The sequence below is a fragment of the Candidatus Competibacter phosphatis genome (genome assembly GCF_012939995.1).
Lineage (GTDB): Bacteria > Pseudomonadota > Gammaproteobacteria > Competibacterales > Competibacteraceae > Competibacter > Competibacter phosphatis.
This window is the reverse complement of sequence record NZ_SPMZ01000049.1, coordinates 1-47,959: the sequence shown is the minus strand read 5'-3', so window position 1 is coordinate 47,959 and position 47,959 is coordinate 1. Positions and strand designations below refer to the sequence as shown.

The 47,959-nt window shown below is 60.1% G+C and carries 42 protein-coding genes and 7 pseudogenes; 33 read left to right on the top strand and 16 right to left on the bottom strand.

Annotation, left to right across the window (positions count from 1 at the left end):
• Positions 1 to 564 (top strand): IPTL-CTERM sorting domain-containing protein (locus tag E4P82_RS15415; protein ID WP_169249714.1); only part of this gene is annotated, 564 nt, incomplete at its 5' end.
• A gap of 65 nt (positions 565 to 629) precedes the next feature.
• Here the strand turns inward: E4P82_RS15415 and ygfZ are convergent.
• Positions 630 to 1,694: a CAF17-like 4Fe-4S cluster assembly/insertion protein YgfZ gene (ygfZ, locus tag E4P82_RS15410; RefSeq protein ID WP_169249713.1), complete on the bottom strand. Its 1,065-nt coding sequence runs from the start codon at positions 1,692 to 1,694 to the stop codon at positions 630 to 632.
• Between the two features lie 242 nt (positions 1,695 to 1,936).
• Here ygfZ and E4P82_RS15405 point away from each other — a divergent pair, with 242 nt between their 5' ends.
• From E4P82_RS15405 to E4P82_RS15375, 7 genes are all read left to right on the top strand, one after another.
• Positions 1,937 to 2,107, top strand: coding sequence for a DUF1674 domain-containing protein (locus E4P82_RS15405; protein ID WP_169249712.1), 171 nt, complete (start codon positions 1,937 to 1,939; stop codon positions 2,105 to 2,107).
• A 182-nt stretch (positions 2,108 to 2,289) separates the two neighbouring features.
• Entirely contained in the window at positions 2,290 to 2,676 is a 387-nt protein-coding gene (sdhC, locus tag E4P82_RS15400; protein ID WP_169249711.1) for a succinate dehydrogenase, cytochrome b556 subunit, read from the top strand.
• Between the two features lie 12 nt (positions 2,677 to 2,688).
• The gene (sdhD, locus tag E4P82_RS15395) at positions 2,689 to 3,066 is read left to right on the top strand and encodes a succinate dehydrogenase, hydrophobic membrane anchor protein (RefSeq protein ID WP_169249710.1); all 378 of its coding nucleotides are present in this window, start codon (positions 2,689 to 2,691) and stop codon (positions 3,064 to 3,066) included.
• A gap of 26 nt (positions 3,067 to 3,092) precedes the next feature.
• Positions 3,093 to 4,883, top strand: a complete 1,791-nt coding sequence (gene sdhA, locus E4P82_RS15390) for a succinate dehydrogenase flavoprotein subunit (RefSeq protein WP_169249709.1) — start codon at positions 3,093 to 3,095, stop codon at positions 4,881 to 4,883.
• 12 nt (positions 4,884 to 4,895) lie between these two features.
• Entirely contained in the window at positions 4,896 to 5,672 is a 777-nt protein-coding gene (locus E4P82_RS15385; protein ID WP_169249708.1) for a succinate dehydrogenase iron-sulfur subunit, read from the top strand.
• Positions 5,673 to 5,760: 88 nt separating this feature from the next.
• Positions 5,761 to 6,018 carry an FAD assembly factor SdhE gene (locus tag E4P82_RS15380; RefSeq protein WP_169249707.1) on the top strand — a complete coding sequence of 86 codons (258 nt, stop codon included), beginning with the start codon at positions 5,761 to 5,763 and terminating at the stop codon, positions 6,016 to 6,018.
• A gap of 24 nt (positions 6,019 to 6,042) precedes the next feature.
• Entirely contained in the window at positions 6,043 to 6,489 is a 447-nt protein-coding gene (locus E4P82_RS15375; RefSeq protein ID WP_169249706.1) for a protein YgfX, read from the top strand.
• Between the two features lie 2 nt (positions 6,490 to 6,491).
• On the opposite strand, the gene nadB is transcribed toward E4P82_RS15375, so the two are convergent.
• Positions 6,492 to 8,135 carry an L-aspartate oxidase gene (nadB, locus tag E4P82_RS15370; RefSeq protein ID WP_169249705.1) on the bottom strand — a complete coding sequence of 548 codons (1,644 nt, stop codon included), beginning with the start codon at positions 8,133 to 8,135 and terminating at the stop codon, positions 6,492 to 6,494.
• A 204-nt stretch (positions 8,136 to 8,339) separates the two neighbouring features.
• Here nadB and rpoE point away from each other — a divergent pair, with 204 nt between their 5' ends.
• The 12 genes and pseudogenes from rpoE (at position 8,340) to recO (ending at position 16,613) form a co-directional block, all read left to right on the top strand.
• Positions 8,340 to 8,915 carry an RNA polymerase sigma factor RpoE gene (gene rpoE, locus E4P82_RS15365; RefSeq protein ID WP_169249704.1) on the top strand — a complete coding sequence of 192 codons (576 nt, stop codon included), beginning with the start codon at positions 8,340 to 8,342 and terminating at the stop codon, positions 8,913 to 8,915.
• A gap of 15 nt (positions 8,916 to 8,930) precedes the next feature.
• Positions 8,931 to 9,548 (top strand): sigma-E factor negative regulatory protein, encoded by a 618-nt coding sequence (locus E4P82_RS15360; protein WP_169249703.1) that lies wholly within the window; start codon positions 8,931 to 8,933, stop codon positions 9,546 to 9,548.
• Positions 9,549 to 9,563: 15 nt separating this feature from the next.
• Positions 9,564 to 10,592, top strand: coding sequence for a MucB/RseB C-terminal domain-containing protein (locus tag E4P82_RS15355; RefSeq protein WP_169249702.1), 1,029 nt, complete (start codon positions 9,564 to 9,566; stop codon positions 10,590 to 10,592).
• Positions 10,589 to 11,059, top strand: a complete 471-nt coding sequence (locus tag E4P82_RS15350) for a SoxR reducing system RseC family protein (protein WP_169249701.1) — start codon at positions 10,589 to 10,591, stop codon at positions 11,057 to 11,059. The genes E4P82_RS15355 and E4P82_RS15350 overlap by 4 nt, the downstream gene beginning before the upstream one ends.
• A 140-nt stretch (positions 11,060 to 11,199) precedes the next feature.
• Positions 11,200 to 12,567: pseudogene (gene lepA / locus E4P82_RS15345) on the top strand (translation elongation factor 4); the annotation flags it as partial.
• A gap of 73 nt (positions 12,568 to 12,640) precedes the next feature.
• Positions 12,641 to 12,997 carry a hypothetical protein gene (locus E4P82_RS22285; protein ID WP_312915288.1) on the top strand — a complete coding sequence of 119 codons (357 nt, stop codon included), beginning with the start codon at positions 12,641 to 12,643 and terminating at the stop codon, positions 12,995 to 12,997.
• 34 nt (positions 12,998 to 13,031) lie between these two features.
• A complete protein-coding gene (gene lepB, locus E4P82_RS15340) occupies positions 13,032 to 13,877 on the top strand; it encodes a signal peptidase I (protein ID WP_169249700.1) in 846 nt (281 codons plus the stop codon).
• 22 nt (positions 13,878 to 13,899) lie between these two features.
• Entirely contained in the window at positions 13,900 to 14,157 is a 258-nt protein-coding gene (locus E4P82_RS15335; RefSeq protein ID WP_169249699.1) for a DUF4845 domain-containing protein, read from the top strand.
• Positions 14,123 to 14,302 (top strand): DUF4845 domain-containing protein, encoded by a 180-nt coding sequence (locus E4P82_RS23750; RefSeq protein ID WP_169249718.1) that lies wholly within the window; start codon positions 14,123 to 14,125, stop codon positions 14,300 to 14,302. Before E4P82_RS15335 ends, E4P82_RS23750 begins: the two co-directional genes overlap by 35 nt.
• A complete protein-coding gene (rnc, locus tag E4P82_RS15325; protein WP_169249698.1) occupies positions 14,299 to 14,961 on the top strand; it encodes a ribonuclease III in 663 nt (220 codons plus the stop codon). The genes E4P82_RS23750 and rnc overlap by 4 nt, the downstream gene beginning before the upstream one ends.
• Positions 14,961 to 15,863, top strand: coding sequence for a GTPase Era (gene era / locus E4P82_RS15320; RefSeq protein WP_169249697.1), 903 nt, complete (start codon positions 14,961 to 14,963; stop codon positions 15,861 to 15,863). Before rnc ends, era begins: the two co-directional genes overlap by 1 nt.
• A gap of 33 nt (positions 15,864 to 15,896) precedes the next feature.
• Positions 15,897 to 16,613: a DNA repair protein RecO gene (gene recO, locus E4P82_RS15315; protein ID WP_169249696.1), complete on the top strand. Its 717-nt coding sequence runs from the start codon at positions 15,897 to 15,899 to the stop codon at positions 16,611 to 16,613.
• A gap of 45 nt (positions 16,614 to 16,658) precedes the next feature.
• On the opposite strand, the gene E4P82_RS15310 is transcribed toward recO, so the two are convergent.
• Together E4P82_RS15310 and E4P82_RS15305 are read right to left on the bottom strand one after the other, a co-directional pair.
• Positions 16,659 to 17,648: an adenosine kinase gene (locus tag E4P82_RS15310; RefSeq protein WP_169249695.1), complete on the bottom strand. Its 990-nt coding sequence runs from the start codon at positions 17,646 to 17,648 to the stop codon at positions 16,659 to 16,661.
• 115 nt (positions 17,649 to 17,763) lie between these two features.
• Complete coding sequence (locus tag E4P82_RS15305; protein WP_169249694.1) at positions 17,764 to 19,341, bottom strand: bifunctional aminoglycoside phosphotransferase/ATP-binding protein; 1,578 nt, start codon at positions 19,339 to 19,341, stop codon at positions 17,764 to 17,766.
• Between the two features lie 187 nt (positions 19,342 to 19,528).
• Here E4P82_RS15305 and mrcB point away from each other — a divergent pair, with 187 nt between their 5' ends.
• The 3 genes from mrcB to E4P82_RS15290 all read left to right on the top strand — a co-directional run bounded on the left by mrcB (position 19,529) and on the right by E4P82_RS15290 (position 25,110).
• Positions 19,529 to 21,964 carry a penicillin-binding protein 1B gene (gene mrcB, locus E4P82_RS15300; protein ID WP_169249693.1) on the top strand — a complete coding sequence of 812 codons (2,436 nt, stop codon included), beginning with the start codon at positions 19,529 to 19,531 and terminating at the stop codon, positions 21,962 to 21,964.
• 167 nt (positions 21,965 to 22,131) lie between these two features.
• Complete coding sequence (locus tag E4P82_RS15295) at positions 22,132 to 23,169, top strand: tetratricopeptide repeat protein (protein ID WP_169249692.1); 1,038 nt, start codon at positions 22,132 to 22,134, stop codon at positions 23,167 to 23,169.
• Between the two features lie 24 nt (positions 23,170 to 23,193).
• On the top strand, positions 23,194 to 25,110 hold the full coding sequence (locus E4P82_RS15290) for a DNA repair helicase YoaA (protein WP_312915283.1): 1,917 nt from the start codon (positions 23,194 to 23,196) through the stop codon (positions 25,108 to 25,110).
• Here the strand turns inward: E4P82_RS15290 and E4P82_RS15285 are convergent.
• Positions 25,107 to 26,162, bottom strand: a complete 1,056-nt coding sequence (locus E4P82_RS15285; protein ID WP_169249691.1) for a DUF2157 domain-containing protein — start codon at positions 26,160 to 26,162, stop codon at positions 25,107 to 25,109. The genes E4P82_RS15290 and E4P82_RS15285 overlap by 4 nt on opposite strands.
• On the bottom strand, positions 26,159 to 27,151 hold the full coding sequence (locus E4P82_RS15280) for a hypothetical protein (RefSeq protein WP_169249690.1): 993 nt from the start codon (positions 27,149 to 27,151) through the stop codon (positions 26,159 to 26,161). Before E4P82_RS15280 ends, E4P82_RS15285 begins: the two co-directional genes overlap by 4 nt.
• A 175-nt stretch (positions 27,152 to 27,326) precedes the next feature.
• Between E4P82_RS15280 and E4P82_RS15275 the strand changes: the two are divergent.
• The 9 genes and pseudogenes from E4P82_RS15275 to E4P82_RS15230 all read left to right on the top strand — a co-directional run bounded on the left by E4P82_RS15275 (position 27,327) and on the right by E4P82_RS15230 (position 36,592).
• Positions 27,327 to 30,384, top strand: a pseudogene (locus tag E4P82_RS15275) (type I restriction endonuclease subunit R).
• A 4-nt stretch (positions 30,385 to 30,388) separates the two neighbouring features.
• A complete protein-coding gene (locus E4P82_RS15265; protein ID WP_312915281.1) occupies positions 30,389 to 30,928 on the top strand; it encodes a restriction endonuclease subunit S in 540 nt (179 codons plus the stop codon).
• Between the two features lie 216 nt (positions 30,929 to 31,144).
• Complete coding sequence (locus E4P82_RS15260) at positions 31,145 to 31,579, top strand: restriction endonuclease subunit S (RefSeq protein ID WP_169249689.1); 435 nt, start codon at positions 31,145 to 31,147, stop codon at positions 31,577 to 31,579.
• 36 nt (positions 31,580 to 31,615) lie between these two features.
• Positions 31,616 to 31,825, top strand: coding sequence for a hypothetical protein (locus E4P82_RS15255; RefSeq protein ID WP_211203170.1), 210 nt, complete (start codon positions 31,616 to 31,618; stop codon positions 31,823 to 31,825).
• Positions 31,822 to 33,427: pseudogene (locus E4P82_RS15250) on the top strand (type I restriction-modification system subunit M). Before E4P82_RS15255 ends, E4P82_RS15250 begins: the two are co-directional and overlap by 4 nt.
• Positions 33,428 to 33,489: 62 nt before the next feature.
• Positions 33,490 to 33,921, top strand: a complete 432-nt coding sequence (locus E4P82_RS15245) for a GFA family protein (RefSeq protein ID WP_169249688.1) — start codon at positions 33,490 to 33,492, stop codon at positions 33,919 to 33,921.
• A gap of 102 nt (positions 33,922 to 34,023) precedes the next feature.
• Positions 34,024 to 34,126: pseudogene (locus tag E4P82_RS15240) on the top strand (carbonic anhydrase); the annotation flags it as partial.
• A 231-nt stretch (positions 34,127 to 34,357) separates the two neighbouring features.
• Positions 34,358 to 36,241, top strand: coding sequence for an MFS transporter (locus E4P82_RS15235; protein WP_169249687.1), 1,884 nt, complete (start codon positions 34,358 to 34,360; stop codon positions 36,239 to 36,241).
• A 9-nt stretch (positions 36,242 to 36,250) separates the two neighbouring features.
• On the top strand, positions 36,251 to 36,592 hold the full coding sequence (locus E4P82_RS15230; protein WP_169249686.1) for a hypothetical protein: 342 nt from the start codon (positions 36,251 to 36,253) through the stop codon (positions 36,590 to 36,592).
• Between the two features lie 207 nt (positions 36,593 to 36,799).
• Here E4P82_RS15230 and E4P82_RS23740 read toward each other — a convergent pair.
• From E4P82_RS23740 to E4P82_RS15210, 5 genes and pseudogenes are all read right to left on the bottom strand, one after another.
• A pseudogene (locus E4P82_RS23740) lies at positions 36,800 to 36,922 on the bottom strand (cache domain-containing protein); the annotation flags it as partial.
• On the bottom strand, positions 36,876 to 37,217 hold the full coding sequence (locus E4P82_RS22280) for a cache domain-containing protein (RefSeq protein ID WP_246327616.1): 342 nt from the start codon (positions 37,215 to 37,217) through the stop codon (positions 36,876 to 36,878). The gene E4P82_RS22280 and the pseudogene E4P82_RS23740, both read right to left, overlap by 47 nt.
• Positions 37,218 to 37,264: 47 nt before the next feature.
• Positions 37,265 to 37,843: pseudogene (locus E4P82_RS15220) on the bottom strand (acetate uptake transporter); the annotation flags it as partial.
• Positions 37,844 to 37,982: 139 nt separating this feature from the next.
• Positions 37,983 to 39,804 (bottom strand): annotated as a pseudogene (gene typA / locus E4P82_RS15215) (translational GTPase TypA).
• A gap of 115 nt (positions 39,805 to 39,919) precedes the next feature.
• Entirely contained in the window at positions 39,920 to 40,135 is a 216-nt protein-coding gene (locus E4P82_RS15210) for a cold-shock protein (protein WP_169249684.1), read from the bottom strand.
• A 240-nt stretch (positions 40,136 to 40,375) separates the two neighbouring features.
• Between E4P82_RS15210 and hrpA the strand changes: the two genes are divergently transcribed.
• Positions 40,376 to 44,278 (top strand): ATP-dependent RNA helicase HrpA, encoded by a 3,903-nt coding sequence (hrpA, locus tag E4P82_RS15205; RefSeq protein WP_169249683.1) that lies wholly within the window; start codon positions 40,376 to 40,378, stop codon positions 44,276 to 44,278.
• A gap of 76 nt (positions 44,279 to 44,354) precedes the next feature.
• Here the strand turns inward: hrpA and E4P82_RS15200 are convergent, their stop codons facing one another.
• From E4P82_RS15200 to E4P82_RS15180, 5 genes are all read right to left on the bottom strand, one after another.
• Entirely contained in the window at positions 44,355 to 44,726 is a 372-nt protein-coding gene (locus E4P82_RS15200; protein WP_246327615.1) for an HVO_A0114 family putative DNA-binding protein, read from the bottom strand.
• Positions 44,723 to 45,001, bottom strand: coding sequence for a toxin-antitoxin system TumE family protein (locus tag E4P82_RS15195; RefSeq protein ID WP_169249682.1), 279 nt, complete (start codon positions 44,999 to 45,001; stop codon positions 44,723 to 44,725). The genes E4P82_RS15200 and E4P82_RS15195 overlap by 4 nt, the downstream gene beginning before the upstream one ends.
• A gap of 112 nt (positions 45,002 to 45,113) precedes the next feature.
• Entirely contained in the window at positions 45,114 to 46,706 is a 1,593-nt protein-coding gene (locus E4P82_RS15190) for an AAA-like domain-containing protein (RefSeq protein WP_169249681.1), read from the bottom strand.
• Between the two features lie 171 nt (positions 46,707 to 46,877).
• The gene (locus E4P82_RS15185; RefSeq protein WP_169249680.1) at positions 46,878 to 47,090 is read right to left on the bottom strand and encodes a type II toxin-antitoxin system HicB family antitoxin; all 213 of its coding nucleotides are present in this window, start codon (positions 47,088 to 47,090) and stop codon (positions 46,878 to 46,880) included.
• Positions 47,091 to 47,138: 48 nt separating this feature from the next.
• Entirely contained in the window at positions 47,139 to 47,726 is a 588-nt protein-coding gene (locus tag E4P82_RS15180) for a hypothetical protein (protein ID WP_169249679.1), read from the bottom strand.
• Positions 47,727 to 47,959: the final 233 nt, after the last annotated feature.

Here is a 47,959-nt window from a genome sequence, read left to right as displayed (position 1 = left end):
TTCTTCGTGGTTGCTCCAATCGCGTCCCCACCGATCTGCTTCACCGGAGCGTTGACGAGCGGCGGACAGGCCACCGCTTGCCTCCCCAGTGGCGTACCGCCGACTTGCCAATTTGTCAACTCGGCCTTCGTTCCAGTTGCCAGTATCGGGGTCGCGCCGCCAGCGGGAATCCAAATTCCCTACGACCTGTTCCAGTTCACGGCGACCGGCTGCGGGAACTCGATCTCGCTGTCGCTGACCTACCCGGCCGCGCTGCCGGCTAGCGCCGCCAGCTATTGGAAATTCGGCCCCACCACCGGCCAGCCAGCCCACTGGTACGCACTGCCGGCGGCGGTCAACGGCAGCACACTCACGGTTGTACTGACCGACGGCGGCGCTGGCGACAGCGACCTGCAACAAAATGGCAGTATCGTCGATCCTGGCGGTGTGGGTTTTGCGGTCGGGGCAGACGGAGCGCCCATCCCGACCCTTGACGAGTGGCGGCTGGCGTTGTTGGTGCTGCTCATGGCGACCATTCTTGGTGTGGTGGCGTCACGACCGCAGCGAACCGGATGCTTTCAGTGAGGAGTATTCCCGTTTTAAACCCGCCGTGTAGCTGCGACTGAATACCGCAGTTACACGGTGCAACCCTAAGCCGTTGCCTCAAAACCATAAGGCAAGGGTTGTAGTTGTAGGGCCGGTCCACTGGCATCGCCCAATTGCAGCACGCCATGCTCGGCGCATTCGATCAGCGCCGCCGCTAGGACCGCATAGCCTCCGTCCGGGTGTCTGGCGGCATCGACCAGTCGGCCGGCGCTCTGGCTGACATCGGTCTGGGGCGAGAACAAGGGATCGCCAGGTCGGGGTGGGTTCGGGCTATCCACCCGCGCCAGATACATCCGTCGTTTCAGCTTGCCCAGGTAGTGAGTGCGCGCGACCACTTCCTGCCCGGTGTAGCAGCCCTTCTGAAAGCTGATTCCCGCCAGCAATTGCAGGTTGAGCATCTGCGGCACGAACGCTTCCACGGTTTCCGGGTAGACCGTTGGAATACCGGCTAGAATATCCAATAAGCGCCACGGTTCTGCCCCAACCGATACGAATTCGCTGCCCAGTGCCTCCCACACGGCTTGCATTTCCTGGATCGCTCCATGCAGTTCGAAACGGGAGATTGGACCGGGCAAGCGGATCAGGGTGATGCCCGTCGATTCCGAAGCACCGGTTTGAACGACTTCATTTACGGCCGTCGGTACCTTACCCAGAATCTCAGTGAGCCGGACAGCGGCGTTCGGTCCGGCGACGCCGATTCCAACCTGCGTGTCGCTGGCATCCGTCAGCGTGGCCTTGGCTCGCAGCAGATACCTACGCAAACGCGCCAAAGTGGATTCCAACAATTCCTTGGGCAGTTCCAGATAAAGATCCCCGCCGCGCCGGAACAACCGAAAGCTGGCCAGCGCCCGGCCCTTGGGGCTGCAATATGCGCCGATCAGGCTACGCTCCAACGTGACTTGTCGAACATCGCAGGTGAGTTGCCCTTGCAGAAAACTCTCGTTGTCGGAGTCGGCGGCGGCGATCAATCCCCAGTGCGACAGATCGCAACGGAGATTGTCGTCCAGCGCTGCGCGCAATTCGGATTCCGGTCGGTCGAAGTGCGATACCCGATCCGCCGTCAGCACGGCGCCAGCCTGTTGTAGAAAAGCGCTCCACTCGACGTTCATTCAATGGAATCCTAATGTTATTAAATAGTTAATTAAAACATAATTCGCGGGTCACGGCTACCGGCACGTCGCCGGCTCGTTGCGTTCCAGGGTTGTGGCTGGCATAATAACCCGACGAAATATAGACTAAAAACGACCCCGTTGCCGCAAGAGCACAATTCCTGGAATTGCCAGGGATGCCGTTGGCGGGTGGGGCTAGGATGGTCGACCGCAAGCCATCCCTTAACCCATAGCGAGCTGTCATGAACAAGAACGATGAGCAGACGACGCTGCCCCCGCAGCCAGCCGTAATTTCCGATCGATCGCAGGATGCTGGAAAGTCCGAAAAACCCAAGGAATACGGTGGCCCCAAAGGCCTCGAACCCACGCGCTATGGCGATTGGGAAAAAGCCGGGCGCTGCATCGACTTCTAACCAACTCCGTTTCAGCGGGCGCACCGCGTCCGTGTCGCCCGATCGTGCGCTCCGCCCGCGAATTTCTCGCCATGTCTCTGGAACCCCGGCCTGGATTTGGTTGTTGTTTATTGCGCCGCACAATATAAAGTCATTTTTACCGCGCCACGATTGTTAACCGCACGTTAACGAGGAGAACTGTAATGTCAGCCAACAAACGGCCATTATCGCCGTTCATGATCGGCCCTTACTACAAACCACAAATGACTTCAATTTTGTCCATCACCCACCGCGCCACCGGTGCGTCGTTGGTGGTGGGCACCCTGCTGCTAGTGTACTGGCTGGCCGCCGCCGCGATCGGTCCCGAGGCTTACGAGCACGCTCAAGCCATACTGGGATCGATGCTGGGTCAACTGTTGCTGTTCCTGTGGACCTGGGCGTTGTTCTATCACATGGCTAACGGTATCCGCCATCTGTTCTGGGACGCTGGCTACGGTTTCGAGATGGAAGACGCCACCAAATCCGGTTGGTGGGTCATATGGTCCTCCATCATCCTGACCTTTCTGTGCTGGTTGATCGCCGCGCCCTAGAGGAGAAATATCATGAGCATTCGTACTCCGCTTGCCCACGCTCGCGGTCTGGGCACCGCCAAAGACGGCACCCATCACTGGTGGTTGCAGCGCGTCACCTCCGTCGCTCTGGTGCCGCTGGTATTGTGGTTTGCCTTTTCCCTGCTGTCGGTGTCCCACGCCGATTATGAAGGGTTTCAACACTGGTTGAGCAACCCCATCAACGCTGGTCTGATGATTGCCTTGGTCCTCACGGCGTTCTACCACGCCAATTTGGGCATGCAGGTCATCTACGAGGATTATGTCCAGCCGGAGTGGGCCAAATACACCGCGCTGCTGGTCACGCAATTCGTATTGTTCCTGCTGGGTATCATCGCCGTCGTCGCCGTGCTCAAAGTCGCACTGGCCTGATGCCCATCACCGGAGGCTGAGGTTTCATGTCCAACGCATACAAAATCGTTCATCATAGCTACGATGTGGTCGTGGTCGGCGCCGGTGGCGCCGGGTTGCGCGCCACCTTCGGCATGGCGCAGAAAGGATTGAAAACTGCCTGCCTGACCAAGGTATTCCCCACTCGCAGCCATACCGTGGCCGCCCAGGGTGGCATGTCGGCGTCGCTCGGCAACATGGGGCAGGATCTGTGGCAGTGGCACATGTACGACACCGTCAAGGGTTCCGACTGGCTCGGCGACCAGGACGCCATCGAATACATGTGCCGCGAGGCGGTCCCGGCGGTCATTGAGCTCGAACATTACGGCGTGCCGTTCTCGCGCACCGAGGAAGGCAAGATCTACCAACGCCCGTTCGGAGGCATGACCACCAACTACGGCGAAGGCACCGCCCAGCGCACCTGCGCCGCCGCCGACCGTACCGGCCACGCCATTCTGCATACCCTGTACCAGCAAGCGCTCAGGCACGATGCCGAGTTCTTCATCGAGTACTTCGCGCTCGATCTGATCATGGACGATGAAGGCGCCTGTCGCGGTGTGGTGGCCTGGGATTTATCCGATGGTTCGTTGCATGTGTTCCGTGCCCACCAGACCGTGCTGGCCACCGGCGGCTACGGCCGCGCCTACTTCTCGGCGACCTCCGCCCATACCTGCACCGGCGACGGCAACGGCATGGTGCTGCGCGCCGGACTACCGTTGCAGGACATGGAGTTCACCCAGTTCCATCCGACCGGCATCTACGGCTCCGGCTGCTTGATGACCGAAGGTTGTCGTGGCGAAGGCGGCTACCTGACCAACTCGCTGGGCGAGCGTTTCATGGAACGCTACGCGCCGAATGCCAAGGACCTGGCTTCCCGCGACGTGGTCAGCCGCTCCATGACCATCGAAATCCGCGAAGGTCGCGGCGTCGGCGAGCACAAGGACCACATTCACTTGCACTTGGAGCACTTGGGCGCCGACGTCATCAACGAGCGGTTGCCGGGCATCGCCGAGACCGCGCACATTTTCGCCGGGGTCGATGTGACCAAGGAGCCAGCACCGGTGCTGCCGACCGTGCATTACAACATGGGCGGTATCCCGACCAATTATCGCGGTGAGGTGGTCATCCTCAAGGATGGCAACCCTGATCACATCATCCCCGGCCTGATGGCCATCGGCGAGGCCGCCTGCGTGTCGGTGCATGGTGCCAATCGCCTGGGTTCCAACTCGCTGCTCGACATCGTGGTATTTGGTCGTGCCGCCGCCGACCGTTGCGCCGAACTGATCCAGCCCAACAGCCCACACAAGGGGACGCCGCAAGACGCCGTCGATCGGATCGTGGCCCGTTTCGACAGTCTGCGCCATGCCAAGGGCGAAAACCCGACCGCCAGCTTGCGGATGCGGATGCAGCGGACCATGCAGAACCACGCTGCGGTGTTCCGTACCGGCGAGTCCATGGCCGAGGGCATTGAGCTGCTGGAAGAAGTATATGCCGGCTTCGAGCACATCGGCGTGAGCGATCGCGGTTTGGTGTGGAATTCCGATCTGGTCGAAACGCTCGAACTGGACAACCTGCTGGGTTGCGCCATGGTATCCATCAAATCGGCGATCAACCGTCCAGAGAGCCGCGGCGCCCATGCCCGCGAGGACTATCCGGAGCGCGACGACGAGGGTTGGATGAAACACACGCTGGCTTGGTTGGATAAGAAAGGGGGAGTCACGATCGACTATCGGCCGGTACATACCTACACCCTGACCGATGAGGTGGAATATATTCCGCCCAAGAAGCGTACTTATTAAGGGGACGATGTCATGGCTCAATTCAAACTTCCGGCCAACTCCGTCATCGGCAAGGGTAAGACCTACTATGCCGGCGCCGGAGCCAAGAATGTCAAGCGCTTCCAAATCTATCGTTGGGACCCGGACAGCGGCGAGAATCCGCGCATGGATACCTACGAGGTCGATATGGCGACCTGCGGTCCGATGGTGCTGGACGCGTTGCTCAAGATCAAGAACGAGATGGACCCGACCCTGACTTTGCGCCGCTCCTGTCGCGAAGGGGTGTGTGGGTCCTGTGCGATGAATATCGACGGCACCAACACCTTGGCATGCACTAAGGCTATCGGGGACGTTTCCGGTGACGTGAAGGTCTATCCTCTGCCGCACATGCCCGTGATCAAGGATCTGGTGCCGGATCTGACGCATTTTTACGCCCAGTACGCCTCGATCAAGCCTTGGCTACAATCGATCACCCCGCCGCCGGAGCGGGAGCGCCTGCAATCCAAGGAAGACCGCGCCAAGCTGGACGGTCTGTACGAGTGCATTCTGTGCGCCTGTTGCTCGACCAGTTGCCCCAGCTACTGGTGGAACGGTGACCGGTATCTTGGCCCCTCGATCCTGCTGCAAGCCTACCGCTGGATCGTGGACAGCCGCGACGAGTTTACCGGTGAGCGCTTGGACAGCTTGGAAGATCCATTCCGGCTCTATCGCTGTCATACCATCATGAACTGCACCAAGACTTGCCCGAAGGGTTTGAATCCCGCCAAGGCGATCGCGGAAATCAAGAAGCTGATGGTGGAACGGCGGTAATACGCCTCCCGTTTCGGAGCTGATTCCCTTCACCCCAACCCCTCACCCGCTTGCGGGCGAGGGGTTTTCTTTACCGGAGACGCGGATCGTGGACGAACAAATCGGCAAATTGCGCTGGCGCTGTCGGCGCGGCATGAAGGAACTGGACTTGCTGACGCTGGGCTACCTGGAGCGGCACTACCCGGAGGCGCCGGCGGAAGAGCAACAGGCGTTTGCGGCGTTGCTGGAGCTTCAGGACCCACTGCTGATGAGTTACATGGTTGGACGGGAGACTCCGGCGGATGCGACGACGGCGCGGGTGGTGGGCGTCATGCGGACTCTACTGAGCGATCCGCATCCTTCATGATATGAACGCGCGCATGGCGGAAGAATGTACCGCCTCGCCGCCCTGAACATCGAGCCGCGCCCCTCGCGGATTCTGCTCATCGGCAGCGGTGTTGCTCATGGCTTGGCCGGTGTCGCCGCGATCGTGGCGAGCGTACCGTTGTGGGCCAAGGCGGGGCTGCTTGTCGGCATCGGCCTGTCGCTGGCCTGGATCGGCTATCGCTACGGCTGGCGTCGCGGCGGCGGTTTCATTAGCCGCGTCGAACTGCTGGATGGGCGCTGGCGCCTGGAGACCGGCGACGGGATTCGACACCCGGCCGGGCTGACCGGCGGCTACGCCCAACCCGGCATCGTCGTTTTGAATTTCCGCTTGGAGGGCGGCTGGCGGCGATCAGTGGCGCTGTTGCCCGATGCCGTCGACTCCGAGACATTGCGGCGATTGCGAGTCTGGTTGCGTACCCGGCGGGACGAGGATGGGTCGGAATGCCCCTAATATCACGTTTCCCAAAACGGCGGCGCTTCGGCTCCGGCGAAATTCCCCGGTACCAGCACCGTATCCCGCCCTGGCGTGGACTCGTTGGCTTTGGGGTAATCGAGGGTATAGTGCAGTCCACGGCTTTCCCTCCGCGCCAGGGCGCAGCGAATGATCAGGTCCGCGACCTGCGCCAGATTGCGCAGTTCGATCAGATTGCCGCCGATGCGGAAGTTGCCGTAATACTCGCCGATTTCCCGCAACAATAGATCCACCCGATGCTGGGCGCGCTGCAGGCGCTTGTCGGTGCGGACGATACCCACATAGTCCCACATGAACTGGCGCAATTCGGCCCAGTTGTGGCTGACCACCACTTCCTCGTCGGAATCGGTGACCCGGCTTTCGTCCCAGTCCGGCAGCGGCGGCGGTTCCGGGGCATGTTCCAGGCGCGAGCGGATATCGTCCGCCGCCGCCGCCGCGAACACCAGGCACTCCAACAATGAATTGCTGGCCATGCGGTTGGCGCCGTGCAAGCCAGTGAAGGCGACCTCGCCGATGGCGTACAACCCCTCCAGATCGGTACGGGCGGCGCGATCGGTCATGACCCCGCCGCAGGTGTAGTGCGCCGCCGGCACCACCGGGATCGGTTGCCGGGTCATGTCGAAGCCGTATTCCAGACACTTGGCGTAAATGTTGGGAAAGTGCGCGCGGATGAAATCGGCTGGCTTGTGGCTGATGTCCAGATACACGCATTCCGCGCCCAGCCGTTTCATTTCATGGTCGATGGCCCGAGCCACGATGTCGCGCGGGGCCAGTTCCAGCCTGGAGTCGAAGTGCTGCATGAAGCGACTGCCATCGGGTAGCAGCAGCGTACCCCCTTCGCCGCGCACCGCCTCGGAAATCAGGAAATTCTTGGCTTGCGGATGATACAGGCAGGTGGGGTGAAACTGGATGAACTCCATGTTGGCCACCCGGCAGCCGGCGCGCCAGGCCATGGCGATGCCGTCGCCGGTGGAGCCGTCCGGGTTGCTAGAATAGAGGTAAACCCGGCTGGCGCCGCCGGTTGCCAGTACCACGAATCGGGCGGCGCATACTTCGACCTGGCCGGTATGCCGGTTCAGCACATAAGCGCCTAGGCAGCGGTTGCCACCCAGACCCAGCTTGCGGCCGGTAATCAGATCGATGGCGCTGCATTGTTCGTTGAGGGTGATGTTGGGATGCCGACGGGCGCGCTGTTCCAGCGTGGTCTGGATGGCGCGGCCGGTGGCGTCGGCGGCATGCACGATCCGCCGATGGCTGTGGCCGCCCTCGCGATGCAGGTGATATTCCGCGCCGCCTTCGGCGTTGGATTCCCGGGTGAAGGGAGTGCCTTGCGCGCTCAGCCATTCGATCGCCGCTCGGGCATGTTCCACGGTGAAGCGGACTGTGTCGGCGTGGCACAGGTCCGCTCCGGCGATCAAGGTATCTTGCACATGCGACTCGATGGAATCGCCGGCATCCAATACCGCCGATATGCCGCCCTGCGCGTAATACGTGCTGCCCTCGTGCAACTCACCCTTGGCGAGCGTGACGATGCGGGCGGTGTCGGCCAGTCGCAGCGCCAGACTGAGGCCGGCGGCGCCGCCGCCGATAATGAGGATGTCGCTAAAAATGGGTGAAGCGGCCATGGCTTGTGAGCGGCTCCATGAATGGGGTATCGTTGCGCGAAAAAGGTGCCGTCAATAGGGTGAATGACAGCCCCGCGATTTCATCCCGCTACTACATTCACACTATAACCATATCCCGGCAGGTCTGCGAACTAACGGGACGGGCTTTTGTCTACCGTCATGCTCGCATGGAGATTGCCATTGATTCGAAAGGGGTCTGCCCGGATGGGCGAGGGTCATCTGGACCGCGATCTGGTCCAAAGAGTACAGAAAGGCGACAAAAATGCGTTCGATCTACTGGTGCGTAAGTACCAATACAAGATCATCAAGCTGATTTCCCGTTATGTACACGATCCCAGCGAAGCCCTGGATGTTTCCCAGGAGGCATTCCTCAAAGCCTACCGGGCGCTGCCCGGCTTCCGGGGCGACAGTGCGTTTTACACCTGGCTTTATCGAATCGCCATCAACACGGCCAAAAATTACCTGGTTGCCCAAGGCCGACGCCCGCCCGGTTCCGACATCGATGCTCAGGAAGCCGAGCAATACGAGGGCCAGTCCCTGCTGAAAGAATACGAGACCCCCGAACGGTTGTTGCTCAAGGATGAAATCGCGGCGACCGTGTTCAGGGCAATCGAGGATTTACCGGAGGATCTGCGCACGGCGATCACCTTGCGGGAACTCGAAGGAATGAGCTATGAGGAAATTGCCCAAACCATGGGGTGTCCGATCGGTACGGTGCGTTCCCGGATCTTCCGGGCCCGGGAATCGATCGACACCAAGTTGCGTCCACTTCTAAGCTAGTTTCGAGATAGAGTCATGGCTGATAAGACGGCTGAACAACTATCGGCACAAGCCGCAGACGATGTGAATGTCGCGGCGAGCCAACTCTCGGCGATGGTCGACGACGAGCTCGATGGCATGGAAATCGATCTCGTATTGCGCCGGTTATGTCGGGATGGCGATTTACAATCCTGCTGGTCCCGCTATCACCTGATCAGCGATGTGATGCAAAACCATTTGCCCGATGCGCTTGCCCTCGATTTCGCCGCGCGCATTCGCCAAGCGGTCGCGGCCGAACCCCTGCCATTGCCGGTCGGTAAATCGCTGCCGGCCTGGTATAAACCAGTTACGGGGTTCGGGCTGGCCGCATCGGTCGTGCTCGTTGCCCTATTCGGGCTGAAACTGACTCAGACTGTAGATACCCCGCTCGCTTCCGCCACCCAACTGGCCGCCAGCGACCCGACCGCTGCTTCCACCCTCACGCCCTTCACGGTTCGGACCGCCGCCGTCCGGCAGACGGACGCTTCCAACGAGCTGGTTGAAGCCCGGCTGGGCAGCTATCTGGTCAACCACAACGGTTATGCTTCCCTGAACAGCATGCACGGCATGCTGCCTTACGTGCGCATGGTTGGCTACCAGCAGCCCAGCCGCTAAGACGACTTTCTTCGAATGAAGCGCAAGTTATTGCACTGCGCCGCCCTGATGTTCGCGGCTGGATCGCTGTCGTCCGCCGGCTGGTCCCAACCGGCACCCGAAGAGGCGAAGCGCTGGCTGGAGCGAATGATTCAGGCGACCCAAACCTTGAATTACGAAGGGACTTTCGTCTATGTGCAGGGTCCCCATGTGGAGGCCATGCGGGTCGTTCACGGTGGTGGTCCTGAAGGCGAGCGGCAGCGGTTGTTTTCCCTGAATGGCCCACTGCGGGAAATTCTGGTGGCCAACAACAGCGTGACCTGTCTGTTGCCCAAACAGCACGAGACGTTCGGAGGCGATGGCTACGGGGGTTCCCGCTTTCCACTGTCCATACCCCGCGAGCTCGGGCGGTTGGAAAGTCATTATGAGTTTGCAACGCTGGGCGAGGATCGGATCGCGGGTCTGGAAACGCAGATGATCGCCATCAAACCGCGGGATACCTGGCGGTTCGGTTATCGGTTGTGGCTGGATCGACGCAACGGTATGTTGCTGCGCTCGGTCCTGCTGGACGAGCAGGGCTACCCGGTCGAGCAGCTCATGTTCACCGATTTCCAGATCAAGCCGCAGATCGATGAGACGGCTTTCGAATCGCCAACGCTGTCTCCAGATGCGAACCCACCCGTGGCCAATCAGGGTTCCAGCGAAGAACAACCGTCTCCCGCCGTCGAGCCGGTGACGCAATCGGCGTGGCGCGTGAACCAGTTGCCGGACGGTTTTGTCAAGGTGTTGCACAACCGTTTTATCAAAAACCCAAGCCGTCATGTCACCGAGCATATGGTGTTCGCCGATGGGCTGGCGACCATTTCGGTGTTCCTGGAGCGCTTGGACGGATCGCCGGCCCCGCTGCTGCAGGGTAGCTCGCAACTGGGGTCGATGAACGCCTTTGGTAAACTGCTGGACGGCTATCAGATTCTGGTGGTCGGCGAAGTGCCGGCGGCGACCGTGCGGCATTTCGCCGACACGATTCAATATGTTCCCGATACTTCCGAGGCTGCCAAACCATGATTGAGGAACGCGCGGTGGTGGTGGAGGCTGGCGATGGCCATGCCTGGGTCGAAATTCAACGGCGTTCGGCTTGCGGGTCATGCGCCGCCAGCGAAGGTTGCGGCACGGCGGCGTTGGGAAAGCTCTGGAGCGGCCGCCGGATCCGGGTGCGGGTGATTGCGGAAGAGCCGTTGCGGGTGGGTGACGAAGTGTGCGTCGGCCTGGCCGATGGCGTGCTGCTGCGAGGCGCGTTGCTGGCCTACTCGCTGCCGCTGTTCTTGCTCCTGGCGGGAGCGCTGTTGGGGCAAGTGGCGTTCGCCGGCGCGGGCGAGGAACCAGTGGTGCTGTCGGGCGTGCTGGGCCTGGGATTGGGGTTTCTGGCGGTGCGGGTTCTGTCGAAACATTTTCAGGACGATAGCCGTTTCCAGCCTCGGGTGTTGCGCCGGAGCGCCGGAGTGCTGGCGACGAGTGTACTTTCCCAGCCGTGATATCGCTATAATCGCTTCCCTGTTCGATAACCATACTCGCAAGCCTCCGTGCCCGAGCGGCAGCGGGGGCTTTTACGCGTCTACCCCAAACGTTCGCTGGCCGGGATGGCGCGCCAGCCGTCGGGGTGTAGTGGAATTTCATGGATCATATTCGTAATTTTTCAATCATCGCGCACATCGACCACGGTAAATCCACGTTGGCCGATCGCTTCATCCAGATTTGCGGCGGGCTGAGCGCGCGGGAAATGGCCGAGCAGGTGCTCGACTCGATGGATCTGGAGCGGGAGCGCGGCATCACCATCAAGGCGCAAAGCGTGTCGCTGCGCTACGCGGCCCGCGACGGCCAAACCTACCAGCTCAACATCATCGATACGCCGGGGCATGTGGATTTCTCCTACGAGGTATCGCGTTCGCTGGCCGCCTGCGAGGGTGCGCTGCTGGTGGTGGATGTCGCGCAGGGTGTCGAGGCGCAGAGTGTCGCCAACTGCTACACCGCCATCGAGCAGGGGCTAGAAGTCCTGCCGGTGCTCAACAAGATCGACCTGCCGGCCGCCGACCCGGAGCGGGTGACGCGCGAGATCGGTGACATCATCGGGCTGGACGCCAGCCAGGCACTGCGAGTCAGCGCCAAGACCGGACTGGCGGTGGCCGATCTGCTGGAAGCGATTATCGCGCATATCCCGCCGCCAAAGGGCGATCCAGACGGGCCGCTCAAGGCGCTGATCATCGATTCCTGGTTTGACAACTTCGTCGGCGTCATTTCGTTGGTACGGGTTGTGGATGGCCGAATCGCGCCCAAGCAGAAAATCCAGGTGATGTCCACCGGCCGGACGTTCCAGGTCGAATCGGTCGGTATTTTCACTCCCAAGCGTGGCGAGCGGCCAATCCTGAACGCGGGCGAGGTCGGCTATATCATCGCCGGCATCAAGGATATCGACGGCGCACCGGTGGGCGATACCTTGACCGGAGCGGACCGACCGGCGGCGGCGGCACTGCCGGGGTTCCAGCGAGTGCAACCCCGGGTGTTTGCCGGGCTGTTTCCGGTCGATTCGGATGACTTCGGCAACCTGCGCGAGGCGCTGCAAAAACTGCGCTTGAACGATGCCTCGCTGCATTTCGAACCGGAAACCTCGCAGGCCATGGGATTTGGTTTCCGTTGCGGGTTCCTGGGCCTGCTGCACATGGAAATCGTCCAGGAGCGCTTGGAGCGGGAATACAATCTCGATCTGGTGACCACCGCGCCGACCGTCATTTACGAGGTGCTGACCACCGGGGACGAAATCCTGAAAATCGATAACCCCGCTAAGCTACCGCCAGTCAACGAAATTGCCGAAATTCGCGAACCAATCATCGTCGCCCATATACTGACCCCGCAGGATTATCTTGGCGCCATCATCACGCTGTGCATCGAAAAGCGTGGTGTGCAACGGGATTTGCATTATGCCGGCGGCCAGGTGCAACTGAGCTTCGAATTGCCGCTGAGCGAGGTGGTGCTGGATTTTTTTCGATCGACTAAAATCGGTCAGTCGCGGTTTCGCCTCGTTCGAATACAGTTTCGACCGGTTCCAGGTCGCGCCACTGGTGAAGCTGGATGTGCTGATCAACGGCGAACGGGTGGACTCGCTGTCGGTCATCGTCCACCGCGATCAGGCTCAGTATCGGGGTCGCGAGTTGGCGGTCAAGCTGAAGGAACTGATTCCTCGCCAGATGTTCGAGGTCGTGATTCAGGCCGCCATCGGCAATCAGGTCATCGCCCGCACCACCGTCAAGGCGCTGCGCAAGAACGTGCTGGCCAAGTGCTACGGGGGTGACGTGAGCCGCAAGCGCAAGTTGCTGGAGAAGCAGAAAGCCGGCAAGAAGCGGATGAAGCAGGTCGGCAAGGTGGAAATCCCCCAGGAAGCGTTCCTGGCCGTGTTGCAGGTGGACAAAAACTCATGAGACACAGGGTCTCGTCGTATGGATTTTGATGCTTATGAACATTGATTTTGCCGCCGTGCTGGTGGCACTGACCGTATTGACCGGTGGCATCTGGCTGCTGGATACCCTGGTGTTGGCGCCGCGCCGAACCCGTGCTCCGATGGTGGGCGCGGTCGGTCAGGCGCGGTCGGTGGCGGGGAAGCTGCCATGGTATGTGGATCTGTCGAAATCGTTTTTTCCGGTCATCCTGGCGGTGCTGGTGTTGCGCTCGTTTGTCGTCGAGCCGTTCCGCATTCCTTCGGAGTCCATGCTGCCCACCTTGCTCAAGGGCGATTTCATCCTGGTCAGCAAGTTTGCGTATGGTTTGCGGTTACCGGTGCTCAACACCAAGATCATCGGCAACGGCCAACCGGAACGAGGGGATGTGGCCGTGTTCCGTTATCCGCGCGAGCCAACGGTGGCTTACATCAAGCGGGTGGTTGGCCTGCCTGGTGATGTGGTGGAATATCACGCCAAGCAATTGCGGATCAACGGTCAGCCGGTCCCTCTGACGTCGATGCCGGACAATCCCGGCGAGCCGGGTTACCGGCAATTCGAAGAGCGACTGGGTGCAGTTACCCATCGCATTCAGGTGCTGAACGACAACCGTTGGGGGTTGGTCGGATTCTGGCCTGAGATTCAGGTCCGCCGCGAGCCGGATGGCGCGGTCAGTTGGAAATACCAGGTGCCGGCTGGGCATTACTTCGTCATGGGCGACAACCGGGACAACAGCAGCGACAGCCGAGTTTGGGGGCCGTTGCCGGAAGAAAATCTAATCGGTAAGGCATTCTTCATCTGGATGAATTGGGATTGTGTAACCTTTAATGGTCAATGCGGCCGAATCGGCAGTAGGATCAAGTAGGTGAACCTGGGAGATACGAACGATGCGCGCGAAACAGTTGGCGAACGGCGGACGAGTTGGGAAACAGCGTGGTATAACCGTCATCGGTATGTTGTTGCTGATCATTGTGATCGCATTTGTTGCGTTGATCGCGATGAAGGTGGTGCCGATGTACATCCAGCTGTTCACGGTCAAGTCAACGATCGAGAGTATCCGCAAGGAACCACAGTTGGCGCAGATGAGCACGACCGACATCCAAAAACGCCATCCAGAAGCGCTTCGATATCGGTTATGTCGATAATATTACGGCCCGAGATCTGAAGATCCGCAACGATCGTGGTGGTCGGGTACTCGACCTGGTCTACCAGGACGAGCGAGATTTGTTTTATGGACTCTCTGTGGTGTTGAAGGTCAACGAAACCATTCCGCTGACTCCGAACCCGTGAACCCACCGCTGTCCCGCCTGAGCGCCGCCCTGGGTTACACTTTCCGTCAACCCGAGTTGCTGGAAGAAGCGCTGACCCACCGTAGCGCCTCGCCGCACAACAACGAGCGATTGGAATTTCTGGGCGATGCGCTGCTGAACCTGATCGTAGCCGAGTACGTATTCCAACATTACCCCAAGGCCAGCGAGGGTGAATTGAGTCGGTTGCGATCCAGCCTGGTCAAGGGTGAGACCTTGGCGGAACTGGCGCGCGGCCTGCGGGTGGGGGACTGGTTGCGCTTGGGTTTGGGCGAACTTAAAAGTGGTGGCTTTCGCCGCGAATCGATTCTGTCGGACACGCTGGAAGCGATTTTCGGCGCGGTTTATCTGGATAGCGGTCTGGACGCCTGCCGCGATTTGGTGTTGCGCCTCTATCAGGATTGCCTAACCCGGCTGGCCGACGCCAGCGATTTGAAAGATCCGAAAACCCGTCTGCAGGAATGCCTGCAAGCCCGACAGCAGCCGCTACCGATCTATAACGTGCTGGAGATTGGCGGCGAGCCGCACGCGCAAAGCTTTACAGTGGAGTGCACGGCCGCCGAGTTGCGCGCGGTCGCGGCGGGAAGCAGCCGTCGCAAGGCCGAACAGGAAGCTGCCCGCCGGCTACTGGAGCAGATGTGATGACCACTGTCCGCGCCGGTTACGCCGCTTTGCTGGGCCGGCCCAACGTCGGTAAATCCACCCTGCTGAACCGACTGATTGGCCAGAAGCTCAGCATCACCGCTCCCAAACCGCAGACTACCCGGCATGTCATTCTCGGCATCCAGACCCTGCCGGACGCCCAGATCGTTTATGTGGATACCCCAGGTCTGCATCGTCGGGGCCAACGGGCCTTGAATCGTCACCTGAATCGGGCGGCGGCCAGCGTGTTGGGCTATGTGGATGTGGTGGTATGGTTGGTCGAGGCGCTGCGCTGGACCGAAGAGGATGAAGATGTCCTGCAACGGCTGACGGATTTTACGGGACCGGTGGTGCTGGCAGTCAACAAGGTGGATCGGATCCCTGACAAGAGCCGGTTGCTGCCGTTCTTGCGGGAGTTGGCCGCGAAACGATCGTTCAGTGAAGTGGTGCCGCTAGCGGCGATCGACGGCGACAACGTGGCGGCTTTGGAACAGGTGATCGCGCGCTTGTTGCCTGTCGGTGACTTGTTGTTTCCCACGGAGCAGATCACCACTGCCAGCGAGCGCTTCCTGGCGGCCGAGTTGATTCGTGAAAAACTGACCCGGCTGCTGCGTGAGGAATTGCCCTACGCCCTGACCGTCGAGATTGAGCGTTTTGCCGACGAAGGCCGACTGGCCCGCATCCACGCAGTGGTCTGGGTGGAGCGCGAGACGCAGAAGGGGATCGTCATCGGCGAGAAGGGAGCGACGCTGCGCGAGGTTGGCCGCCAGGCTCGCGAAGACATGGAACGCCTGTTCGACCGTAAGGTGTTCCTGCAAACCTGGGTCAAGGTGCGCGAGGGCTGGTCCGACGACGAGCGGGCGCTGCGTAGTTTGGGATACGCCGACTCGCGGAATCCTTGAACCACTGCGTCGATCGCCGGGTTCTTTCGCGTCATGCGTGTGCTGCTGCAACCCGCCTTCATTCTGCATCGCCGTCCTTATCGCGATACCAGCCTGTTGCTGGAAGCGTTCAGTCACGAGCACGGTCGCTTGGGTCTGGTGGCGCGTGGCGCCGCATCCGCTCGCTCGCGGCTGAAAAGCGTGCTGCAACCGTTCGTGCCACTGCTGTTGTCCTGGAGTGGAACTAGCGATTTGGCGACCTTGACGGTGGCCGAGGCAACGGAGCGACCCGTACCGTTGCCGCCCAGCCAGGTGTTGGCTGGACTCTATGTCAATGAATTGTTGGTGCGTCTGTTGCCACGGCAGGACTCGTTGCCCGGACTGTTCGCCGCCTATCGGGCACTGCTGGCGGAACTGGCGGCGGTGGCCGATGCGGAGCCGCCGCTGCGGCGGTTCGAAAAGTGCCTGTTGGAAGAACTGGGCTACGGGCTGAGCCTGGATCGCGAAGCGGTCAGCGGGATGCCGATCGTTGCCGAGCAGCGTTACTGCTACGTGTTGGATCGAGGTCCGCTGGTCGCCGATTCGGGGGTGCCTGGCGTACCGATTTCCGGTCGGGGACTGCTGGCCTTGCGCGACGGGATGCTAGTCGACCCTGCCGTGCTGCGGGAGGTCAAGCACCTGACCCGCGCCGCCTTGGCCGAGCAGTTGCGGGGGCGGGTGCTGAAGACGCGGGAACTGTACCGAGTCAAGCGGGAGCCGTGGCCGAAGTGATGCGATTCGAGAACTCACCCAACGCCCGATGACGCGGCGACAGCCCTATGGAAGGCCGTGCAGGACCGCCTGGGTTTCCGCCGCCGACATGCGCGGCCCCAGGCTGGTCACCAGTTTGGCCGATGCCGCCGAAGCCAAGGCGCCGGCGCGTCGATGGTCCCAACCCCGCCCTCGGCCATAGAGAAAAGCGCCGGCGAACATGTCCCCGGCGCCAACCGTGTCCACGGCTTTTACTTTGACCGGGTCGATGTCGATCAGCGTTTGGCCATCCCAAACCAGCGCGCCTTTGGAACCCCGGGTGATCACAAACTCCTGACTGAGAGTCTTCAGGTAATCGATGGCGCTGTCCAAGTCCGCGGTGCCCACCACGCCCTTGGCTTCGTCCTCATTGGCGAATAGCAGATCCACGCCCGAGCCGATCATCTCCAGCAATCCCGCCTTGAAAAACCGGACCATGTTGGGGTCGGACAGGGAAATGGCGGTCTTGACTCCGGCCGCTTCGGCGACGCGCTTGGCCGCGATGCATGCCTGGCGGGCGGTTTCCGAGGTGACCAGATAGCCTTCCATGTAGAAGTATGCCGAGTCGCGCAGGGCGTCCTCAACCAACTCCTTGGTGGACAATTCACCGCTGATCCCCAGGAAAGTACAGAGGGTGCGATCGCTATCCGGGGTGACCAGTACCACGCAACGGCCGGTGTGGCCCGCCTCTTTCTCGGTATGGTGATTGGTGTCCACCCCGCCATCGAGCAGGTCCTTCATGTAGAAATGTCCGAGATCGTCCTCAGCGACCTTGCAGGAATAGAAGCTGGTCCCGCCGAACTGGCGGACCGCGATCATCGAATTGGCCGCCGACCCACCCGAACTGCGCTGGTGAGGGTGCGCAGCCAAATGATCCATCATCCGCAACTGGCATTGCTCATCCACCAAGGTCATCACGCCCTTGTCGATGCCCAGCGTTTCCAGGTCGGCAACTTCGATCTCATACTCCATGTCCACCAGCGCGTTGCCGATCCCGTACACGTCATACTTCACCATAATGCCTCTATCCTCGATGGTTAAGAGCGTTCAATGATTGGGGGTCGCGGGAGCCGCTGACCGGCGATTCGGACAGTTGTCGCCCACGGGCGGGCTCTGCCGACCCAGACCGATATTACATCACCGCTGCTATCGCCGCGCGCAGCCGCTCCACATCGGTGTCGCCATCGGTTTTCAGCGGGTTTTCGTCAATCGCCGGCGGCTCATCGTGGCGGAGCTGCCGTTCCAGCACGTCGATATCGGCCTCGGCGGCATCATCGCCGCGCGCCCGCCGGGTCACGACCCGCGCTCGCAAGGTTTCGGGATCGGCGATGCAATCGAGCAGGATGAACGGGACGCCATGCCGAGCCGCCAGATCGCGGAAGGGTTGCCGGTGCGCCCGCTTCATGAAGGTGGCGTCCACCAGGACCGGATGGCTGGCGGCGAGCAAACCGTCCGCTAGATCGTACAGGCGCTGATAGGTGCGAGCGCTGGCGTCCGGCGTGTAGAGTCCCCCACCCAGGGTGGAGCTGCTGTCATCCAGGGGGCCGAGGCCGAACAGCCGCTTGCGTTCCACATCGGAGCGGAGGCGGATGGCGCCGGGGAATATTTCCAGCAATTGTCCGGTCCGACGCGATTTGCCGGAACCGGAGACGCCATGCGTGATCAACAGAAACGGCGTCGGCTCCTGGGTCAGCGCCAGCGCCAGCCGCAAATAATCGCGGCACAGAGCGCGGGCGGTAGCGCGATCCGGTTCTGGGGTATGATGGCCTTGGCTGGCTTGGATGGCGTTGATCTTGACGCGCACCATGGCTCGGTAGACTTGGTAATAGGACAGCAGCGCCACTCCCGCGAAGTCGCCGCCGTATTCCAAGTAGGTATTGAGCAGCCGCTGGGTAAAGCCGCTAGCGCCGTGGAAGCGCAGATCCATGAGCAGAAAGGCCAGGTCGTTGATGACATCGATCCAGCGGAGATCGTCGTTGAATTCGATGCAATCGAAGATCGTGATCTGGTCGGTGTCGGTCAGCACTAGATTGCCAAGATGCAGGTCGCCGTGGCATTCGCGGATCCAGCCGCCGGCCTTGCGTTCCGCCAGTCGTGGCCACAGCCGCTGGGTGGTTGCCAGAGTCCAGCGCTCCACGGCGGCCAGGATGTCGAGGTCGGTGGGATCGGTCAGCAGCGGGCGAGCGTGGGTAAAATCGTCCAGCATCGGTCCGCGAACTCGTTCCGGGGTGCCGAACGACGCAGTGGGGTCGGCCGCGATCGTGTGATGAAAAGTCGCGAGCCGCCGGGCCAGGGCATCCATGTGCCGGTTTTCCAGCCGGCCGGCGGCCAGCATCCGGTTCAGCAGCGCTTCCTGGGGAAAGCGGCGCATGCGGACGGCGTATTCGATGATTTCCTGGGTGGCGCCAAGGACTGGTTGACTGACGCTACCGCCGATCGGCACGCAATCGAGATACAAATCCGGCGCTAGCCGGCTGTTCAGGCGTAGTTCCTGTTCACAGTAGTATTTCCTTCGGGCCAGGCTGGTAAAATCCAGAAATCCCAGATTCAGGGGTTTTTTGATCTTGTAGGCGTAGTCCCCGGCCAATAGAACATGCGAAATATGGGTCTGCAGGTGCTCGACGGTGGTTACCGGGTGTGGGTAGCGGTCCGGTTGCAGGAGCGCCGCGATCAGGGCGGCCTGGTCAAGAATTTCGTTGGCGGGTTGCACGCGCCGGACTCCAAAGCGGAAACATGAGGCCGTAGGATAAGGCAGAAATACTACATCGCGCTAAGTGGCTTGAAAGGCGCGGCGCGTCCGAACTGGAACAGGCATGGCTAAAGGTAAACCTTCTCGCACACCCAAAACGAAGACTGGACGGCGGCCCGGCAGAGCCGGCCCGAACGTACTGCGATCCTTGTCGTCGCTATTTTTTTCGCTATTGCTGGGCGGCCTGCTATTGGGGGTGCTTGGAATAAGCCTGTACATGCTGTATCTGGATGCGGTCATTCGCGCCGAATTCGACCAGAAACGCTGGGCCATGCCCGCCAAGGTTTTCGCCCGGCCGTTGGAATTGTTCGAAACCATGTCGCTCGGCGCCGATGCCTTCGCCCAGGAACTCAAGCTACTGAATTACCGCGATGTGAATTGCCCGGAAGCGCCGCCGCCGGTGCCGAGCGACAAACGCTCGCTGCGGCGCAAACCGAAGCCCGCGCCACCGGCAAGCTGCGTGCCGCCGCCTGGGAGCGGTGCGTCGCCGGACCGCGCGGGCAGCTTTGCCCGACGAGGGGAAACGTTTGAGGTCATGACCCGCGAGTTCGCGTTCTGGGACAGCACGGAGCCGTCGCGCAAGATCCGTTTGGTGTTCGCCGGCAATATCCTGGTCGAGCTGACTAGTCTGGACGGGCAGGAAACGCCGGGCCTGCTGCGCTTGGATCCGCCGGAAATCGCCGGCATCTACCCCGCGCACTATGAAGATCGCATCCTGCTCAAGGGCAAGGATTTGCCACCGGCCCTGGTGGATACCCTGCTGGCGGTCGAGGATCGCTCGTTTTTCGAGCATTCTGGCATCAATCCCAAGGGTATTTTCCGCGCCATGGTGGCCAACCTGCGCGCCGGGCGGACGGTGCAGGGTGGCAGCACCCTGACCCAACAGTTGGTCAAGAATCTGTTTCTGAGCAACGAACGAACCTTCACGCGCAAGATCAACGAAATCCTCATGGCGATTTTGATCGACGCGCGCTACGGCAAGGACGACATCCTCGAAGCCTACAGCAACGCTATCTATCTGGGGCAGGATGGTAGCCGGGCGATTCACGGTTTTGGGCTCGCCAGCCAATTCTATTTCGGCGAGCCGATGGAGGATCTGGACCTGCATCAGATCGCCCTGTTGGTGGGTCTGATCAAGGGACCCTCGTACTACGACCCGCGCCGCCATCCGGACCGCGCCAAGGAACGCCGTGCCCTGGTACTGGATATCATGGTCGAACAAAACCTGATCAGCGCCGAGGATGCCGGCGTGGCCAAGGACATGCCGTTGGAGGTGACGGACAAGGTGGCGAGTGGCATCACCGCCTATCCGGCCTTTCTGGATCTGGTGCGGCGGCAACTGCGACAGTATTACAACGCCGAGGACCTGGTGACGGAAGGGTTGCGGGTGTTTACCACGCTCGACCCGCGAGTGCAGGCGGTGGCGGAGAATACGCTGATCAATAGCTTGCCGGTGCTGGAGAAAAGCCAGCGCAAGGCCCGGCCGCTACAGGGCGCCGCCGTCGTGACCGATACCCAAACCGGCGAGGTATTGGCGATGGTGGGGGATCGCGAGCCGAAAAGGGTCGGCTTCAACCGGGCGTTCGATACCAAGCGACCAGCGGGTTCGCTGGTCAAGCCGGTGGTGTATCTGACCGCGTTGGAGCAGCCCGAGCGCTATACCCTGATGTCGTTGCTGAACGATAGTCCTTTGGTCTACACCTCGGGCGGCCAGCGCTGGACTCCGGCCAATTACGACAAGCGTTACCATGGCCGGGTCACGCTGCGGGACGCGCTGGCCCGTTCCTATAACATCCCGGTGGTACGGGTCGGTCTGGACATGGGCGTCATCAACGTGGTGAAAATGTTCCAGCGGTTGGGGTTGGAGCGCGATCTCAAGCCGTATCCGTCCTTGTTGCTGGGCGCGCTGGACGCATCGCCCTTTGAAGTCGCGCAGGTTTATGCGTCCATCGCCGGCAATGGGTTTCGCATGCCGCTGCGCGCCATTCGCGAAGTGACCGACACGACCGGCAAGTCCTTGCAGCACTACACGCTGGAGGTGGAGAAAATGGTCGAGCCGGGGCCGGTCTATCTGGTGATCAACGCCATGCAGCAGGTGGTAAAGGCAGGTACCGCCAGCGCCATGAAGAGCAAGCTGTCGCCGGATCTGAACATCGCCGGCAAGACCGGTACCACCGACGACTATCGCGATAGCTGGTTCGCCGGTTTTAGCGGTAACCGATTGACGGTGGTTTGGCTGGGACGAGACGATAACAAACCCACCGGCCTGAGCGGTTCCAGCGGCGCGTTGCGGGTTTGGATGGATTTGATGGCTGGTTTGAATCTGGAACCGCTGGACCCGCCGCTGCCGGCGGGAGTCGAGGAAATCCGGGTAGAGCCGCGCAGCGGTTTGCAGGTCGGTCAGGGTTGCCGGAGTGGCCAGCCGGTGCCATTTCTAGCCGGTTCCGGGCCGCGCGGATCGACCTCCTGTGGCGGTCAGTCCGCTGCCCGACGTTCCAAGCCCCGCGAGACGGCTCCGGATGCGTCCGAGGATGCGGGGAGCGCGGGTGGGATGAGCGATTTCTTCCGGCGGCTGATGGAATGAAACAGCCGCTGCGGCAAGCATGGGTCATGCCGACCCGTGTCCGCCGATATCGTTCCGGTCGCCGCGCATGGCGGCGAGCATGATGAACGGTTAAAGTTAGGGCAACGATGGATTCAATTGAAGTGCGGGGATGCCGATCGGGATCGCCGGACCCGCGGAGAGAATCGATGAACAAATGGCTGCAATCTCATCTTGGGGTACTGGTGCTGGCGCTGGGGGCTGCCGGTTGTGCGTCACCGCCGTACTCACAACAACCATACAGAGCACCAGTGGTGAATCGTAGCACGCGCCCGCCGCAGACCTATGCCCAGCCACAGCCGGTGCCGCCGGCGACCGCGGGACGGACGCTCGAACAGGATCCGCTGTTGCCGCGAGAATACTCCTCCAGTTATCCGGAGGCGGATGATCCTTATGCCGCGCCGCAGGGCGTGGCGCCAGCCAACCAGAACGCCTATTACGGCAGCGTTCCGGCTCAACCTTATGCACCGGAATCGGGCGGCGGCTCCTATCGGCAACCGGCCTATCCGCCGGGCGCGGCCGCATCTCCCCCGACCTACCCGGCCTACCCCGCGCCGCGAACCGACGACTACAGCAGAGGAGCGGCCCCGCTGCCGGAACCGGCCTATTCGTCTTCGCGGCAGGGTGCGGACGACCTTTACGAGACGACACCGTCATCGGGTTTGTTGCCTGAACCGCAGCCGGTCGTGCCGCGGACGCCGACGACGACCCCGGCGCGGCCGACACCGGCACCGGTACCGACGACACCACCCGCTGCGGAATCGACGGTCGCCATGGTGGCGCCGCCGGCTGCTCCGACCCAGCCCGCGCCCGCCCGCCCAGTACCGCCGGCCGATCTACCCCCGGCCGAAATTACCCGAGAGGGCAATCAAGCAGTGGTCGCGCTGCTGGACAGCGCCGACAAGTACGTTCGAAGCAACCAGTTGGATAAGGCCGGCGCCGCGCTGGAACGGGCCTTGCGCATCGAGCCGCGCAACGCCGGGATCTGGCACGATCTGGCCCAGATTCGCCTGCATCAGGGGCAATACCAGCAGGCCGAATCACTGGCGAGCAAATCCAACAACCTGGCGAGCGGCAACCGGGCGCTGCAAGCCCGCAACTGGAAATTGATGGCTGTCGCCCGCAAGGCGTCCGGTAACACCGCCGGCGCCGAGGAAGCCGAAGCGCAGGCGGCACAGTTGCGCTGAAGCCGCTCGCACGGAGAGGATGCCGTGGATGTGGCCGAACTGCTGGGTCCACATGGCCTGCTGGCCCGGCAGGTGTCGGGGTTTGCGCCGCGCCTGCCGCAGCAGCAGATGGCCGAGGCGGTTGCCGCTGCGCTGGAGGAGGGCGACACGCTGGTGGTCGAGGCCGGCACCGGCACCGGCAAAACCTATGCCTATCTGATCCCCGCGCTATTGTCCGGAGCGCGGGTCATCATTTCCACTGGCACCCGTCACCTGCAAGACCAGCTTTATCATCAAGACCTGCCGGTGGTCCGACAGGCGTTGAACGCGCCGGTGCGGACGGCCTTGCTGAAGGGGCGCGGCAACTATCTTTGCCGGTATCGCCTGCAAGCGACCGAGCAGGACGGACGTCTGAGCTCGCGCGAGCAGGTGGCCGAACTGCGCCGCATCCGTGTCTGGGCGGGGCGTACCCGTCGCGGTGACATCGCCGAAATCCCCGATGTGCCGGAAACATCCCTGATCTGGCCGCGTGTGACTTCCACCGTGGATAATTGCCTGGGGCAGGACTGTCCGCAACTGGCCGACTGCTTTCTGGCCAAGGCGCGACGCGAGGCACTGGCGGCGGACGTGCTGGTGATCAACCATCACCTGTTTTGCGCCGACATGGCGATCAAGGAAACCGGATTCGCCGAACTGCTGCCGGGGGCGGAAGCGTTTATCCTCGACGAGGCGCATCAGTTGCCCGACATCGCTACCCACTTCCTCGGCCGGTCCTTGAGTGGTCGGCAGTTGAGCGAGTTGGGTCGGGATACCGTGGTGGAACAGGCCCGGGACGCGGCGGATTTCGCCGATTTGCGGCGGCGGGCCGAGGCGCTGGAGCCGGCGATCCTGACATTGCGGCAGGCACTGGGAACAGCGGATCGCCGCGCGCTGTGGCGGGAGGTTGCCGGACTACCGGCGGTGGTGGAGGCGATCGCGCAATTGCACGAAGCGCTGGATCGTCTGCGCGAGGCGTTGAAGGAAGGTGCGCCGCGTGGCAAGGGTCTGGAGAATTGCCAGCGGCGCGGCGAGGATCTGGCGCTGCGGCTGGCGGCGCTGACTGGTGAAGAAAGCAACCTCGATAACGTGCGCTGGTTCGAGACCCGAGGGCGTGGCTTTACGCTGAGTTTGACCCCGCTCGACATCGCGCCGAAGTTTCAGGAGCGGTTGACGGCACAACCGGGCGCTTGGGTTTTCACCTCGGCGACGCTGGCGGTGGGGCAGTCGTTCGAGCACTTCGCGGCGCGGCTGGGGTTGCGGGATTATGCGGGGCTGCGCCTGGACAGTCCCTTCGATTTCGCTCACAACGCTTTGCTTTATCACCCGCCGGACTTGCCCGATCCCACCTCGCCGCGCTACACGGCGGCGCTGCTGGAGGCGGTGTTGCCGGTGCTGACGGCCAGCCGAGGGCGGGCGTTTCTGCTATTCACCAGTTTTCGGGCCTTGCGCGAGGCGGCGGCATGGTTGGTGGACCGCTTGGACTATCCACTGTTGGTGCAGGGCGAGGCACCGAAGGGAGTGTTGCTGCGTCAGTTTCGGGCTGCGGGCAACGCGGTGCTGCTGGGCACCGCCAGCTTTTGGGAAGGGGTGGACGTGCGCGGCGAGGCATTGTCCTGCGTGATCATCGACCGCTTGCCGTTCGCCGCGCCCGGCGATCCGGTGGTGCAAGCGCGCATCGAGTCCCTGCGCCAGCGCGGCGAGGACCCGTTTCGGTATTATCAGCTTCCCCATGCGGTGATTACCCTAAAGCAGGGAGTAGGCCGGCTGATTCGCGATGTGAGCGATCGCGGCGTGCTGGTGCTCTGCGACCCGCGCCTGCTGACCAAGTCCTACGGGCGCGTGTTTCTGGACAGCCTGCCGCCGATGCCAAGAACGCGGAAGCTGGAGCGGGTGCGGGCATTTTTCGCGGGTGGCGATGCTTAGAAGTCAGGATCGTCCATGGGTGACGGGTTCTTGGAACCGGTGATCTCGCGCCGCCGTTGTTCCAGCCAGAACGTCAGCGCCAGCGCGCCGCCGCCGGTGATCAGCAGGCTAAGCAGCCATCCCAAATCTTCGGCGAGGTGGGCGAAGAACAGCGTGTAGATTTGGATGATCAGGAAGGTCGCGCCGTAGCCGGTCAGCATCCGCATTGCCAGCCGCGCGCCCAGCCAGACCAACGCTACATTCAGGCCCGCCCACAGCAGGTTGAACAGCGCCAGTTCGGCGGGGCCGCCCAAATGCCAGCGATGGCTTTCCAGATCGAAATTGCCGAACAGCGACAGCAGCCACAGTGCCATTTCGGCGAAGAACAGCCCACCGGACAACCAGATCTTGAAAAATCCTCGATAGCGGGCCAGCGGTCCCCGTTCGCTCTGCTGGTGAATGACGGCGACGGCGATGATCGCCAGCGCCGCCGCCAGGAAGCGCAGCGGATAGCTCATCCCGAACCAGTAGGCACCCCAGCCGGAGGCGTAGCCGGTAAATCCGCCGAACCAACCGAAGAACACCACGGCGCTGAGTATCAGCAGCAGCGGGTTGTTGAGCGCGTAACTGAGGGCAAGTAATACCAGTAGATCGATCAGCAACAAGGCGGGCCAGTTGCCGGAACCGGTGGAAAAGATCGCGCCCAAGGTGAAGGTCAGACCGAGCAGCAGCAAACCGCCCAGCAGCTCCAGGCTGGATGCGGTTAGCACCAGGCCGGGGCGAGTGCGCTTGAGCCATTGCGCGCCGCCGAAGCTGGCGACGGTGGCCACGCCCAGCAAGACCGCCAGCTTTTCCAGGGTGAAGTCGAACAAGGTCCGGCCAAGAATGACTAGCCCCGCCATGACGCTGATCGCGCCAAAGAGCAAAAACCAGCGTCCCAGCGAACGCCAGTCCCAGCCTTCGAGCGGGTAGCGTGCGCTCAGTTGGGCGTGTTGCGCCACGTCCAGCAGCCCTTCGCGCAACAGTTCGTCCAGTTCCCGGCGAACCCGGCGGTTTCGGGATTGCGGGTTCATGAGCGCGGCTCCAGGGGAGTGATTTGGCTCCAGCGCTCGCAGGCAAAGCCGAAGGCCATCGCCAGTGTGCCACCAAGTAGGAAAAACAGGCCGAGCGAGAGCGAGTCCCAGAAGCGTTCGTAGTAACGGGTGTACAAGTCGATGGCCAAAAACACGATGCCGAAGCCGGTGAAGCGGGCATCGTGCAGGCGGGCGCCGACGATGATTTGGGCGATGCTGGCGGCGGTGAAGGTCAGCACCCAAGCCAGCGGTCCGCGCGGCAGGGTAAGGAACCACAGGGATAGGTTCAGGTACAGCAGTCCGAAGATCAGATACAGCCCACCAAAGCCGATACAGCGCCGCAGGGGACCGAGTTCCAATCGTCGTTCGTGCCAGAGACCCAGTCCAATCGCGACCAGGGCGGCGACCGCCATCAAGCGTTCATCCTGGATGTGGGCGAAATAGGCACCATGGCCGCCATAGGCATGCCAGGCGCCCAAGCCGTGGAAGAATAACAATAACCCCAGCAACAGCGGCCAGCGCAGGTGATAGCGATAAGCGGTCAGGGTGGCGAGCACGCCGGTCAGCAGCACGATGAGTGGAACGTTTCGGCCCGCGCTATCGTCACCCAGCAAGGCGATCTGGAGCAGCATGAAGACGCCGAACGCCGCCGCCAGACTGGCGGTGAGCAGCACCGAGCCGGTGAAGGGGTGGGCTTGGCGGGGATCGGTGGCGAATCGCACTCCGAAGTACCAGAGCCCGGTGCCGACCGCCGTCAGCAGCATCGCTGCCACCAGAGCCGATTCCGAGGCCATGGCGATGAAGGCGAGCACCGCCAACCCTAGTTGGAAAATGGCGAACAACCCCAGCCATTTCAATAACGCGGCCAGGAAGCGGCCCGAGGATTCGTAGCGCGGCAGCAGGGTTTCCAGCAGTGGCCGGTCGATGAGTCCCTGCTGGTGCCAGGCAGTGACTTCGCGGGTGAGCAGGTCGTGGGTGATGGGGCGCATGACGGAGATTCCAGGAAAAATGCCTACTTACAGTATATGCTTTTGGTGCTGGAATGTACTTGACACGAGCCGTTCCAGCCAATCTCGTGACAGATGAGGACCGTGATGAACCCAAACCAACGCAGTCGCCGTGCCCTGGTAAACAGCGCGAAACGTCAGCAGAAGAGATCCATGGATGTCCCTGAAAGAAAGCCAGATTGAGCAGAATCTGATCAACAGGCTCGAAGAGCTCAAATACACCTACCGCCCCGACATCCGTGACAAAACCGCCCTGGAGCAGAACTTCCGGGCCAAGTTCGAAGCGCTCAACCGCGTCCGCTTGACCGATGCCGAGTTTGCCCGGTTGCGCGATGAAATCATCAATGCCGATGTCTTCCAGGCTGCCAAGATCCTGCGCGAGCACGGCTATTTTCAGCGCGAGGATGGTGCCCCGCTGCACTACATGCTGGTCAACCTCAAGGACTGGTGCAAGAACGAGTTCGAGGTCATCAACCAGCTCCGCATCAACACCGACAACAGCCATCATCGCTATGATGTGATCTTGCTCATCAACGGCTTGCCTCTGGTGCAGATCGAGCTGAAGGCGCTGGACATCAGCCCGCGCCGGGCCATGGAGCAGATCGTCGAATACAAGAACGACCCCGGCAACGGCTACACCAACACGCTGCTCTGCTTCATGCAGCTCTTCATCGTCAGCAACCGCAACCACACCCGGTACTTCGCCAACAACCACGGCCAGCACTTCGCCTTCAACGCCGAAGAGCGCTTCCTACCCATCTACCAATGGGCCGAGGAAGACAACCGCAAAATTTCCCCCCTGGACGATTTCGCCAAGCAGTTTCTGGCGAAGTGTTCTCTAGGCCAGATGATCAGCCGTTACATGGTGCTGGTCGCCAGCGAACAAAAGCTGCTGATCATGCGCCCCTATCAGATTTATGCGGTCAAGGCCATTGTCGATTGCATCCACCAGAATCGCGGTAATGGCTATATCTGGCACACCACCGGCAGCGGCAAGACGCTGACCTCCTTCAAGGCCTCCACCCTGCTCAAGGACAACCCGGACATCGAAAAATGCTTGTTCGTGGTGGACCGCAAGGACCTCGACCGCCAGACCCGGCTAGAATTCAACAAGTTTCAGGAAGGTTGCGTTGAGGAGAACACCAACACCGAAACCTTGGTGCGCCGCCTGCTCTCGGAGGACTATGCCGACAAGGTGATTGTCACCACCATCCAGAAGCTCGGCCTGGCGCTGGATGAAACCAGTAAAAAGGCCCAGCAGCACAGGGAGAAAGGCAAGCGCACCTACAAGGAGCGGCTGGCCCCGCTACGCGACCGGCGTATCGTCATCATCTTCGACGAATGCCACCGCTCCCAGTTTGGCGAGAACCACGCAGCCATCAAGGACTTCTTCCCCAAGGCGCAACTGTTCGGCTTTACCGGTACGCCCATCTTCGAGGAGAACGCCAGCTATCAGCAAATCGACGGCACCGTGGGCTCTTACCGCACCACCCAGGACATCTTCGAAAAGCAGTTGCACGCCTACACCATCACTCACGCCATCGATGACCACAACGTGCTGCGTTTTCATATCGACTATTTCAAGCCCGAAGCCAACCACCAAGGCGAAGGCGACCAACCCACCAACGGCAAGGCCAACAAGGCCAGCGCTAAACCCAGCCAGACCCTGACCCAACAGGCTGTGGTGGACGCGATCCTGACCAAGCACGATGCCGCTACCAACCAGCGCCGCTTCAATGCCCTACTGGCCACCGCCTCCATCAACGATGCCATTGCCTACTACAACCTCTTCAAGCAAGTACAGGCCGAGCGCAAGGCCGAAGACCCGGACTTCATCCTGCTCAATATCGCCTGCGTTTTCTCGCCGCCGGCGGAGGGCAACAAGGATGTGAGGCAGCTACAGGAAGATCTGCCCCAGGAGCAGGCCGACAACCAGCAGGAGCCGGAAAAGAAGAAAGCCGCCCTGAAGGAAATAATCGCCGACTACAACGCGCAATACAGTACCAACCACAGCTTAAGCGAGTTCGACGGCTACTATCAGGACGTGCAGCAGCGCATCAAGGATCAGAAGTACCCCAACAGCGACTACCCGCGCAAAAACAAGATCGACCTCACCATCGTGGTGGACATGCTGCTCACCGGCTTCGACTCCCAGTACCTCAACACCCTGTACGTGGACAAGAACCTCAAGCATCACGGCCTGATTCAAGCCTTCTCGCGCACCAACCGCGTGCTCAACGACACCAAGCCGTGGGGCAACATCCTCGACTTTCGCGCTCAGAAAAAGGCGGTGGATGAAGCCATCGCCCTCTTCTCCGGCGAGGAGGCCAACCGCTCCCGCGAAATCTGGCTTGCGGACCCGGCTCCTAAGGTCATCGCCAAGCTCGATGCCGCTGTCCAGCAACTGGAAACCTTCATGCAGGCCCAAGGGCAGCCCTGCACGCCGGACGCGGTCAACAACCTCAAGGGCGACGCCGCCCGCGCCGGGTTCATCAACCGCTTCAAGGAGGTGCAGCGCCTCAAGACCCAGCTCGATCAGTACACCGACCTGAGCGACGAACAACAACGGCAGATTGAGCAGCGCCTGCCGGAAGACACCCTACGCGGCTTCAAGGGCATGTACCTGGTCACCGCCCAACGCCTCAAGGCGCAGCAAGGCAAGAGCGGGGAGGAGGCCAGCGCCGACCAGCAGGCCATCGAGCAGCTCGAATTCGAGTTCGTGCTGTTTTCCTCGGCGCTGATCGACTACGACTACATCATGGGCCTCATCGCCCGCTTCAGTCAGGAAAAACCCGGCAAAGAGACCATGAGCCGCGAGCAGATCATCAATCTCCTCAGTGCCAACAGCAATTTGATGGACGAGCGCGAGGAGATCATCGCCTACATCAACACCCTGGAAGCGGGCAAAGGACATGGTGGCATCGAGGACATCAGAGGCAGCTACCAGGTTTTCAAGGCACAAAAAAAGCCAGGACGAGCTCAGCGCCCTGGCCGACAGGCACAAACTGGCGCATGACGCCCTGCAAGGCTTCGTGGACGGCATCCTCGACCGCATGATCTTCGACGGCGAGCAGTTGAGTGACCTGTTCAAGCCACTGGAACTGGGCTGGAAGGCGCGGGGCAAAGCCGAGCTGGCGCTAATGGAGGAGCTGGTGCCGTTCTTGAAGAAACAGGCCGGCGGACGCGAGATTTCGGGGTTGGCGGCGTATGAGTGACAGCATGAACGATGAGGAGAAGCCGTTGGTGCCCAGGCTACGTTTCCCTGAATTTCGGGAGGCGGGGGAGTGGGAGGAACAGCCGCTGTCCATGTGCTGTCATCTTCAGGCGGGTAAATTTGTGCGTGCAAGTGATATACAAGAGACGGCATCCGCTGACATATATCCCTGTTATGGAGGTAATGGGTTGCGTGGTTATACGCAAACCTTTACGCACTCAGGCCGATACCCTTTGATTGGTCGTCAAGGAGCGCAATGTGGCAATATCAATTTAGCCAACGGAAAGTTTCATGCAACAGAACACGCGGTGGTTGTTACTGCCAATCAGGAAGTGAACACCGTCTGGCTATTTTATAATTTGTTGAAAATGAACTTAAACCAGTATGCTACAGGACAAGCACAACCTGGCCTCTCTGTGGAAAATCTGGACAAACTGATTGTTCGAATTCCTGAGGATGAAAAAGAACAACAAAAAAATCGCCGATTGCCTCTCGTCCCTCGACGCGCTGATAGCCGCCCAGTCAGACAAACTCGACGCCCTTAAGACCCACAAAAAAGGGCTGATGCAGCAGCTCTTTCCCCGCGAGGGCGAAATCGTCCCCCGCTTGCGCTTTCCCGAGTTTCGGGGGGCGGGGAGATGGGAAAATAAGCCTTTGAAGAAAGTGTTTTCAATATTTCAAGGGTTTGCATTTTCAAGTAAGGACGCGACGAAAAATAGGTATTCGATGGCTCAAAAATAGCCGATGTTGGTATTCAATACATGGATTCAAGTACACCTTCATATTTGCCTGCCAACCACAAGAATGAGCATGAGCGATTCTTGGTAAGGCTGGACGACTATGTTATCGCTTTAACTCGGCCAATTTTAGGTAAGCAACTTAAAATAGCCAAAGTGGATTCTGTTTATGATGGAGCCTTACTAAATCAACGGGTAGGCAAATTGGTAACTGACGAAAACAAAGATTTCATTTATTACTTATTACAGACTTCACAGCTTATAGGTGATATTGAGAAAAATATTGCTGGTAATGATCCGCCTAATTTATCCTCTCAACAGATTGGCGATATTTTTGTTCGAGTTCCGAAGAGTGATGAACAGCAAAAAAATCGCCGATTGCCTCTCCTCCCTCGACGCGCTAATCACCGCCCAAGCGGACAAACTCGACGCCCTCAAGGCCCACAAAAAAAGGGCTGATGCAGCAGCTCTTTCCCGGCCCGGAGGCATGACATAATGACCGATACCAAAATACTCCAGAGAGGCGTGCAAGTGCTGGCGCAATATCTTGGTGATATTGAAATGGAACGCTTCATCGCCCTCATCCAACGCGAGCCATTTGACTATACCCACTGGCGGCAACAGTGGGTTACAGAGCGCGAAGAGGAGTCCATCGAAGCCATCAGCCGGCAGGCCATGGCACTCAGGGCGCAACATCACCCATGACCCAGGACCAGCTCAACCAACTGGGCAAAACCCTCTGGGCCATCGCCGACGACCTGCGCGGCGCGATGAACGCCGACGACTTCCGCGACTACATGCTGTCGTTCCTGTTCCTGCGCTACCTCTCCGACAACTACGAGGTGGCGGCCAAGAAGGAACTGGGGCCGGACTACCCGCTACTGGCCAAGGACGACCGGCGCGCGCCGCTGGCGGTCTGGTACAAGGACAACGCCGCCGACGTAGCCGAATTCGAAAAGCAGATGCGTCGCAAGATGCACTATGTAATCCACCCGGACTATCTCTGGAGCAGCATCTACGAGCGCGCCCGCACCCAGGACAAGGAACTGCTGCAAACCCTGGAGCGGGGCTTCAAGCACATCGAAAATGAATCCTTCGCCGCCAACTTCCAGGGGCTGTTCTCCGAGATCAACCTCAACTCGGAAAAGCTGGGCCGGACGCCCGCCGACCGCAACAAGAAGCTCTGCACCATCCTTACCAAGATCGCCGAAGGGATCGCCCGGTTTTCCACCAACACCGACATCCTCGGCGATGCCTACGAGTACCTGATCGGCCAGTTCGCAGCCGGCTCCGGTAAGAAGGCCGGGGAGTTCTACACGCCGCAAACCATCTCCACCATCCTCTCGCGCATCGTCACCCTCGACAGCCAGGAGCCCGCCACCGGCAAAAAGAAGAAGCTGAACTGCGTGCTGGACTTCGCCTGTGGTTCCGGGTCGTTGTTGCTCAATGTGCGCCATCAGATGGGGCCGCACGGCATCGGCATGATCTACGGGCAGGAGAAGAACATCACCACCTACAACCTGGCGCGCATGAACATGCTGCTGCACGGGATCAAGGACAGCGAGTTCGAGATCTACCACGGCGACTCCCTGACCAACGACTGGGATCGGCTCAGCGAGATGAACCCAGCCAAGAAGCTCAAGTGCGATGCCGTGGTCGCCAATCCACCCTTCAGTTATCGTTGGGAGCCCACCGAAGCGCTGGGCGAGGATTTCCGCTTCAAGGGCCACGGCCTCGCGCCCAAATCCGCCGCCGACTTCGCCTTCTTGTTGCACGGTTTCCACTTCCTCGGCGACGAGGGCACCATGGCCATCATCCTGCCCCATGGCGTGCTGTTTCGCGGTGGCGTGGAGAGCCGCATCCGCACCAAGCTGCTCAAGGACGGCCATATCGATACCGTGATCGGCTTGCCGGCCAATCTGTTCTTCTCCGCCGCCATTCCGGTCTGCGTCCTGGTGTTGAAAAAGTGCAAAAAGCCCGATGACGTGCTCTTCATCAACGCCGCCGAGCACTACGAAAAGGGCAAGCGGCAAAACCAGCTCCTGCCCGAGCACATTGACAAAATCGTCGACACCTACCAATACCGCAAGGAAGAAGAGCGCTATGCCCGCCGGGTCGCGCTGGAGGAGATCGAAAAAAAACGACTACAACTTGAACATCTCCAGATACGTCAGCACCGCCGAATCGGAGGAGGAGATCGACCTGGCCGCTGTCCATTTGCGACTGGCCGATATAGAAAAGCGGATTGCCGAGGCCGCCGAGACGCACAACCAGTATCTGCAAGAACTCGGTTTGCCGCTGGTTTAGCAGGGGACGACAAGGTTATTGGCGAAAATTCATTTTAGTCTGTCGGCTAGGAGAAATACGAAATGTCAGAACAATACTTTGCAACAGGGCAATGCTTATGTGGAAACGTGAAATATACGATTTCATCGGCTCCGATTCGCATGGGGCAATGTCACTGCGATCATTGTCGGAGATTGAGCGGGACCGGGCATTCATCGAATGCTTTTTTCGTCAAAGATGCTGTTCACATCGAAGGTGAAACAAGTCGCTATGACTCAACAGCAGACACCGGTACGATCATTACGCGTTATTTTTGTCCAAACTGTGGTAGCCGTCTTTTTGGTACAAGCAGTGCGAATACGAACATCATCAGCGTTACGGCAGGTACACTGGACGATAGTTCATGGTTCAAACCAAATGCCATTGTCTATAATAAAAGAAAACCAGCATGGGATTTCATGGATGAAAATGTTCCTGTTTTTGAGGATATGTTGCCAGCACAAGTACAAAAATAACTTATTATATCATGGCGATATGATGTGTTATATTTCCCGATCAATAATCCAATGTAATGAAAATGAGTATAGAAAATCATTGCCGCTTGTCGGAATCGACATGATTACTATCGCTTCAATGGCTCGCTAACCACCCCACCGTGCGCTGCACCACGCCAATAATCGTCCACTACAAGCGATCAACGCCCGAATGATTCTGGAATAAACCCTATTGGCAACCATCAACCGATCCGAAGTGGCTCATGGCCCTGGGCCGACTGGTGGTTGTCGATGGCAGATGAAAAACCAAGCGCGGGGGCTTGCCGGATGGATCGTCTCCGCCTGACCATACCGCGCAACGGCTGGGACCCACATCGGTCGAGACCTTGCCGGGTTCGATGTGCATCCGTATCGCCGAAAACTGATTCGACCAACCGATCTTGGAGAACCTCACGGCATGGCCCACGGGAATGAGTTCACCCTGCTGAAGGAGCGGCGGTTCCTGCCGTTCTTCATCACCCAGTTTTTGGGCGCGTTCAACGACAATGTGTTCAAGAACGCCCTGATCATCCTGATCGCCTTCCAGGCGACCGATCCCGCCCGAGCAAACACCCTGGTCAATCTCAGCGCCGGCTTGTTCGTGTTGCCGTTCTTCCTGTTCTCGGCCACCGCCGGCCAACTAGCGGACAAGTACGAGAAATCGCACCTGATGCGTTGGATCAAGCTGCTGGAGATCGTCATCATGCTGGGCGCGGCGGTCGGTTTCATCCTGGGCGAAATGTCGGTGCTGATCGGATTGCTGTTTCTGATGGGCTGGCAATCGACCCTGTTCGGCCCGGTGAAATACAGCATCTTGCCCCAGCATCTACGGCCGGACGAACTGGTCGGCGGCAACGGTTGGGTGGAAATGGGCACCTTCCTCGCCATCCTGATCGGTACCTTGCTCGGTGGGGTGCTGATCGCCATCCCCGATCGCGGTCCCTGGTTGGTGGCCGGCGCGGTGGTTCTGCTGGCCGTGCTGGGCTTTCTGTCCAGCCTGTTCATTCCTAAGGCCACGCCGGATGCGCCCGACCTGCGCATCAACTGGAACCCGATTACCGAGACTTGGCGCAACATCGATATCACCCGCCGAAGTCGTACCGTGTTCCTGTCGGTGCTGGGGATTTCCTGGTTCTGGTTCCTGGGCGCGACCTATCTGGCGCAACTGCCCAATTACTCTCGGTTGAGTCTGGGTGGCGACGAGCATGTGGTGACGCTGCTGCTGACCACCTTCGCCCTGGGCATCGGCGTCGGTTCGCTGCTGTGCGAGCGGTTGTCGGGACGACGGGTGGAACTCGGTCTGGTGCCGTTCGGTTCGATCGGCCTGACCCTGTTCGGCGTCGATCTGTTCTTCGCGGTGACGCCGGTGGCGGCGGGCACGCCATTGATCGGCGCCATGGAGTTCTTGCGCAGCGTATCCAACTGGCGAGTGCTGATCGATATCCTGCTGATGGGGATGTTCGGCGGGTTCTACATCGTGCCGCTGTACGCGCTGGTGCAACAGCGCAGCGAACCGAGTTTTCGTTCCCGCGTCATCGCCGGCAACAACATCATCAATGCTCTGTTCATGGTGTTGTCGGCGGTGCTGGCCATCTTCTTTCTCGATGTGGCGGGGCTGAGCATCCCGCAGTTTCTACTGCTGACGGCGCTCTTCAACGCGGCGGTGGCGCTCTACATCTTTACCCTGGTACCGGAATTCCTGATGCGCTTCGTCGTGTGGATTCTGGTGAATATCGTGTATCGATTGCGCGCTCAGGGTTTGGAGCGGATTCCCGATAAAGGGCCGGCGGTGGTGGTGTGCAACCACATCAGTTACATGGATGCCTTGGTGGTGATCGGTAGTTGTCGACGACCGATTCGATTCGTGATGGACCATCAAATCTTCAAGATTCCGCTACTCAGTTTCGTGTTCCGCACCGCCGGCGCCGTACCGATCGCTCCCGCGCGGGAAGCCCCGGAAATTCTGGAGCAAGCCTACGACCGGGTCGCGCGCTATCTGGAGGCGGGCGAAGTGGTGGGGATCTTCCCGGAAGGACGATTGACGGAGGATGGCGAGATCGGTCCGTTCAAGAGCGGCATCGAGCGGATCGTCCAACGCACGCCGGCGCCGGTGGTGCCGATGGCGCTGCGCGGGCTGTGGGGCAGCTTTTTCAGCCGTCGTTACGGTAAGGCGATGCACCATTTTCCCCGACGGTTCTGGTCGCGAATCGAATTGGTGGTGGGTGAACCGGTGCCGCCCGAACAGGCGACTTCGGCGTTGCTACGCGAGCGAGTGTTGGCCTTGCGGGGCGATTGGCCATGAGGAGGGTTTATGGGGCGTAATCCTGTAGCGCGGGACGCAATCGCTGGTGATGGCTTACCGGCGTCGGCTCGATTGCGGCGGCGTCAGCGCGGCGCCGTGCCGATGTGGTTACTGATCGTGCTGGGAGTGCTGGGTGGTGTGGTGCTCTACTGGTACGTGACGCCACAAGAGGTGCCGTCTTGGGCGCGCGATTGGCTGCCCGGCCTGCCGGAATACACCGGGCCGCTCTATCGCTGGCACGACGATCAGGGGCGCGAGCAAATTACCGACAAGCCGCCCAAGGGCCGATTGTACGAGACGCTGCATTACCGCAACGATGCCAACGTAGTGCCGCCCTGGAACCAGCAGTAGTTCCATCATAGGAAACCGCCCACCGGCCTTGGGTGCCGGGGGCGGTTGGACTATGGCCTAAATCAAGAACTTGATTTAGGGCGCGTCTTTTTTCGGTTTGATGGCTTGTTGCGCCAGCTTGTTCAGTTCCTCGACGCTCATGGTCTCGTCATAGATCCCCGCGCCGACCCGGACATCCGGTTGGAAGGACACTTCGGTGCTCTGGGTATAGGAGATCTTGCGAGAAGCCTTGGCTTCGCCCGGTTTCGGCCACCAGTATTCGACCCAACCGCCACCGGCGTTGTTACCGGCTTCGCAGAGCTTTTTTGAACAGCAGGTTGCCCTTGTCATCCTCCATTTGCAGGATGGGTTTGCCGACCAGATCGGGACGCAGCGGGTGGGCAATCATCTTGTTGTCCCGGCAACTGAACACGAACACGTAGCTATCTTTCCACACCCAGTTCGCATTGTTGTTGAAGTCCGGGAAACCGGCCTGACCCTTGTCGTGCAGGTATTTCGCCGCTTCGTGCACCTTGGAGACCACTTCATCGGGAGTGGCGGCGTCAGGACCCATGGCGCCAACCCACGCTGGCGCGGCGCCCAGCATCACCGCTAGGCTGGCAAAACCGAATATTGTTTTTCGCATCTTAAAATCCTCCGGAAATTTGGGGGCTTCGGACAAAGGGGCTGGATTCAAGCGATCCAGGGTTTGCCCGCCGGCAGGAGTTCCTTGCCGTAAATCTCGTTCAGGATGACCCGCGCCATCATGTACCAGGCGGCCAGCGCGCAGACCATCAGTTCGTAGCCGGCCACCACCGTCAGGCTCGGATAGCCGAAGTGGGCCAGATCAAGCAGGATAAAGCCGATCAGCAGGGTGGTGAAGGTGAAGGCCATGGCGCCATGGATGCGCAGCGAACCGACCCACAGGATCGCGGTGAACAGCGTCCAAGCCACCAGGAACCAGCCTACATCGGTGGTGCTGGCCTTGAACAGATCGAATTTGTTGCCGAGCAACATCAGGCATAGGGCAATCCAGAACGCGCCATAGGAGGTAAAGGCGCAGTAACCAAAATTGTTACCGGTCTTCATTTCCTGAAGACCAGCAATCAGTTGCGCCGTTCCGCCAAACATCAACCCCAGCCAGACCACCGGGCCGATGCTGGGCATCCAGCCGACGTTGTGAAACTGTAAGACCAGGGTGGTCAAGCCGAAGCCCGCCAGGCCGACGACCGCTGGATTACCAAGTTTTTGTTCTGCCATACCGTTAATCTCTCTTGGTTGTAAAGAATCGGGCCGTGGAGCACACGTCTCCCATCAAGGGATGGCGGTGCCGCAAACGACCCAAACCACTATAGGAAAGATTTTTGCGATTGGGGAAGAAACGGCCCTGGATTGGGAAAAAAAAATGAACTCAGCCGGCCTCTTTGCGCGATGCTCGCTTGCGTTCGTGTTCCAGTAGCAGCTTCTTGCGCACGCGGATGGATTTCGGGGTCACCTCGACCAGTTCGTCATCGTCGATGAATTCCAGCGCTTGCTCCAGGCTCATGCGCACCGCCGGCGTGAGCAGGATATTCTCGTCCGAGCCGGCGGCGCGGATGTTGGTCAGTTGCTTGGCCTTGAGCGGGTTGACCACCAGATCGTTGTCGCGAGAATGGATGCCGACGATCATGCCTTCGTAGACTTCGTCGCCGTGGCCGACCATCATCCGCCCACGCTCCTGGAGATTGAACAGAGCGTAGGCCAGCGCCTTGCCGGTGGCGTTGGCGATCAACACGCCGCTGACACGCGCGCCGATGGCGCCTTTTTTTCTGCGGGCCATAGCGGTCGAATACGTGGTAGAGCAGGCCGGTGCCGGAAGTGGCGGTCAGGAACTCGGTCTGAAAGCCGATCAGGCCGCGCGCCGGAATCAGGTAATCCAGCCGCACCCGGCCCTTGCCGTCGGGTTGCATGTCGAGCAGCTCGCCGCGCCGCTCGCCGAGCTTTTCCATGATGGTGCCTTGGTGTTGCTCCTCGACATCCACCGTCAACTGTTCGTAGGGCTCGCAGATTTCCCCATCGATTTCATGCAGGATCACCTCCGGGCGGGAGACGGCCAGTTCGTAGCCCTCGCGGCGCATGTTCTCGATCAGGATCGACAGATGCAGCTCGCCGCGCCCGGATACCTTGAATTTGTCCGGGTCGTCGGTATCCTCGATGCGCAGGGCGACGTTGTGAATCAGCTCCCGCTGGAGTCGCTCGCGCACTTGGCGGCTGGTGACGTACTTGCCTTCGCGCCCGGCGAAGGGCGAGGTGTTGACCTGGAAGGTCATGCTCATGGTCGGTTCGTCGACCTTCAACGGCGGCAGCGGTTCGACCGTGCCGGGATCGCAGATCACGTCGGAAATGCCCAGCCCGTCGATGCCGGTGAAGGCGATGATGTCGCCGGCGGACGCCTCGGGGAATTCGATGCGCTCCAGGCCCTGAAAGCCGAGGATTTGCAGCACCCGGCCGTTGCGGCGGTTGCCGTGCCGGTCGAGGATGACCACCGGCGTGTTGGTCTTGACCTTGCCGCGACGGATGCGGCCGATGCCGATCACGCCGACGTAGCTGTTGTAATCCAGCGAGCTGACCTGCAACTGGAACGGCCCCGTCGGGTCCACCGCCGGTGGCGGAACGTGGGCGATGATGGTTTCGAACAGCGGGTCCATGTTGCCGTCGCGCACGGTTTCTTCGAGCCCGGCGTAGCCTTGCAGCGCCGAGGCGTAGATCACCGGGAAATCCAGTTGCTCGTCGGTCGCGCCCAAGCGATCGAACAGATCGAAGGTGCGGTCCAGCACCCAGTGTGGGCGGGCGCCGGGTCGATCGACTTTATTGATCACCACGATGGGCTTGAAGCCCATGGCGAAGGCTTTTTGGGTCACGAAGCGAGTCTGCGGCATCGGTCCGTCCACCGCGTCCACCAGCAGCAGCACCGAATCGACCATCGACAGCACCCGCTCGACTTCGCCGCCAAAATCGGCGTGGCCGGGCGTGTCGACGATGTTGATATGGTAGTCGCGCCAATGCAGGGCGGTGTTCTTGGCCAGGATGGTGATGCCGCGCTCCCGTTCGAGCGCGTTGGAGTCCATCACCCGTTCCGGTGGCGCGGCGCGGTCGCCGAGCGTGCCGGACTGTTGCAATAGTTTGTCCACCAGCGTGGTCTTGCCGTGGTCCACGTGGGCGATAATGGCGATGTTGCGAAGTTGTGCGATCACGATGCTATCTGTCGTCGGTTCAGTGCGGGCGGGTGGGCATTATAGCGAAGCCCATCAAACGGCGAAGCCCCGCGCGAGGCGGGGCTTCGTCTGGAGAGGAGAGTGGTGGTGAACGTTATTTTTCCGCCGCGAATTTCTTGACCATCGTGGCTTGCGGACCTTTGGGTCCGGCTTTAACTTCGAACTCGACTTTCTGGTTTTCCGCCAGCGTTCGGAATCCCTTGCCCTCGATGACCGAGTAGTGAACGAACACGTCGCTGCTACCATCCTCGGGGGCAATGAAGCCGAAACCCTTGGCTTCGTCAAACCATTTCACAGTACCGGTACTCATTGAATACAAAACCTCAAAGCCAGATATTTCTTCTTTGCCGGACCGCTTGGGGTACCGAATCCTCAGCGGTTGGAGAGGCCGGATTCAAGGGGTCCAACTCCGAGCATCGGGACTTTCGCAACCCTCGCTCGCGCGGGAAATTACGTTAAAGCCATGTATTCCGCAAGCGGATTTTATATGCGTTCGCACAAAGTCAGCGTGGAAACGTCCGCCGTTTTCAATATCCGGCGAGGCTGAACCATGTCCAATAAAACCTTGGAAATCAATGTGGAAAATGAGCTCGCCGCGCTGCGCTCCCGCTTGGCCGAGTGCCCGACCCGTGACCGTGCTCGGTTGGATCGTCGCCTGCGGGAGCTGCGTCGCCGGGTGCGCGAGGGCAAGCCGGTGGAGCGCGGTTTGGAGCAGTGGCTTACCGATCTGGAGGTCGCCGTCGCCCGCCTGCGCGAGCGCCGCGCCGCGTTGCCGACGCCGGATTTCGACGACGCACTGCCGATCAACGCCCAGCGCGAACGGATCGCCGCCGCCGTGGGCGCGCACCAGGTGGTGGTGGTTTGCGGCGAGACCGGTTCGGGCAAGACCACCCAGTTGCCGAAGATCTGTCTTTCGCTCGGATTGGGCGCGGCGGGGCTGATCGGGCACACCCAGCCGCGCCGGATCGCCGCCCGTTCGGTGGCGGGGCGGATCGCCGCCGAATTGGGTACTTCGGTGGGCGGCCAGGTCGGCTACAAGGTGCGCTTTTCCGACCGGACCGGACCGGACGCGCTGATCAAATTGATGACCGACGGCATTCTGTTGGCGGAAACGCAGAGTGACCGGCGGCTCGATCAGTATGAAGTCATCATCATCGACGAGGCTCACGAGCGCAGTCTGAACATCGATTTCCTGCTGGGCTATCTCAAGCGATTATTGCCGCGCCGACCCGATCTCAAACTCATCATCACTTCGGCGACCATCGACCCCGAACGGTTTTCCCGCCATTTCGGCGACGCGCCGATCATCGAAGTCTCCGGGCGCACTTATCCGGTGGAGCTGCGTTATCGGCCCTTGCCGGCGACCGACGAGGACGAGCGCGACCGCGATTTGCAACAGGCGATCCTGGATGCGGTGGACGAGGTCTGGCAACAGGGGCCGGGCGATATCCTGGTGTTCCTGTCCGGCGAACGGGAAATTCGCGAGACCGCCGAGAGCCTACGCAAGCACCATCCGCCGAACACCGAGATTCTGCCCTTGTATGCCCGGCTGTCCGCCGCCGAACAGAATCGGGTATTCCAGCCGCACGGCCGCCCGCGCATCGTGCTGGCCACCAACGTCGCCGAAACTTCGTTGACCGTGCCCGGCATCCGTTACGTGATCGATCCCGGCACGGCGCGTATCAGCCGTTACAGCCCGCGCAGTCGGATTCAGCGGCTGCCGGTGGAAAAAATTTCCCAGGCCAGCGCCAATCAACGTGCCGGTCGCTGCGGGCGGGTGATGGCGGGTATCTGCGTCCGGCTGTACGCGGAAGAGGATTTTCAGGCCCGTCCGCCCTTCACCGATCCGGAAATCCTACGCACCCATTTGGCGGCGGTCATTTTGCAGATGAGTGCGCTGAATCTGGGGCGACCGGAAGAGTTTCCGTTCGTGGAGCCGCCGGACTCGCGCCAGATCAGCGACGGTTTTCGGCTGCTGTTCGAATTGGGGGCGGTGGACGAGCAACGCCATATCGCCGAACTGGGCCGGCAACTGGCGAAACTGCCGATCGATCCTCGTCTGGGACGGATGCTGCTGGCGGCGCAAGGCGAGAGTTGTCTGCGCGAAGTGCTGGTGATCGTCGCGGCGCTGGCGATTCAGGACCCGCGCGAGCGGCCGCTGGAGAAGCAGCAAGCGGCGGACGAAAAACATCGCCGCTTCCGAGACGAGCAATCCGATTTTCTGTCCCTGCTCAAGTTATGGGAGTACTACCACGAGCAGGCTCGCCAGCTTTCCAGGAACCAGTTGCGCAATCTCTGTCAGGCCGAATTTCTGTCCTTTGTGCGGATGCGGGAATGGCACGACCTGCACCAGGAATTGCTGGGGCGGGTCACCGAAATGGGGATGCGGCTCAACGACGAGCCGGCACCTTATGACGGCTTGCATCGCGCCTTATTGACGGGTCTGCTCGGTCATTTGGGCTTGAAGCAGGAGGAGCATGCTTATCTCGGTGCGCGCGGCCGGAATTTTTACCTGTTCCCCGGCTCCGGCTTGTTCAAGAAGCGGCCGCGCTGGGTGATGGCGGCGGAGGTAGTGGAAACCAGCCGGCTGTTTGCCCGTACCGTGGCGCGTATCGAGCCGGAATGGGTGGAACGTTTGGCTGGGCCGTTGCTGAAACACAGCTACGCCGAGCCGCATTGGGAGAAGCGTTCCGCCCAGGTGAGCGCCACCGAGCGAGTCACGCTGTACGGCCTGCCCGTGGTCGTTGGCCGTCGGGTCAATTACGGGCCGCTCGATCCGGTGCTGGCGCGCGAGATTTTCATCCGCCATGCCCTGGTCGAGGGCGAGTTTCACTGCAAGGCGGCCTTCTTCCAACACAATCGGCAACTGCTGGCGGAATTGGAGGAATTGGAAATCCGCGCCCGTCGCGATCTGACGGCCGACGAGGAAGCGCTGTACCGCTTCTACGACGAGCGCGTTCCCGAAGGCATTTACAGCGGTCCGTCGTTCGAGACCTGGCGCAAGCGGACCGAGCGAGACCAGCCTCGGCTGCTGTTTCTCGACCGGGCGGTTTTGTTGGCGGAAGCAGGGCCGGTGGCGGACGGCGAGCGCTTTCCCGATCATCTCGATCTCGATGGGTTGAAGCTGCCGTTGACTTATCGTTTTGCGCCCGGCACGGACGACGACGGCGTGACCTTGACCGTGCCGTTGGCGGCGGTCAATCAGGTGGACCCCAAACGGCTGGATTGGCTGGTGCCGGGTCTGCGGGCCGAACGGATGGCGGCGCTGCTGAAGTCACTGCCCAAGGCGTTGCGGCGCAATTTCGTGCCGGTGCCCAACTACGCGCGGGCGCTGCTGGAGGCGATCGAGCCGGGCACGCGGTCGCTGGTCGAGGCCATGACCGAGCAATTGCATCGCATGACCGGTGTGCGGGTGCCCGAGGAGGCTTGGAATCCCGGGGCCGTTCCCGGCCATCTGCGGATGCGGTTTCGCGTGGTGGACGCCGTGGGGTTGGAACTGGCGGTCGGGCGTGATTGGGAGGCGATTCAGCGGCAATTGCGCGGCGAGGCACGCGCCGGGTTCGCGGCGCTGCCCACCCCGGAATTCGAGCGGGAGCGGCTGCGTGACTGGGATTTCGGCGAGTTGCCGGAAGAGGTGAACTTCGTCCGCAATGGCATTCGATTGCGCGGTTATCCGGCGCTGGTCGCGGAGCCGGACGGTACACTGGCGTTGCGGTTGTTGGATTCGCTGGCGCGGGCCGAGATGGCGACGCGGGGCGGTTTGCGGCGATTGATCGGTTGGCGGCTGGGGCCTGTGTGCAAGACCTTGGCGCGCGATCTACCGCAGTTTCAACGCATGACCTTGCATTTCGTTGGCTTGGGCACGCAAGAGACCTTGCGCGAGGATCTATTGAACGCCATCCTCGACCGGGCTTTTCTGAGTGATGAGCCGTTGCCACGCGACCGGGCGGCGTTCGAGGCATTGCTGGCGCGCGGCAAGACCCGGCTGAGTGCGGTGAGAGGGGAGATGGGCGAAATGGCTGCCGCGATTCTGGCCACCTATCACGAGGTCCGGCGGACGCTGAGCGACGAGCCGGTTTGGGCCGAGGCGATGGCCGATATCCGCGATCAACTGGCGCATTTGATCTATCCCGGTTTTCTCGGCCAGACCCCGCCGGAGTGGTTGCCGCATCTGCCGCGCTATCTGCGCGCCATTGCGTTGCGCCTGCAAAAGCTGCGACAAGCACCGGACAAGGATCGTCAGCGGCGCGACGACATCGTGCGCTTATGGGAGGGTTGCAAGCGGCAGTTGGAGCGGGATGCGGAACGGGAGCGGCACGATGCGGAACTGATTCGCTTCCGTTGGCTGCTGGAGGAGTTGCGGGTATCGCAGTTCGCCCAGGAGTTGAAGACGGTCGCGCCGGTGTCGGTCAAGCGGCTGGAAGAGCAGTGGGGTAGGGTGCGGCAGGGGTAAAGGTTTTTCCTCCGTATCCTTCACACTTGGACGCTATTTCGTGGATTCCTGGCTGTACCGTGTGGTGTTTGCGCGGTTACGCCGCGCGTCGTTTCAGTGGCCAGCGCACGTCGATCTCGTCCCAGGGCACGAATACTCGCCCATCTTCGTCCTTGTCGATCACCGTCCATTCCATCAATACCGTCACATCCTTATGGACGTTGCGGTAATGCCGCCCGAGGTGCTTAGCCAGCGCATAAATCGTGAGTGGACCCGTTGTCTTGAGTGCTTCGACCAGTTCCCAACGCTTGGGCGTGAAGACTTCGCCGAGTTGCGCCATTGTTTCGAAACCGATCCCGTGATAAGGCTCAATGGACTGACTAGTCAGCGCATTTTCGAGCGCGGCGCCGAACCGGTTGAGCGCGACTTGTGCCGGCTGGATTTCGATATGCAGGATGTTGAGGGTCATGGTTGCAGCTCCCGTATGTCTTTCATGAAATCGGCCAACAGGGTGGGTACATCGACGAAACGGTATGCGATTTCGGCATTGCGAAGGTGTTTGTGATCGCCCTTGCCGCGCTCGTTGTCGTAGCCCACCACCCGTTCACCGGCCACTACATACACCAGGCGGTATTTGTAGCGGTGCTCGCTCGGTGGCACGGGTTCGGGGACTTGCCAGATCACACCCTCGATACGGCCAACGCCAAATGCCTGCTTGAATGAGTAGACCGGCGTCGCTTTCATGGCGCTTATTGTGGCCCCACGGTATGGTGCGTAACAAGCCCCATATGCCGGGTGGTCAAGCGGCTGGAAGAGCAGTGGAGCAGAGCACGGTAGGGGTGAGGAATGGCGATTCCTACATGCCCCACACCTGAATTCGGTAAGGACCGTGGACTTCCTCGCGCTGGAAGATTTTTTGTTCCCACGCGATACCGGGACGGCGGTCGAAGATCAGCAGATGGCCTTCGCTTGCGCTGGTGCGATCCAGATAGTCGGCGGTTTGCGCCAGTCCTTCCCGCAGGGTGGCGTCGAGCGACTTGTGTAGCAATTTTAACTCGATCACCACGCGCTGTACCGGGCCGAGAAAGCCTTGGGTTGTGTCCAATGGCCATTGCACCAACAAGTCCGTCCGCTTCCGTCCCAAGCCATATTCCCGGTCGATTCGCCCACCACCGTTGACGATCCGTTGCAGGAAGGCTTGCAACAGCAATTGCGGTCCGGCTTCCTTGTAGTCGAACCGTTCCAGCCAACTGTCAGCGTGCTCGCGGAAAAACTGCTGGAAAGCCGCAAGCAGTTTGGGCAGATCCAGGCCACCGTCGGGGCGGATGTACCAGATGGAGTTTTGCGCGATCGTGACTTGGGTCGACCAAGTCAATTCGCGGGGGATGATTTCCTGATAAAGCGCGTTGGCAATGGCTATTTGCGGTGTCAGCGTCACCAAACCCAAGTCCTGAACGTAGAGCAGGTCGTCGGTCGGGAGGGTATCGTTCGGTATATCGCCGCCGATCAGGCGACTGATGACTCGATGGACTCGCGGTTCCCGCAGCTTATCCGCCAGTTGGTCGAGATGGGTTTCCCGACGCTGGATCAGGTTTTCCTTGGCCTGTTCGATCATCTCGACCGTGATCGCTTGAGCGCGGTCTCGGCCTGCTTTCAGCTTGAAACAGGTTTCGTAGGCCAGAGCATTGACCAGCCAGGGCTGGCCGCGCGTCAAGTCCCAGACCCGGTGCAGGACGCCGTCGGCGAATGCCTGTCCGGTTTCCGCCGTGTGTTGTTGGTAGAGCGCGTTGACTTCCTCGCGGCTGAAGTTACCCAGGCGCAGCGATTCGGCTTTGATGTTGAAGGCGGAGTCGCCGGTGATGATTTCCTGGTCGGAGCCGTGGATGCGGTAGTCGCGCATGTCGCGCACGCCGCATAGGACGATGGTTTGCGGGAATGCACGCGGGCGTTGGGTGTAACCGGCGCGGATTTGCCGCAGCAGCGAGATCAGGGCATCGCCCACCAGCGCGTCTACTTCGTCCAACAACAGCACGATGGGTAAATCGCTTTCCAGGGACCAGCGGGTCAGGATCGCGGCCAACATGCCGCCGCCGCTTTGTTCGCGCACGGCTTCCAATGCCCAGTCCTTGACTCGCCGGTCACCCAGATACACTTCGGCGGCGGTCGCCAGTTGCATGACCACGGTGCGCAGCGCGGCGTCCACGTTGCCGCGATACGCCTGCGCGCCTTCGATGTTGGCGTACAGGCAGCGATAGCGTTCTCCGCGATTGAGCAGTGCCATCAGCGCCAGCAGCACCGAGGTTTTGCCGGTTTGGCGAGGAGCGTGCAGGACGAAGTATTTCTGCTGCTCGATCAGTTGCAGCACATCGTCCAGATCGATGCGGGACAAGGGCGGGAGAGTGTAATGCCGAACCGCGTCAACCGGCCCGGCGGTGTTAAAAAAGCGCATGGCGCGGCTCCAGGGTGATGCTATGGCTTTTCTATACGGATTGTGTGAGTGATCAGGTACATCCTGTCTTGTTGGCGCAGGATGATGTGATTTCCCTTTTGTTCGTCTTTCTCTGTTTAATCTGCCGCAATACGGCTACGCCTTGCATGTCTGAGATTTGAGAAAGGGCCGTCACACGGTAACTTCGATAATGTCTTCGGAGATGCTTGGAAGAGCTGGTTCTTCATGTGCGGCAAGACTTTCCGGATAGGTTTCGATAGCCTCGCGAATATTTATAAGAGCTTTAGCCCTTGTGCCGCTTTGCGGGACGTAGCCAGGGATCAATGGAACATCTGCGATGAAGATTCCATTTTCAACTGGTTCGATGATGACATGGTATTTCAATCGCTATCAAATGGTGAATGGCTCGGTTTTTTTAATGTTCTTTGTTAGTTAAAACGTTGAATATGATTCAATGAAGGCAAACGGTTTTTCGAGGTGTGGCGCAACTTTCATTAATCCATTCCGAAACTCAGTAAAGCTAATATATTTAAAGGTAAAATATTTGTTGGGTTGTATATCAAGATTATGTGTTTTAATTTCTCTCTTTTGATAATCAATGTAGCTGGGATAGTCTACAACCATTTTATTTGTTACAAATGAAGGCCTTCCATTGATCCTTTCTTTGGATGGAATTAATGTGTTGTCTTTATAATCAAACCAATTTACCTCGTTATTTGTGATTGACTTATTGATTTCATCGCTTGGTGCCAACAAGGCAGCTTTGGCAAGCTTGCCATTTAATTCTAATAGCTGAATTAGATTCGAGTATTTAGTATATTGCTGTAGCGAAAATTTTCCATTGGTTTTCTTGGCTTGTATCTTTAGTTCAATTAAAAATATATGTTTTTGAGATTCATCGCAAAGTATTATGTCGGGATCGCCTATTACTGATCCCATATCGTGCTCCCACTCTAGGGTTACAAGCCATAAAGGAATAACTGAATTTAAGCCAAAAAGATCTGCAACAACTTGCCCCAAAGTGCTCAGGCGGCAGAGTTAATAATATTGTGTTAAACGATTCATTTATTATTTCCTCCTTTTGATTTCCAAATTTCTTGAATGTAATGGTCTCCTCTTTTTCTTACACTTGGGACCTTGAGTTCATATACTGTTTCCTTGCTATTCTTTGATATTTCTCGTATTTCAGAATCTTCTTAAATATATGTCTTTAATTAACCGTTAAAGTGTGCTCTAATCAATACCATTTCAGG

What these genes read in the sequence shown, in the direction of transcription:
- ygfZ (WP_169249713.1), bottom strand. Translation starts at nt 1,694, where the DNA reads ATGAACGTCGAGTGGAGCGCTTTTCTACAACAGGCTGGCGCCGTGCTG.
- E4P82_RS15405 (WP_169249712.1), top strand. Translation starts at nt 1,937, where the DNA reads ATGAACAAGAACGATGAGCAGACGACGCTGCCCCCGCAGCCAGCCGTA.
- sdhC (WP_169249711.1), top strand. Translation starts at nt 2,290, where the DNA reads ATGTCAGCCAACAAACGGCCATTATCGCCGTTCATGATCGGCCCTTAC.
- sdhD (WP_169249710.1), top strand. Translation starts at nt 2,689, where the DNA reads ATGAGCATTCGTACTCCGCTTGCCCACGCTCGCGGTCTGGGCACCGCC.
- sdhA (WP_169249709.1), top strand. Translation starts at nt 3,093, where the DNA reads ATGTCCAACGCATACAAAATCGTTCATCATAGCTACGATGTGGTCGTG.
- E4P82_RS15385 (WP_169249708.1), top strand. Translation starts at nt 4,896, where the DNA reads ATGGCTCAATTCAAACTTCCGGCCAACTCCGTCATCGGCAAGGGTAAG.
- E4P82_RS15375 (WP_169249706.1), top strand. Translation starts at nt 6,043, where the DNA reads ATGTACCGCCTCGCCGCCCTGAACATCGAGCCGCGCCCCTCGCGGATT.
- nadB (WP_169249705.1), bottom strand. Translation starts at nt 8,135, where the DNA reads ATGGCCGCTTCACCCATTTTTAGCGACATCCTCATTATCGGCGGCGGC.
- rpoE (WP_169249704.1), top strand. Translation starts at nt 8,340, where the DNA reads ATGGGCGAGGGTCATCTGGACCGCGATCTGGTCCAAAGAGTACAGAAA.
- E4P82_RS15360 (WP_169249703.1), top strand. Translation starts at nt 8,931, where the DNA reads ATGGCTGATAAGACGGCTGAACAACTATCGGCACAAGCCGCAGACGAT.
- E4P82_RS15355 (WP_169249702.1), top strand. Translation starts at nt 9,564, where the DNA reads ATGAAGCGCAAGTTATTGCACTGCGCCGCCCTGATGTTCGCGGCTGGA.
- E4P82_RS15350 (WP_169249701.1), top strand. Translation starts at nt 10,589, where the DNA reads ATGATTGAGGAACGCGCGGTGGTGGTGGAGGCTGGCGATGGCCATGCC.
- lepB (WP_169249700.1), top strand. Translation starts at nt 13,032, where the DNA reads ATGAACATTGATTTTGCCGCCGTGCTGGTGGCACTGACCGTATTGACC.
- E4P82_RS15335 (WP_169249699.1), top strand. Translation starts at nt 13,900, where the DNA reads ATGCGCGCGAAACAGTTGGCGAACGGCGGACGAGTTGGGAAACAGCGT.
- era (WP_169249697.1), top strand. Translation starts at nt 14,961, where the DNA reads ATGACCACTGTCCGCGCCGGTTACGCCGCTTTGCTGGGCCGGCCCAAC.
- recO (WP_169249696.1), top strand. Translation starts at nt 15,897, where the DNA reads ATGCGTGTGCTGCTGCAACCCGCCTTCATTCTGCATCGCCGTCCTTAT.
- E4P82_RS15310 (WP_169249695.1), bottom strand. Translation starts at nt 17,648, where the DNA reads ATGGTGAAGTATGACGTGTACGGGATCGGCAACGCGCTGGTGGACATG.
- E4P82_RS15295 (WP_169249692.1), top strand. Translation starts at nt 22,132, where the DNA reads ATGAACAAATGGCTGCAATCTCATCTTGGGGTACTGGTGCTGGCGCTG.
- E4P82_RS15285 (WP_169249691.1), bottom strand. Translation starts at nt 26,162, where the DNA reads ATGAACCCGCAATCCCGAAACCGCCGGGTTCGCCGGGAACTGGACGAA.
- E4P82_RS15280 (WP_169249690.1), bottom strand. Translation starts at nt 27,151, where the DNA reads ATGCGCCCCATCACCCACGACCTGCTCACCCGCGAAGTCACTGCCTGG.
- E4P82_RS15265 (WP_312915281.1), top strand. Translation starts at nt 30,389, where the DNA reads ATGAACGATGAGGAGAAGCCGTTGGTGCCCAGGCTACGTTTCCCTGAA.
- E4P82_RS15260 (WP_169249689.1), top strand. Translation starts at nt 31,145, where the DNA reads ATGGATTCAAGTACACCTTCATATTTGCCTGCCAACCACAAGAATGAG.
- E4P82_RS15255 (WP_211203170.1), top strand. Translation starts at nt 31,616, where the DNA reads ATGACCGATACCAAAATACTCCAGAGAGGCGTGCAAGTGCTGGCGCAA.
- E4P82_RS15245 (WP_169249688.1), top strand. Translation starts at nt 33,490, where the DNA reads ATGTCAGAACAATACTTTGCAACAGGGCAATGCTTATGTGGAAACGTG.
- E4P82_RS15235 (WP_169249687.1), top strand. Translation starts at nt 34,358, where the DNA reads ATGGCCCACGGGAATGAGTTCACCCTGCTGAAGGAGCGGCGGTTCCTG.
- E4P82_RS15230 (WP_169249686.1), top strand. Translation starts at nt 36,251, where the DNA reads ATGGGGCGTAATCCTGTAGCGCGGGACGCAATCGCTGGTGATGGCTTA.
- E4P82_RS22280 (WP_246327616.1), bottom strand. Translation starts at nt 37,217, where the DNA reads ATGCGAAAAACAATATTCGGTTTTGCCAGCCTAGCGGTGATGCTGGGC.
- E4P82_RS15210 (WP_169249684.1), bottom strand. Translation starts at nt 40,135, where the DNA reads ATGAGTACCGGTACTGTGAAATGGTTTGACGAAGCCAAGGGTTTCGGC.
- hrpA (WP_169249683.1), top strand. Translation starts at nt 40,376, where the DNA reads ATGTCCAATAAAACCTTGGAAATCAATGTGGAAAATGAGCTCGCCGCG.
- E4P82_RS15200 (WP_246327615.1), bottom strand. Translation starts at nt 44,726, where the DNA reads ATGACCCTCAACATCCTGCATATCGAAATCCAGCCGGCACAAGTCGCG.
- E4P82_RS15195 (WP_169249682.1), bottom strand. Translation starts at nt 45,001, where the DNA reads ATGAAAGCGACGCCGGTCTACTCATTCAAGCAGGCATTTGGCGTTGGC.
- E4P82_RS15190 (WP_169249681.1), bottom strand. Translation starts at nt 46,706, where the DNA reads ATGCGCTTTTTTAACACCGCCGGGCCGGTTGACGCGGTTCGGCATTAC.